The 57,671-nt window shown below is 63.9% G+C and carries 52 protein-coding genes and 1 riboswitch (2 of these 53 cut by a window edge); of the genes, 24 read left to right on the top strand and 28 right to left on the bottom strand.

Annotated elements, in window-relative coordinates; genetic code table 11:
• On the top strand, positions 1-892 hold the 3' portion of the coding sequence (locus AB0O58_RS14065; RefSeq protein ID WP_032408243.1) for a metallophosphoesterase. It extends 248 nt beyond the left edge of the window; 892 of the gene's 1,140 nt are visible here — the last part of the coding sequence; its start codon lies beyond the left edge, outside the window; its stop codon occupies positions 890-892.
• A 31-nt stretch (positions 893-923) separates the two neighbouring features.
• Here the strand turns inward: AB0O58_RS14065 and gcvP are convergent, their stop codons facing one another.
• The 12 genes from gcvP to idi all read right to left on the bottom strand — a co-directional run bounded on the left by gcvP (position 924) and on the right by idi (position 11,471).
• Positions 924-3,764: an aminomethyl-transferring glycine dehydrogenase gene (gcvP, locus tag AB0O58_RS14060; protein ID WP_032400830.1), complete on the bottom strand. Its 2,841-nt coding sequence runs from the start codon at positions 3,762-3,764 to the stop codon at positions 924-926.
• Between the two features lie 205 nt (positions 3,765-3,969).
• Positions 3,970-4,067: riboswitch (glycine riboswitch) on the bottom strand.
• A gap of 12 nt (positions 4,068-4,079) precedes the next feature.
• Positions 4,080-4,619, bottom strand: coding sequence for a MerR family transcriptional regulator (locus AB0O58_RS14055; protein ID WP_157226114.1), 540 nt, complete (start codon positions 4,617-4,619; stop codon positions 4,080-4,082).
• A 413-nt stretch (positions 4,620-5,032) separates the two neighbouring features.
• On the bottom strand, positions 5,033-5,506 hold the full coding sequence (locus tag AB0O58_RS14050) for a bifunctional nuclease family protein (RefSeq protein WP_027497166.1): 474 nt from the start codon (positions 5,504-5,506) through the stop codon (positions 5,033-5,035).
• Positions 5,507-5,603: 97 nt separating this feature from the next.
• On the bottom strand, positions 5,604-6,341 hold the full coding sequence (locus tag AB0O58_RS14045; protein ID WP_027497167.1) for a MerR family transcriptional regulator: 738 nt from the start codon (positions 6,339-6,341) through the stop codon (positions 5,604-5,606).
• The gene (gene garA / locus AB0O58_RS14040; RefSeq protein ID WP_027497168.1) at positions 6,338-6,835 is read right to left on the bottom strand and encodes a glycogen accumulation regulator GarA; all 498 of its coding nucleotides are present in this window, start codon (positions 6,833-6,835) and stop codon (positions 6,338-6,340) included. Before garA ends, AB0O58_RS14045 begins: the two co-directional genes overlap by 4 nt.
• Positions 6,836-7,064: 229 nt before the next feature.
• On the bottom strand, positions 7,065-7,469 hold the full coding sequence (gene gcvH / locus AB0O58_RS14035; RefSeq protein WP_027497169.1) for a glycine cleavage system protein GcvH: 405 nt from the start codon (positions 7,467-7,469) through the stop codon (positions 7,065-7,067).
• Between the two features lie 40 nt (positions 7,470-7,509).
• Complete coding sequence (locus AB0O58_RS14030; RefSeq protein ID WP_063216679.1) at positions 7,510-8,241, bottom strand: DUF881 domain-containing protein; 732 nt, start codon at positions 8,239-8,241, stop codon at positions 7,510-7,512.
• 3 nt (positions 8,242-8,244) lie between these two features.
• Positions 8,245-8,625, bottom strand: a complete 381-nt coding sequence (locus AB0O58_RS14025) for a small basic family protein (protein ID WP_027497171.1) — start codon at positions 8,623-8,625, stop codon at positions 8,245-8,247.
• Positions 8,626-8,681: 56 nt separating this feature from the next.
• Entirely contained in the window at positions 8,682-9,536 is an 855-nt protein-coding gene (locus tag AB0O58_RS14020) for a DUF881 domain-containing protein (protein ID WP_366238301.1), read from the bottom strand.
• A gap of 2 nt (positions 9,537-9,538) precedes the next feature.
• Positions 9,539-10,144 carry a CDP-alcohol phosphatidyltransferase family protein gene (locus AB0O58_RS14015; RefSeq protein WP_366238300.1) on the bottom strand — a complete coding sequence of 202 codons (606 nt, stop codon included), beginning with the start codon at positions 10,142-10,144 and terminating at the stop codon, positions 9,539-9,541.
• Positions 10,145-10,211: 67 nt separating this feature from the next.
• Positions 10,212-10,793 (bottom strand): CoA pyrophosphatase, encoded by a 582-nt coding sequence (locus tag AB0O58_RS14010; RefSeq protein WP_080730213.1) that lies wholly within the window; start codon positions 10,791-10,793, stop codon positions 10,212-10,214.
• 69 nt (positions 10,794-10,862) lie between these two features.
• Entirely contained in the window at positions 10,863-11,471 is a 609-nt protein-coding gene (gene idi, locus AB0O58_RS14005) for an isopentenyl-diphosphate Delta-isomerase (protein WP_366238299.1), read from the bottom strand.
• A 44-nt stretch (positions 11,472-11,515) separates the two neighbouring features.
• Between idi and AB0O58_RS14000 the strand changes: the two genes are divergently transcribed.
• The 3 genes from AB0O58_RS14000 to AB0O58_RS13990 all read left to right on the top strand — a co-directional run bounded on the left by AB0O58_RS14000 (position 11,516) and on the right by AB0O58_RS13990 (position 13,319).
• Positions 11,516-11,677 (top strand): hypothetical protein, encoded by a 162-nt coding sequence (locus tag AB0O58_RS14000; RefSeq protein ID WP_167328012.1) that lies wholly within the window; start codon positions 11,516-11,518, stop codon positions 11,675-11,677.
• 104 nt (positions 11,678-11,781) lie between these two features.
• Entirely contained in the window at positions 11,782-12,036 is a 255-nt protein-coding gene (locus AB0O58_RS13995) for a hypothetical protein (RefSeq protein WP_027497175.1), read from the top strand.
• Positions 12,033-13,319 (top strand): cupin domain-containing protein, encoded by a 1,287-nt coding sequence (locus tag AB0O58_RS13990; RefSeq protein WP_366238298.1) that lies wholly within the window; start codon positions 12,033-12,035, stop codon positions 13,317-13,319. Before AB0O58_RS13995 ends, AB0O58_RS13990 begins: the two co-directional genes overlap by 4 nt.
• Here AB0O58_RS13990 and AB0O58_RS13985 read toward each other — a convergent pair.
• The gene (locus AB0O58_RS13985) at positions 13,312-14,073 is read right to left on the bottom strand and encodes a glucose 1-dehydrogenase (protein WP_027497177.1); all 762 of its coding nucleotides are present in this window, start codon (positions 14,071-14,073) and stop codon (positions 13,312-13,314) included. The genes AB0O58_RS13990 and AB0O58_RS13985 overlap by 8 nt on opposite strands.
• Positions 14,074-14,107: 34 nt before the next feature.
• Positions 14,108-15,904 carry an acyl-CoA dehydrogenase gene (locus AB0O58_RS13980; RefSeq protein WP_032388358.1) on the bottom strand — a complete coding sequence of 599 codons (1,797 nt, stop codon included), beginning with the start codon at positions 15,902-15,904 and terminating at the stop codon, positions 14,108-14,110.
• Positions 15,905-16,236: 332 nt separating this feature from the next.
• On the opposite strand from AB0O58_RS13980, the gene car reads away from it, so the two are divergent.
• Together car and AB0O58_RS13970 are read left to right on the top strand one after the other, a co-directional pair.
• Positions 16,237-19,782: a carboxylic acid reductase gene (gene car, locus AB0O58_RS13975; RefSeq protein ID WP_366238297.1), complete on the top strand. Its 3,546-nt coding sequence runs from the start codon at positions 16,237-16,239 to the stop codon at positions 19,780-19,782.
• Between the two features lie 72 nt (positions 19,783-19,854).
• Positions 19,855-20,151, top strand: a complete 297-nt coding sequence (locus AB0O58_RS13970) for a DUF503 domain-containing protein (RefSeq protein ID WP_027497180.1) — start codon at positions 19,855-19,857, stop codon at positions 20,149-20,151.
• 41 nt (positions 20,152-20,192) lie between these two features.
• Here AB0O58_RS13970 and AB0O58_RS13965 read toward each other — a convergent pair whose 3' ends face one another.
• Positions 20,193-20,756 carry a dihydrofolate reductase family protein gene (locus AB0O58_RS13965; RefSeq protein WP_206497572.1) on the bottom strand — a complete coding sequence of 188 codons (564 nt, stop codon included), beginning with the start codon at positions 20,754-20,756 and terminating at the stop codon, positions 20,193-20,195.
• A 102-nt stretch (positions 20,757-20,858) separates the two neighbouring features.
• Here AB0O58_RS13965 and AB0O58_RS13960 point away from each other — a divergent pair, with 102 nt between their 5' ends.
• The 4 genes from AB0O58_RS13960 to AB0O58_RS13945 all read left to right on the top strand — a co-directional run bounded on the left by AB0O58_RS13960 (position 20,859) and on the right by AB0O58_RS13945 (position 22,453).
• Positions 20,859-21,161, top strand: coding sequence for a hypothetical protein (locus tag AB0O58_RS13960; protein ID WP_032370584.1), 303 nt, complete (start codon positions 20,859-20,861; stop codon positions 21,159-21,161).
• A gap of 48 nt (positions 21,162-21,209) precedes the next feature.
• Entirely contained in the window at positions 21,210-21,638 is a 429-nt protein-coding gene (locus AB0O58_RS13955) for a hypothetical protein (protein ID WP_366238296.1), read from the top strand.
• Positions 21,635-21,946: a transcriptional regulator gene (locus AB0O58_RS13950; RefSeq protein WP_366238295.1), complete on the top strand. Its 312-nt coding sequence runs from the start codon at positions 21,635-21,637 to the stop codon at positions 21,944-21,946. The genes AB0O58_RS13955 and AB0O58_RS13950 overlap by 4 nt, the downstream gene beginning before the upstream one ends.
• Before the next feature lie 87 nt (positions 21,947-22,033).
• Positions 22,034-22,453: a VOC family protein gene (locus tag AB0O58_RS13945; RefSeq protein WP_366238294.1), complete on the top strand. Its 420-nt coding sequence runs from the start codon at positions 22,034-22,036 to the stop codon at positions 22,451-22,453.
• A gap of 24 nt (positions 22,454-22,477) precedes the next feature.
• Here the strand turns inward: AB0O58_RS13945 and AB0O58_RS13940 are convergent, their stop codons facing one another.
• The 4 genes from AB0O58_RS13940 to AB0O58_RS13925 form a co-directional block, all read right to left on the bottom strand.
• Positions 22,478-23,749: an MFS transporter gene (locus AB0O58_RS13940; RefSeq protein WP_032400829.1), complete on the bottom strand. Its 1,272-nt coding sequence runs from the start codon at positions 23,747-23,749 to the stop codon at positions 22,478-22,480.
• Between the two features lie 13 nt (positions 23,750-23,762).
• Positions 23,763-24,395, bottom strand: coding sequence for a GyrI-like domain-containing protein (locus AB0O58_RS13935; RefSeq protein WP_032372383.1), 633 nt, complete (start codon positions 24,393-24,395; stop codon positions 23,763-23,765).
• A 107-nt stretch (positions 24,396-24,502) separates the two neighbouring features.
• A complete protein-coding gene (locus tag AB0O58_RS13930) occupies positions 24,503-26,047 on the bottom strand; it encodes an alanine/glycine:cation symporter family protein (protein WP_032372382.1) in 1,545 nt (514 codons plus the stop codon).
• Between the two features lie 87 nt (positions 26,048-26,134).
• Positions 26,135-27,352 carry an EAL domain-containing protein gene (locus AB0O58_RS13925; protein ID WP_366238293.1) on the bottom strand — a complete coding sequence of 406 codons (1,218 nt, stop codon included), beginning with the start codon at positions 27,350-27,352 and terminating at the stop codon, positions 26,135-26,137.
• Positions 27,353-27,521: 169 nt separating this feature from the next.
• Between AB0O58_RS13925 and AB0O58_RS13920 the strand changes: the two genes are divergently transcribed.
• From AB0O58_RS13920 to AB0O58_RS13905, 4 genes are all read left to right on the top strand, one after another.
• Positions 27,522-28,877, top strand: coding sequence for a serine/threonine-protein kinase (locus tag AB0O58_RS13920; RefSeq protein WP_366238292.1), 1,356 nt, complete (start codon positions 27,522-27,524; stop codon positions 28,875-28,877).
• A 31-nt stretch (positions 28,878-28,908) separates the two neighbouring features.
• A complete protein-coding gene (locus AB0O58_RS13915; RefSeq protein WP_366238291.1) occupies positions 28,909-30,252 on the top strand; it encodes an NAD(P)/FAD-dependent oxidoreductase in 1,344 nt (447 codons plus the stop codon).
• A gap of 157 nt (positions 30,253-30,409) precedes the next feature.
• Positions 30,410-32,473 (top strand): AMP-binding protein, encoded by a 2,064-nt coding sequence (locus AB0O58_RS13910; protein ID WP_032372379.1) that lies wholly within the window; start codon positions 30,410-30,412, stop codon positions 32,471-32,473.
• Positions 32,474-32,887: 414 nt separating this feature from the next.
• Complete coding sequence (locus AB0O58_RS13905) at positions 32,888-33,556, top strand: response regulator transcription factor (protein WP_032372748.1); 669 nt, start codon at positions 32,888-32,890, stop codon at positions 33,554-33,556.
• A gap of 7 nt (positions 33,557-33,563) precedes the next feature.
• Here the strand turns inward: AB0O58_RS13905 and AB0O58_RS13900 are convergent, their stop codons facing one another.
• The gene (locus AB0O58_RS13900) at positions 33,564-33,932 is read right to left on the bottom strand and encodes a response regulator (protein WP_230591966.1); all 369 of its coding nucleotides are present in this window, start codon (positions 33,930-33,932) and stop codon (positions 33,564-33,566) included.
• Between the two features lie 75 nt (positions 33,933-34,007).
• Between AB0O58_RS13900 and AB0O58_RS13895 the strand changes: the two genes are divergently transcribed.
• The 8 genes from AB0O58_RS13895 (at position 34,008) to AB0O58_RS13860 (ending at position 43,088) form a co-directional block, all read left to right on the top strand.
• Positions 34,008-35,828 (top strand): ATP-binding protein, encoded by a 1,821-nt coding sequence (locus AB0O58_RS13895; protein ID WP_037185805.1) that lies wholly within the window; start codon positions 34,008-34,010, stop codon positions 35,826-35,828.
• A gap of 117 nt (positions 35,829-35,945) precedes the next feature.
• Positions 35,946-36,767 (top strand): alpha/beta hydrolase, encoded by an 822-nt coding sequence (locus AB0O58_RS13890; protein WP_027497195.1) that lies wholly within the window; start codon positions 35,946-35,948, stop codon positions 36,765-36,767.
• Between the two features lie 40 nt (positions 36,768-36,807).
• On the top strand, positions 36,808-37,641 hold the full coding sequence (locus tag AB0O58_RS13885) for an NmrA family NAD(P)-binding protein (protein WP_283313026.1): 834 nt from the start codon (positions 36,808-36,810) through the stop codon (positions 37,639-37,641).
• Complete coding sequence (locus tag AB0O58_RS13880; protein WP_366238290.1) at positions 37,602-39,257, top strand: MFS transporter; 1,656 nt, start codon at positions 37,602-37,604, stop codon at positions 39,255-39,257. Before AB0O58_RS13885 ends, AB0O58_RS13880 begins: the two co-directional genes overlap by 40 nt.
• Entirely contained in the window at positions 39,254-39,637 is a 384-nt protein-coding gene (locus AB0O58_RS13875) for a VOC family protein (protein ID WP_366238289.1), read from the top strand. The genes AB0O58_RS13880 and AB0O58_RS13875 overlap by 4 nt, the downstream gene beginning before the upstream one ends.
• Before the next feature lie 47 nt (positions 39,638-39,684).
• Positions 39,685-40,503 (top strand): DNA-formamidopyrimidine glycosylase family protein, encoded by an 819-nt coding sequence (locus AB0O58_RS13870; RefSeq protein WP_366238288.1) that lies wholly within the window; start codon positions 39,685-39,687, stop codon positions 40,501-40,503.
• 153 nt (positions 40,504-40,656) lie between these two features.
• The gene (locus AB0O58_RS13865; protein WP_366238287.1) at positions 40,657-42,516 is read left to right on the top strand and encodes a DEAD/DEAH box helicase; all 1,860 of its coding nucleotides are present in this window, start codon (positions 40,657-40,659) and stop codon (positions 42,514-42,516) included.
• A 443-nt stretch (positions 42,517-42,959) separates the two neighbouring features.
• The gene (locus tag AB0O58_RS13860; protein WP_366238286.1) at positions 42,960-43,088 is read left to right on the top strand and encodes a hypothetical protein; all 129 of its coding nucleotides are present in this window, start codon (positions 42,960-42,962) and stop codon (positions 43,086-43,088) included.
• A gap of 16 nt (positions 43,089-43,104) precedes the next feature.
• On the opposite strand, the gene AB0O58_RS13855 is transcribed toward AB0O58_RS13860, so the two are convergent.
• Both AB0O58_RS13855 and AB0O58_RS13850 read right to left on the bottom strand, forming a co-directional pair.
• Positions 43,105-43,569: an SRPBCC family protein gene (locus tag AB0O58_RS13855; RefSeq protein ID WP_027497200.1), complete on the bottom strand. Its 465-nt coding sequence runs from the start codon at positions 43,567-43,569 to the stop codon at positions 43,105-43,107.
• A 929-nt stretch (positions 43,570-44,498) separates the two neighbouring features.
• The gene (locus tag AB0O58_RS13850; protein WP_032400711.1) at positions 44,499-46,487 is read right to left on the bottom strand and encodes a TerD family protein; all 1,989 of its coding nucleotides are present in this window, start codon (positions 46,485-46,487) and stop codon (positions 44,499-44,501) included.
• 366 nt (positions 46,488-46,853) lie between these two features.
• On the opposite strand from AB0O58_RS13850, the gene AB0O58_RS13845 reads away from it, so the two are divergent.
• Positions 46,854-47,633 (top strand): SMP-30/gluconolactonase/LRE family protein, encoded by a 780-nt coding sequence (locus AB0O58_RS13845; protein ID WP_366238285.1) that lies wholly within the window; start codon positions 46,854-46,856, stop codon positions 47,631-47,633.
• A gap of 813 nt (positions 47,634-48,446) precedes the next feature.
• Complete coding sequence (locus AB0O58_RS13840) at positions 48,447-49,214, top strand: potassium channel family protein (protein ID WP_052061580.1); 768 nt, start codon at positions 48,447-48,449, stop codon at positions 49,212-49,214.
• A 139-nt stretch (positions 49,215-49,353) separates the two neighbouring features.
• Here the strand turns inward: AB0O58_RS13840 and AB0O58_RS13835 are convergent, their stop codons facing one another.
• The 6 genes from AB0O58_RS13835 to benC form a co-directional block, all read right to left on the bottom strand.
• The gene (locus AB0O58_RS13835) at positions 49,354-49,776 is read right to left on the bottom strand and encodes a hypothetical protein (RefSeq protein ID WP_032400710.1); all 423 of its coding nucleotides are present in this window, start codon (positions 49,774-49,776) and stop codon (positions 49,354-49,356) included.
• Positions 49,777-50,503: 727 nt separating this feature from the next.
• The gene (locus tag AB0O58_RS13830; RefSeq protein WP_032400709.1) at positions 50,504-51,751 is read right to left on the bottom strand and encodes a benzoate/H(+) symporter BenE family transporter; all 1,248 of its coding nucleotides are present in this window, start codon (positions 51,749-51,751) and stop codon (positions 50,504-50,506) included.
• On the bottom strand, positions 51,748-53,112 hold the full coding sequence (locus AB0O58_RS13825; RefSeq protein WP_366238284.1) for an aromatic acid/H+ symport family MFS transporter: 1,365 nt from the start codon (positions 53,110-53,112) through the stop codon (positions 51,748-51,750). Before AB0O58_RS13825 ends, AB0O58_RS13830 begins: the two co-directional genes overlap by 4 nt.
• Positions 53,113-53,263: 151 nt before the next feature.
• Entirely contained in the window at positions 53,264-53,491 is a 228-nt protein-coding gene (locus tag AB0O58_RS13820; protein WP_366238283.1) for a helix-turn-helix transcriptional regulator, read from the bottom strand.
• A 57-nt stretch (positions 53,492-53,548) separates the two neighbouring features.
• Positions 53,549-55,966: a helix-turn-helix transcriptional regulator gene (locus AB0O58_RS13815; protein WP_366238282.1), complete on the bottom strand. Its 2,418-nt coding sequence runs from the start codon at positions 55,964-55,966 to the stop codon at positions 53,549-53,551.
• Between the two features lie 60 nt (positions 55,967-56,026).
• On the bottom strand, positions 56,027-57,671 hold the 3' portion of the coding sequence (gene benC / locus AB0O58_RS13810) for a benzoate 1,2-dioxygenase electron transfer component BenC (RefSeq protein ID WP_032400708.1). 1,091 nt of this gene lie beyond the right edge of the window; the window shows 1,645 of its 2,736 coding nt (coding positions 1,092-2,736); its start codon lies beyond the right edge, outside the window — the gene reads right to left on this strand; it ends in the stop codon at positions 56,027-56,029.

Here is a 57,671-nt window from a genome sequence, read left to right as displayed (position 1 = left end):
GGTCCTCGTTGCTCTGATCTGCGCCGTCGTGCGGGTGATGTTCGCACTGTCGCATCGTGATTCGACTGCTGCTCGGCTGCGCATATCGAGGGTCGGCTCCGTTGTCGTGGCTCTCGTCAGCGTCGTCGCAGTGGGGTACGGCCTCGTCGAAGCCGCCTCGCCTCGTGTCACACGCACCCAGGTTGCGCTCGACCGGTTGCCGGCCGAATTCGACGGTCTGCGAGTGGCATTGGTGTCCGATATCCATGCCGGGCCGTCTCGCGGTGCGGGCTTCGTGCGCACGGTCGTGGATTCGGTCAACGCGCAGCAGCCTGATGTCGTGCTGCTCGACGGCGATCTCATCGACGGGACAGTGGAGTTGGTCGGAGAAGACCTCGAGCCGCTGCGCGACCTCGAAGCCCCTCTCGGGGTCTTCGCTGTCAGCGGCAACCACGAGTTCTACGCGGGCGACGGCGGAGAGTGGCTCGACTTCTGGTCGACCCTCGACATCGACGTGTTGCGCAACGAGCGCACGACGATCACCCGTGATGGCGTTGCCATCGATATCGCCGGCATCAACGACGCCACTGCCCCGGAACCGTACGAACCGAATCTCGGCGCTGCGCTCGACGGCATCGACCCGGATCGCTTCGTGCTGTTGATGGCTCATCAGCCCAAGCAGGCTGTGGAGGCCTCCGAGCTGGGCGTGGACATGCAGGTGTCCGGACACACTCACGGCGGGCAGATCTGGCCGATCCGCTATCTGGTGCCGCTCCAGCAGCCCAGTGTCGAGGGGCTGGACACGATCGGTGACACCACGCTCTACACCACCCGCGGTGCAGGCGCGTGGGGTCCGCCGGTGCGCGTGGCAGCCCCGCCCGAGATCGCGATGCTCGAACTCACGCGGGGCTGACCATCTGCCCGTCCATCGGGCGAACAGCAGGTCAGGCGAACGCCTCGATCGGCGGGCAGGAACACACCAGGTTGCGGTCGCCGTGCGCGCCGTCGATCCGCCGGACCGCGGGCCACACCTTCGGTCGGTCGTAGCCTGCGGGGTACGCCGCGAGTTCCCGCGAGTACGGGTGGTTCCAGTCGGCGACGAGGCATTGCGCCGTGTGCGGAGCGCCGCGCAACGGGTTGTCCTCTACGGTCCACTCGCCGGAGCCGACGCGGTCGATTTCCCTGCGGATGGAGATCATCGCGTCGCAGAATGCGTCGATCTCCTCCAGATTCTCGCTCTCGGTCGGCTCGACCATCAGGGTCCCCGGCACCGGGAAGCTCATCGTCGGCGCGTGGAAGCCGTAGTCCGCCAGTCTCTTCGCCACGTCGTCGACGGTGACGCCGGTGTCCTTCGTCAGACCTCGCAGATCGAGGATGCACTCGTGCGCCACCATGCCGTTGTCGCCGGTGTAGAGCACGGGGAAGTACTCGTCGAGGCGGCGCGCGATGTAGTTGGCCGACGCGATGGCGGTCAAGGTCGCCCGGCGCAGCCCCTCCGCGCCCATCATCGCGATGTATGCCCACGTGATCGTCAGGATCGACGCGCTTCCGTACGGTGCGCCCGCAACGGTCGGACCGTCGCCCAGTTGCGGTGCCAGCGGGTGGCCGGGCAGGTACGGCTGCAGATGCGAACGGACGCCGATGGGTCCGACGCCGGGACCGCCACCGCCGTGCGGGATGCAGAAGGTCTTGTGCAGGTTCAGGTGACTGACGTCTCCGCCGAAACGACCCGGCCGAGCCAACCCGACCAGAGCGTTGAGGTTGGCACCGTCGACGTACACCTGTCCACCCGCGTCGTGCACCGCGGCGCAGATATCGGATATCTCGTGCTCGTACACACCGTGGGTGGAGGGGTAGGTGATCATGATGGCGGCGAGGGTGTCGGCGTGCTCGGCGATCTTGGCCCGCAGGTCGTCGACGTCGACGTCTCCGTTCGGTCGGCACGCAACCACGACGACGCGCATCCCGACCATCACCGCGGAGGCGGCGTTGGTGCCGTGTGCGCTCGACGGGATCAAGCAGACCGTGCGACCGGTGTCGCCGTTGGCCTGGTGGTATCGGCGGATCGCAAGTAGTCCCGCGTACTCGCCCTGGCTTCCTGCATTGGGCTGCAGGCTGACCGCGTCGTAGCCGGTGATGTCGACGAGCCATTGTTCGAGGTCGGCGATCACCCGGAGTAGTCCGGGGACGTCGGTCGACGGCGCGAACGGGTGTTGGCGCGCGAACTGAGGCCAGGTGATCGACTCCATTTCAGCGGTCGCGTTCAACTTCATCGTGCACGATCCCAGCGGGATCATGCTGCGGTCGAGGGCGATGTCCTTGTCCGACAGCGCGCGAAGGTAGCGCAGCATGGCTGTCTCGGTGCGGTAGCGCGTGAAGGCGGGATGCGTCAGGTACTCGGACGTGCGGGCACAATCGGCCGGGACGGACTCGGCTCCCGGGCCGGCGGGCTCGGCACCGAATGCAGCGAGCACATCGACGATGTGAGCCTCCGTGGTTGCCTCGTCACAGGCGATCGCGACGTGATCGTCGTCGACCGGTCGGAGGTTGATACCGCGTTGTTTGGCGGCATCGACGACGGTGTGGGCCGCGCCGGGGACCGCGGCGAGCACGGTATCGAAGAACTCGGCATGCACCACGTCGATGCCCGCAGCCTGCAACCCTGCTGCGACGGTTCGAGCACGGGTGTTGACGCGACGTGCGATCGCGCGCAGCCCATCCGCGCCGTGGTAGCTGGCGTACATCGCGGCCACGATGGCCAACAGCACCTGGGCGGTGCAGATGTTGGAGGTCGCCTTCTCACGGCGAATGTGCTGCTCGCGCGTCTGCAGGGCCAAGCGGTAGGCCCGATGTCCGTCTGCATCGACGGACACTCCCACCAACCGCCCTGGCAGCTGGCGCGAGTGACCGGAGCGCACTGCGAGATAACCGGCATGCGGACCGCCGTACCCCATCGGAACCCCGAAGCGCTGGGTGGTTCCGAAGCAGACGTCGGCACCGATTTCGCCGGGCGCGGTCACCAGGGTGGCGGCCAGCAGATCGACCCCGACTGCAACCAGCGCACCGCGCTCGTGTGCTGCCTCGATCGTGGCGGTGTGGTCCACCAGACGGCCTGATGCTCCCGGCAGCTGCGCCAGCACTCCGAAGAAGTCGCCTTCGGGCAGGCCGTCGGCGAGGTCGGCGTACACCAGCTCGATCCCGAGCGGTTCGGCGCGCGTAGCGAGCACGGCTTTGGTCTGCGGGAAAATATCCGAATCGACGACGAGGCGGGGTGACTTCGAGCCTCGGTTGGCGCGACGCATGAGCGTCATGGATTCGGCTGCGGCAGTGGACTCGTCGAGCATGGAGGCATTCGCGACATCCATACCGGTCAGGTCCGACACCATCGTCTGGAAATTGAGCAGTGCCTCGAGTCGGCCTTGACTGATCTCGGGCTGATAAGGGGTGTAGGCGGTGTACCAGGCCGGATTCTCCAGGATGCCGCGCGTGAGCACCGGAGGCGTCAGGGTGTCGTAGTAGCCCAGGCCGATCATCGAGGTGGCCACCGTGTTGCGGCCGGCGAGATCGGCCAGCGCGGCCAGCGCATCGTGCTCGCTCAGAGCAGGCGGCAATGTCGCCAGGCCATCGGGAACCCCGTCGACGACGGTATCGAGAATGGACTCGGGAACAGCCTTGCGGGCCAGCTCGTCGAGGCTGTCGACACCGATTGCGTCGAGAATGCGGGCCAGTTCGGTGGTGTCGGGGCCGATGTGTCTGTCGACGAAAGCCGATGCGGTCGAAGTCATTCGGTCGGTCACGGTCTACTCCCAGGGGTCCCAAGACAAGGCGTCGGACGGCCGGGGCATACGCGCCGACCGCTCCTCCCCCTCTGTCGTGTGCTCGCTGACGCGTGCGCCTGAGAGATTCGGTAGAACACGGCGCGCTGACGTGCGCGCACCGGCACCTTTCCCCTTGGGCGGGTGGGTGCTCCCACCACTTTCCAGAGTTGTCGAAGCCCACACGGTCCGTGTGCCTGAGAGATTGACGGGGAGGTATTGCTCCTTCGGCGTCCGAGACTGGATGCCTCGGAACTCTCCCGCGCAGGCGCGACGGTGAGAAGTCTAGCCGGTCTTACGACTCGCGCGATTCTTGCGGCGGGACGCCAGTTCGTCTTCGGGGCTCGGCTGGCTCTCTCCGCCGTCTGCTCGCTCGGCCGGGAAGTCGGCGATGGTGCCGGTGAGCTCGCGCATCGCGCCGTTGACGGCGATACCGAAGACGCCCTGCCCGCCCTGCAGCAGGTCGACTACTTCCTCGGCCGACGTGCACTCGTAGACGGTGGTGCCGTCGGAGAACAGGGTGATGTTGGCGAGGTCGCCCACGCCACGCTGGCGCAGGTGATCCACCGCGACGCGGATGTTCTGCAACGAGATTCCGGTGTCGAGTAGGCGCTTGACGATCTTGAGGACCAGCATGTCCTTGAACGAGTACAGCCGCTGGCTGCCCGAACCTGCTGCGCCTCGGATGGACGGTACGACCAGGCCCGTACGAGCCCAGTAGTCGAGTTGCCGATAGGTGATGCCGGCAATCTGGCACGCGCTGGGTACGCGGTATCCGACGAGTTCGTCGGGCACCGAATCGTCGGGGAACAGGCCGGGTTGAATGTCCTGCGACTGTGCGACAGGGCGATTCGACGCCTCGTCGGGGGTCTCGACCCGAGCATCGGCTGCGGACGCGTCCTCTGTCCGGCTTGCGGCGTCGGATTCTCGACTGCCGTGATGCTGCTGCGGCTGATCTCCCACTGACTGCTCCCTCTCGGATGTCTCACTGCGTTCGGATCCAGTCAGTACTGGGATCCGTCCGAAGCGCGCCTGAACGCCTCGGTGTACTCGCGTGAAGTCATACCGTGTACCAGGGCCAGACTACGCCTCGGCGGCAACCGAAGAGGCGTGAACTGCGTCGGTCCGGACTGCGCCGGCGATGAACTTCACTGGCACGAACGTTATGGGGGCGATCGACCAGATTCAACGCAACGCGCCGTAAACCTGAACCTAAAGTTGAGGTTGAGACTATTCCGTTACCCGTCGGTGGCCTTGAAGTCGTCCGGCGACACCGATTCGAGGAATTCCTTGAACTTCTCCACCTCGTCCTCCCGCTCGTCCGGCATCAGCAGGCCGGCCTCGGCGAGCACAGGCTCCTCCGCATAGATCGGGACTCCGGCACGGAGCGCGATGGCAACCGAATCCGACGGCCTCGCCGACACGCGGATGTCCTTGTCGAATACGAGATCGGCGTAGAAGGTGCCTTCCTGGAGGTCCACGATGCGCACCTCCTTGAGCTCGTGCCCCAACGCAGAGATCAGGTTCTTCACCAGATCGTGCGTCAGCGGCCGAGCCGGCTGCACACCTTGCTGCTCCAAAGCTATTGCGGCAGCTTCGGTTTGGCCGATCCAAATCGGGAGGTACCTATCTCCGTCGGATTCACGCAGCAGCAACACGGGCTGGTTCTGCGGCTGTTCGACACGAATACCGACCACACGCATTTCACTCATCGTGTCCACCTCACACCTCGAGAAATCTTCGCTGGTCGTCGCTGGTCCAGCTCACCAGAACCGAGTCTATTGGAATCCGAACCGGCGCGAGCGAACCTCACCGGTCGAGCGCACCACGCACCGCTGCTTTGACCAGACACGTATGCAAGGTCAACGACAGAGCTGCCAATTCCCGGATCATCTCTTCGGCACGATCACGTGCACCGGCATCGCGCCCCTTGGCGACCGGCCCGGCGATCTGAGCGACGAGACCCGCTTCGCGGTCCGCCGCGAGCTTGAACGCACGGAGGTGACGAACCTCGAGCCCGAACTGCAACATCGCGTGCGCGGTACGAGCGAGCGTGACGGCACCGTCGTCGTAGAACCCGGCCTGCCCGGGAGTGATCAGACCGCTGCGCAGCAACTCGGTCAGGAAGGCGTCGTCGATGCCGGCCTGAGCCAGTAGATCTGCCTTGCTGATGCGGACCTCGCGATCGGGCAGGAACTCCTCCGGCGAGACTTCACCGGCCGCGATCGTCAACGACCGTGGGCGCTTGACCGAGGCGTCTGCTCTCTCGACGGTTGCAACGCCGTGGTCGATCGCTTCGAGTTGTTCCTTGATCACCTTCAGCGGCAGGTACTGATCACGCTGAGCGGTGAGCACGAACCGCAGCCGTTCGCAGTCCGCGATCGAGAAACGCCGATAGCCCGACGGAGTGCGCTCCGGAGAGATCAGACCCTCGGCTTCGAGGAATCTGATCTTCGAGATAGTCACGTCGGGAAAGTCGGGCCGGAGTCGATCGAGGACGGAGCCAATCGACATCCCCCCGCTGGACTGCTGCCCGACGGCGGTCACTGGCTTCCTGCACCCGCAGACGACTCGCCGACTGCAGATCCATTGCCGCCACGCGGCCCGGTGAGGAAGACCAGACGGAACTTGCCGATCTGCACCTCGTCACCGTTGGCGAGCACGGCGGAGTCGACCGGCTCACGGTTGACGTAGGTGCCGTTGAGGCTGCCCACGTCGACGACCTGGAAGTCGTCCTCGTCCTGGCGGAACTCTGCATGTCGACGGCTCACGGTGACGTCGTCGAGGAAGATGTCGCTGTCGGGGTGACGACCGGCCGACGTGGTCGGCTGGTCGAGCAGGAATCGGGATCCGGCGTTGGGACCACGCTTGACGACGAGCAGGGCAGCTCCGACAGGCAAGCCCTCGACACCCGATACCGGAGCTTCGGTGCTCTGGGCGGTAGCGGAGTTGTCCAGCTCCTGGAGGAAATCGGCGCGGAAGACCGAGGTGGTCTCGGCCGGCGACTCCCCGTAGTTGCTGTCGTTGTCGTTCTGGCTCACCGTTACTCCTTCTCAGTCCGTTGACCCGGGCAACGATCACCTCGGGTAACGCAGTACATGGTCTTCACTTCTGGTTCTGCTGGCGTTCGGTGGTGCGTTTCGGTTCCTCGGTGCGTGGCGGACCACTCACCATGCGCGACCTTCGCCCCGACAGGCTGTTCGCTCGGTGTCGACCGTACCCTGCGCGCCGAGGACCTGTGGTCGGTTGGCCGGTGTGTACGGCCCTTCGTCACTCAGCTGTGATGAGAGCATATCCGGCGGCATCGAGCATCGGTGCCAGCGCCGCGTCCAATGCCTCCGAGGATGCGACCTCGAGCTCGATCAGCCACCCGCCGGTGTACGGTCCGGAGTTCACCTTCTCGGGTTCGGAATCCAGATCTTCGTTCACGGCAACGACTTTGGCCGTGAGAGGACTGAACACGTCGGACACGCTCTTGGTCGATTCCACTTCACCGAGAGACTCGCCCGCGGTGACGCTGTCACCGATCGCCGGAAGCTGAACGAACACGACGTCGCCCAACTGAGTCTGGGCGTAGTCGGTGATACCGATTCGAACCGTCGCAGGCCCCGTCCGCTGCACCCACTCGTGCTCGGGGGTGTAAAGCAGATCAGCTGGTGTGTCGATGTCGCTCAACGCGGCATTCCCTTCCATCGTGCCCGGGGCGAGCGGGCGATCAGTTTCCGGGCTGAGCGTATTGACGTGGGCGCGGATCCCGCAAGGCGGAGACCGTGACCTGGTCCGATCGCTCGACTCGCGAGCTCGCCCCGTTGCGGGCGACCGTGTCGATCACCCCTCCCGGAATGTTCAGTGCAGCTTCCAGAGTCGCCGGATCTCCGATGGCAGTGAAGGTGTAGGGAGCGCGTAGTTCTCGGCCGTCCACCACGACTCGGCCGGCCGGTCCGGCCATCCACGAATCCACACCGATGCGGACGGCGACCCCACCACCGTTGATCTGCAACGCCTCGGCACCGGCGGCCCGCAGCTCCTGCAACGCGTCGAGCAGAACCTCTGCTCCGACGCCGGCGTCGGTGTCGTCGATCGTCAACGTGACGCCGGGTCCTCGGGCCGCCACGGTGCCGATCTGAATGGACAACGCGGACAATCTTTCCTGGGCTTCCGCCACCGCGGCGTCCGACCCGGAACCGGACTGCCGGAGGGTGGCGAGCGTGCCTTGAAGCGCGCTGATCTCGTCGCGGATCGACGCCTCGCGTCGCGTCAGGGAGTCCAACACCACCAAAAGGTCCTCGGGCCGCGAGTTCTCCAGATTGCCCGACGTGCTCGTTTCCCGCACCTGTGTCGCGATTCCGATTCCGAGGGCACACATCAACACGAGAGCGAGAATGCCGAACCACGTGCGCTGTCCACGTCGGGTGCGCCGACCGTGCCGTCCGGGGCCTGCGTTCATCGGTCAGGCACCGAAAAGCCGTCGGCGCAACGCAGCGGCGTTGCCGAAGATACGTATTCCGAGCACGACGACGATGGCGGTGGACAGTTGCGTTCCGACTCCGAGCTGATCGCCGAGCCACACGATGAGCGCCGCGACGAGGACGTTGAAGACGAAGGACACGACGAACACCTTGGCGTCGAAAATGCCGTCGAGAAAGGCGCGCACGCCGCCGAACACTGCATCGATAGCGGCCACGACGGCGATCGGCAGGTATGGGGCGACGACTGCTGGAACTCGAGGCCCGGCGACGAGACCGATCACGACTCCGACGACGAGCGCGACCAATGCTGCGAGCGCGAATCCGGCGCGGCCGGTGGCGGCGGGCTCGGTGCCGCCGGGCACCTCGGGACCGGGGCTGCCGGAGTCGGATGCCTCGACGTCCGGGACGTCACTCGCCGTCATCGTGGGGCCACCTCCTTCGCCTCGAACGACTCCCTGGCGACGGCCGGCCCGAACTCGAGATCGGTGGCAGGCCGTACCGAGAAACCGACACCGTAGAGCTGAGCGACCGTGCTCATGCGCAGGTATGCATCGCTGACGGCGAACTGCACCTGAATGCGCTGCGGTGGACCGATCGCATCGATGTCGTAGGGCGAGGTGATCGGGCGATTGTCGAGCAGCATCGCGCCGCCTGCCTGTCTGATCGTCACGTTCGGCCCGACTCGATTGCCGTCGACGGATACCGCTTCGGCGCCGCTGGCCCACAAAGAGTTGACGACGGCAGCGATGTCGCGGTCGAGAACGGTTGCGCCGGACCCGGTACGGACCGATCTGTCGGATGCACCGCCTGCGGCAGGTTCTGTCACGACGACCGACAAGCCGGGACCGGTCACCGAGTCGATACCGGCAGCCGACTCGACCGCATCGAGACGGTCCAGAAGCTCGCTCCCGGCAGCATCGGACTGGAGCGCGCGATCACGCTCGGTCGATACTTGCGCTGCGAGTTCATCCCTCGTGACGTCCAGTTCGGCCTCACGCTCCTGGGCAGCACGCACTGCAGCAGAGGCGTCGGCGCTGGCCCGGTCGATATCCGCCGCATCCGAGGCCAGCTGTGACATCGCGACCCCGAAGACCACTCCGACAGCGACGGCACCGGTGATCAGCCAGAGGACAGGCGGCACCCTCGGGTTACGCACGTGGTGCGCCGACCGTTCGACGGCGGCGGCTGCGTAACCCGGATCGAGGTGATCCGTCAACAGCGATGTGAGCAGTGACGGAGTCGGGTTCCTCTTCGGTCGTGCTGGTGGCTGCACCGTCACCTGCCCGGTGCGGAGGTGGGCGCGATCGCTCGCGCGACGGCCACTGCCTTGCCGAGGTACAACGCACCGGTCCACGTGTACAGCACCGTCCCCCAGATCAGGAGCGCGTAACCGAGGGGCCCAGCGGCGTGGGCCACGGAACCGGTGCCCACGGAGACCAACAGCACCGGCAGCGCGATCATGACCACGAACGTGGCTGCCTTCCCGAGATAGATCACGTCCGGAGGCGGGAGGGAGCGACGTCGGTAGACGAACATGGTCAGGCCGAGAACCGCGTCTCGCCCGATCAGGATGGCAGCGACCCACCACGGGATGATGCCGCGCACCACGAATCCGACCAGCGTGCTGACGACGTACAGGCGATCGACGAGCGGGTCGAGAATCGCCCCCAGCCGCGACGACTGCCCGAGCAAACGCGCGAGTTTTCCGTCGAGCCAGTCGGTGCCGCCGCTGACGAGCAGAATGACCAGCGCCCAGCCGTCTGCCTGGGGGCCGAGAAGAAGAAACAAGAACAGCGGAACGCCGGCGAGTCGCACGGCACTGAGCAGGTTGGGAACAGTTGCGATCCGATCCGTTACCTCGAGTTCGCTCTTGTCCGTCACCGCTCACCTCCTGTCGCCTCTGGCGTCGTGGCAGCCGGCGCGAGCGCACCGACGGTTCGAGGCCACGTTAGCGCCACGCGAACACCGGCTGCTCGAAGTCCGCGACCCGGGTGTGTCGACCGCGAAGGACCACTTCACGAAACTGGTGCACGATCGCACCCGTGGGAGCATGGATGGCACCGGTTCGGAACGGCCACCGAATCACGGGTCGGGGCGACTCGGGGATCGTGACGAATTCCGCATCGACATCGAGTTCGGCCTCGGTCACCTCGAACACTTCGGCCACCTCGTCGGCACTGGGCTGCAGCGACGACGAGTACTCACCCACCCACACCACGAACGGTGTGATGACGTATCCCGAACGGGTGACGTAATCGTCGAGGCGCCCGAGTACCTCCCCGGGGTCGGTGCGAATGCCCAACTCTTCCTGGAGTTCACGCAGGCAGGCCTGTGCCGGGGTTTCGCCCGGATCGACTCCGCCACCAGGTAGCGCGTACTGACCCGGGTGAGCGCGCAATCGGCTCGGCCGTCTGGTCAACAGCAGGCGACGGTCTCCGCGCTCCCCGCCGACCGCCAGAGCAACAGCTGCGTGGCGCAGACCGTCGGCATCGGCTGTCCGAAACTCGAAGTGGCCGAGTGCGCGCTCCATCGAGTCGCGGCCGAGGCAGTCGCTCGACTCGTCGCTACGCGCCATGAGTACCCACCGATTCGATTGCCGTCACGCGGGATCCGCGAGACGCGCGGCCGGAGGAAGGAGCTCGTCGGCGGACGCGGGCCAGGCCAGTGCATGCTCGGCCAACCCGGCCAACTGCTCCACTTGTGTTCGACACCAAGGCGATACATCGATTCGGTTCGCGAGCACGTCGGCCGAGAATTCGGCCCAGGACACCCATCGCGTTTCGTCGACCTCGTCAGGATCCGGGTCGAGTGTCGCGTCGTCGCCGACCGTCACTCGGTAGACGGGGCAGATCTCGTTCTCGACTATCCCGTTGTCCATCACAGCGCGGTACCGAAAATGCGGCAGCACCAGTTCCGCGGACCGGGCCTGCAGACCCAGCTCTTCGCCGATGCGCCGGAGCACTGCCGACTCCAGGTCCTCGCCGGGTGCAGGATGTCCACAACAACTGTTCGTCAACACGCCGGGCCACGTCGTCTTGCTCGACGCCCGTCGCGTGAGCAACACGGCACCGTCCTCACGCACCACGTAGCTGGAGAACGCCAGGTGCAGCGGGGTCTGTTCGGTGTGCACCGTGGTCTTGTCCTGGGTGCCGACGGCGCGGCCTTCGTCGTCGAGCAGCACCACGTGCTGCGCAGGGGATCGATCCATCGTTCCATGCTCCCACGGACGGACGGCCGGTCTAGTGTCGAACCATGGGACAGGACGACAAGGACAAGACAGACGGCGGCACCTCGACCGAACACGACACGGCGGACTCCCCCAAGGGCGGCCGACCCGGACCGGTGGACGGCGGAGGCGGCGGTGGGATGGCGACACGAGAGAACGCCCCGGAGATCGCCGACGATCAGGAGTGATATTTCCCGGTGCCGTCGCTGTTTGAATCACAGAGATTGCGTCAATACCCCCGATGTTCTCGCGCTGCGCGAGAGCACGAACCTCCATCAACGGAAGGACCTCGATGAGCATCAACGACGACGACATCACCACCTCAGGCGGATCTGCAGGCGAAGGACCCGCCGACGGCGGATCCAATCCTGGCGGACACGACGGCGGAGCAGACGGCCCGGCCGGAGCAGGCGAAGGACCCGCTGACGGCGGATCGAATCCTGACGGACACGACGGCGGAGCCGACGGCCCAGCGGGTGGAGAAGGCCCGGCCGACGGCGGATCCAACCCCGGCGGACACGACGGCGGTGCGGACGGTTCCGCTTGATCATCGAGTCGAACGACGAGCGCGGACCGGGCAACCGGTCCGCGCTTCGTCGTCTCACCGGAATCGACGCCGCCACTTTCGCGGAGCGTCACTGGGGCACAGCACCCAAGTTCACCCGATCTGCCGAACTGTCCGGATCGTTCGAGGATCTGATGACGGTCGACGCGGTCGACGAGTTGATCGCCGAGCGCGGCGTACGCACCCCGTTCGTGCGGATGGCCAAGGACGGCCGCCTGCTGGAGAAGAACAAGTTCACGGGGTCCGGAGGGTTCGGCGCCGAGATCACCGACCAGGTCGATTCCGCGGCGGTTCTGTCGGCCTTCGCGGCCGGCAACACTCTGGTGCTGCAGGGCCTGCATCGCCTGTGGCCGCCCTTGATTGCTTTCACCGGCGAGCTCGTTCGCGAACTCGGCCACCCGGTACAGGTCAATTCCTACGTCACTCCGGCTGCGTCCCAGGGCTTTTCGCCGCATTACGATGTTCACGACGTGTTCGTCGTGCAGATCGCCGGTAGTAAGCGGTGGACGATTCACTCGCCGGTGCATCGCCATCCACTGAACAATCAGCCGTGGTCGGATCGACGAGCAGCAGTGGAAACTCACGCCGACGACTCCCCGGAGTTGGACATCGTGCTCGATCCCGGTGACGTTCTGTATCTCCCGCGCGGCTGGATCCATTCGGCGCAGGCCCTGGGCGAGACGACGGTGCATCTGACGATAGGCGTCGCGTCGTTCAACGATTACGACATCGCCCATCACACCCTCGGTGCTCTTCAGGACGTCGAGGGACTGCGCGCACCGTTGCCGGCCGGATGGGACCCGACCGACTCCGAGTCCGTTCTCCCCCACGTACGCCGCGTGCTCGGCGACATGCGCCGAGCTCTCGACAAGTTGGATCGAGATCCCGAGGCGCTGCATCGGATCACCGAGCGTGTTGCGAGTCGGTACGACGAGCTGGTTCGACCCGAACCGGTGCGCCCCGTTCGCAGTGTTGCCCAGATGGGCGCGCTGCGAGGTCAGGACTCGATTCGGCTCAGGGCCGGGGTGATCGCGCGAGTGGTGCGAACCCCCCGAGTCCGCGGCTGTCGTGCTGCGCGACAAAACCGTGTCGATGCCGCCTCAGTGCGCCGATGCCCTCGAATTGTTGCTCGAAGGATCGCCGTGCCGGTTGGATTCTCTGCCCGGCCTCGACACCGACGATGCTGTCGTGGTCGGTCGCAGGCTCGTGCGCGAAGGCATCGCAGTCACCGCCATCGAGTGATGGCGAGCCCGACCATCAGGTGATGGTCACGCCGCCGTCCACTGCGATGGTCTGGCCCGTCACGTATCCGCCCGCGTCGGAGGCGAGCCAGACCGCGGTGGCGGCCAATTCTTCGGGGTCACCCTTGCGTCCGAGGATCATTCGGGGAGCCAATGCCTCGAGGTATCCCGGCTGGTAGGAATCGGTCATCTCGCTCTCGAAGAAACCAGGCGCAATAGCGTTGACGCGGATGCCTTTTCGAGCGCCCCACTGTTGCGCGAGGTCACGAGTGAGACCGACGATGGCCGCCTTGCTGGCACTGTAGGCAGCCTGAGGCAGACCGGCGGTGGTGAGCCCCAGAATGCTGGATATGTTCACGATCGAGCTTCCGGGCTGCATCACCCGTCCACACGCCTGAGCGGCCCAGTAGGAGCCGTTCAGGTTGATGTCGATGACAGAGCGGAACTGCTCGGGAGTCTCACGGGTGGCGGGGTACGCCGTGCCGACGCCGGCGTTGTTGATCAGCACGTCCACCTTGCCGAACTCGGCGACGGCGGCCTCGACCATGGCCGTGCACTGGTCGGGATCGACCACATCGGTTGCCACGCTCAGCGAACGCCCACCGACGCTGTCGATCAGTGCGGCAGTCTGTGCCAACTTGTCGACGCGACGGGCGGCCAGCACCACGTCGGCTCCGGCCTCGGCCGCCGCTTTCGCGAAAGACACTCCCAAACCGGACGATGCGCCCGTGACGATGACGACGCGGCCGTCGAGGCGGAATTTGTCCAAGATCGACATGTTCTGAAATCTCCTTGTATCGGGTGTCTCGTGCTCAGAACCAGGCGGGTGACATATCGAGGGTCGTTCGATCGAGAAGCGCCAGCAGATCGAGCTGTGCATCGACCTTCGGTAGCTCGTAGACGAAGAAGTACCGTGCAGCAGAGCGCTTTCCGTCGTAGAAGTCTCCGATTCGGTCTCCCACGGCAAGCAGCTGCTCGAGCCACATCCACGCGATGACCGTGTGGCCCATTGCCTCGAGGTAGGCCGTGGAATTCGCCAACGCCACGGCGGCGTCACCGGTACCCCAGACTGCGGCGGTGACCTCGACGATCCTCGAGAACCTGTTGTTCAGCTCGGTGCCGTACTGCTCGGCCGCTCCCCCGTGAGTCGATGCTCGCGTCACGGTCTCGGCGATTCGCTCGGCGAGCAGCGCCAACCCGGCACCGTTCTGCATGACGACCTTGCGGCCGAGTAGGTCCAAGCCCTGAATGCCGTGTGTACCTTCGTGAATGGGGTTGAGCCGGTTGTCGCGGTAGTGCTGTTCCACGTCGTAGTCGCGGGTGTAGCCGTAACCCCCGTGCACCTGAATGGCAAGACTGTTGGCCTCGAGACACCACTGCGAGGGCCAACTCTTGGCGATCGGTGTCAGTACGTCGAGCAACAGTGTCGATCGAGCTGCGTCGGCGGCGTCCGATGCCGAATCCTGGTGGTCCACCAAACGCGAGCAGTAGAGCCCGAGGGCCAATGCCCCCTCGACATACGACTTCTGCGCCAACAACATTCGGCGCACGTCGGCGTGCTCGATCAAAGCGACCGGAGGCGCGGCAGGATCCTTGGCTCCCAGTGGCCGTCCCTGGGTGCGCGTCTTCGCGTACTCGACGGACTTCAGGTAGCCGACGTAGCCGAGTGCGATCGCCAGGAATCCGACGCCGATCCGGGCCTCGTTCATCATGTGGAACATGTACGACAGACCACGGTTCTCCTCGGCGACGAGATAGCCGACTGCCCCGGCTTTCCCACCGGGAGAATGGGTTCCGTCGCCGAACGCGAGCAGAGTGTTGGTGGTACCGCGGTTGCCCATCTTGTGATTGAGCCCGGTCAGCACGATGTCGTTACGTTCGGCGATGCCGCCCTCACCGTTCGGCAGGAACTTGGGAACGATGAACAGCGAGATCCCTTTGACGCCGGGAGGTCCACCCGGCGTCTTCGCCAGAACCAGGTGCACGATGTTCTCGGTCAGTTCGTGATCTCCACCGGAGATCCACATCTTGGTACCGGTGAGCCGGTAGCTGCCGTCGTCCTGCGGCACAGCCTTCGTGGTGATGTCCGCCAGCGACGACCCGGCCTGCGGTTCGGACAAGCACATGGTGCCGAACCAACGCCCGTCGATCATGGGCCGCACGTAGTCGCGCACCTGCTCCGGGCTGCCGTAGGTGGCGATCAGATTGGCGTTGGCCATCGTCAGGAACGGATAAGACGACGTTCCAGCATTTGCAGCCTGGAAGAACGCCATGGCAGCACGAGAGACGGTGGCGGGCAACTGCATACCGCCGATCGATTCGTCGAACTGCCCGGCCATCAACCCCGCGTCGCGGTACACGTCGAGAGCGGCCTTCACCTCGGGGATCAGCTCCACCGCACCATCCCTGTTCATGGTGGGCTCGTGTGCATCGGCCTTCTTGTTGTGCGGGGCGAAATGCTTGTGGGCGATGTCTGCGCTCAGGTCCAGTACCGCATCGAACGTTTCGCGCGAGTGTTCCGCAAAACGTGGCCGCTCCGTCAACGCAACCACATCGAGCCATTCGTACAACAGAAAATCCAGGTCGCGGCGTGAGAGAACGTCCGACATTTCGCTGCTCCGATCGAGAGGGGTGACGCGTGAGCCGACGGCGTGAGCTCTACGAGGGAGCGGCAACCGCGTCGCACGTGACGTGCAACTCACCATACAAGTCGAGTTCGGTCGTCCACATCGAGTACCTACGCCGCCCGGATACACGACGGTTGCCCGGCATAGCAGTACGCGAGAAAGGTTGAAACACAGACATTTCCGGCCAATTGGACTATGAGCAGCGTCACGATTACCTACTCGGCCACGGGCATATACTTACCTTTGATAACGATATTCGACGTACGAGCACGATGATCCGGCGTCGTCCGGTGCATCGTGGAGGGGAGCGAAGCATGACCCGAACAATTGCCATGAAAAGCACAGTGGCCGTCGACAGCGAACACGATCGAGACATCCGCCAACGAGACCGTTTCCAGCATCTTCACGACAGCGATCCGGAGTTCCGGGCTGCCGAGCCGGATCGGTCGGTTGCCGACGCGGCTCGTGAACTGGCACCCAACCTCGCTCGCGTGGTTGCCGAGATCATGACCAGGTACGCCGACCGCCCCGCCCTGGGACGCCGCGCGCGCACGATCGAGGACACCGACGGCAGCACTACCGCTCGCTTGCTCCCCCGATTCGACACGGTGACCTACGGGCAGGCCTGGGCCGACGCGGGAGCCTTGGCGTCCGCCCTCGGTCACGACGACGGCGGCATCGCTGCGGGCGACTTCGTGGCCACGCTCGGTTTCGCCGGCATCGACTACGTGATCACCGAACTGGCCACAATCCGTGTTGGCGCAGTCGCAGTTCCACTTCAGGCCGGAGCCACCGCGGGTCAACTGAGGGCCATCGTCGACGAGGTCGAGCCGGTGGTCCTGGCCTCCGACGTGGACAACCTCGCCGTCGCGATGGAGGTCGCCGGTCACTGCCGGTCGATCCGCACAGTGGTCGTACTCGACTACGACGACCGAATCGATGCCGACACCCGCGCGCTGACGTCCGCGCGCGAGGGTGTCCACGGGTCCGGCATTGCTGTTCGACCGCTCACCGAACTGGTGGACGAGGGTTCCCGACTCCCCCAGGTGCCGTTGTTCGACGTCGAGGATCCCGAGCGCCTCGCCGCACTGATCTACACCTCCGGCAGCACCGGTACTCCGAAAGGGGCGATGCATACCGAGCAGATCGTGTCCGGTGCGTGGACCGGGGCCTGGCATCGGACGGGTGCCTCGTCCGAGGGTGTCGACGAGCCGGCTTTTCCCGTCATCACTCTCGACTACCTACCGATGAGCCACCTTGCGGGCCGCGGGCTCGTTTTCTCGACTCTGGCGGCGGGCGGCACGGTTCATTTCGCCGGCTCCAGCGACCTGTCCACGTTGTTCGAGGACTTCGCTCTGGCGCGCCCCACGCTGGCGTTGTTGATTCCGCGGGTGTGCGAGATGATTCGCCACACCGTGCTCGCCGAAATCGATCGTGCGGTCGACGGTACCGATGCGGGCGAACACGAGCAGATTTCGCGAGGCGTGCTCGAGCGCGTGCGGTCCGAGCAGTTCGGTGGACGAATCCTGGCTGCAATGGTGGGCACCGCACCCATCGCCGCCGAGGTCAAGGATTTCGTGACCGACTTGCTCGACGTTCGGGTTCGCGACAATTACGGCTCGACCGAAGCCGGAATGGTACTTCTCGACGGGATTGTCGCGCGGCCACCGGTTCTCGAATACAAGTTGGACGACGTGCCCGAACTCGGCTATTTCTCCACCGACACTCCCCATCCACGTGGTGAGCTCCTACTCAAGACGACGTCGATCATCCCCGGCTACTACAAGCGGCCCGATGTGACCGCAGACGTCTTCGATTCGGACGGGTTCTACCGCACCGGCGATGTCGTGGCCGAGCTGGAACCGGACCGGCTCGCATACGTGGATCGTCGCAAGAACGTGCTGAAGTTGGCCCAGGGCGAATTCGTCGCGTTGGCGCGCCTGGAAGCGGTGTTCGGTACGAGCGAGCTGGTGGACCAGATCTTCCTGTACGGCAACAGCCAGCGGTCGTATCTGTTGGCGATCGTCGTTCCTGCCCACGCGAACTCGACTGCGGGCGCGATCATGGAGTCGCTACAGCGGATCGCTCGCACGGAGTCGCTGAATTCGTACGAGATACCTCGCGAGGTCGTGCTCGAACGCGAGCCCTTCACTCAGGACAACGGTTTGCTGTCGGGTGCCGGAAAGCAATTGCGTCCCAAACTCGTCGAGCGGTACGGCGACGAACTCGAGCGTCGCTACGCAGAACTCGAATCGGGGCAGACCGATCGACTGCGTGAGCTCCGGCGTTCCGGTGCCCAGGCACCCGTGCTCGTCACGGTCGGGGACGCCGCCCAGGCTCTACTCGGCTGTTCGGGCGCAGACATCCGGCCCGATGCCCACTTCACCGATCTCGGTGGTGACTCGTTGTCGGCGTTGACGTTTTCCACATTGCTGCGCGACATCTACGACGTCGACGTCCCGGTCGGGGTGATCACCGGACCCGCCATGGACTTGGCGGCTCTTGCCGACTACATCACGTCCGCGATCGACAACGATTCCGACACAGCGACATTCGCGTCGGTTCACGGACGCGACGCTTCCGTCGCGCACGCATCGGATCTGCCACTGTCGGCATTTCTGGACGCCTCACTGCTCGATGCCGCTCATCGAATTCCAGGCCCTCGGCCGGTAACGAACACCGTGCTGCTGACGGGAGCGAACGGCTACCTGGGCAGGTTTCTGTGCCTCGAATGGCTCGAGAAGATGGCAGCCGCCGGCGGAAGAGTCATCTGCCTGGTGCGCGGACGCTCCGATGCCGATGCCCGCGCTCGGCTCGACGCCGCCTTCGACAGCGGGGACGCGACGTTGTCCGATCGATACCGCGCGTTGGCCGACGCCTCACTCGACGTGATTGCAGGCGATCTGGGCACTCCCCGGTTCGGGTTGACCGACGTTGTCTGGGAAGAACTTTCCCGCCGCGTGGACCGCGTCGTGCACCCGGCAGCACTGGTCAATCACGCGCTGCCGTACGAGCACCTCTTCGGACCGAACGTCGTCGGAACGGCCGAGGTGATCCGGTTGGCCTTGACCGACCACATCAAGCCGGTGACCTACCTGTCGACGGTCGCGGTTGCCGTCGGTGTCGACGACTTCCACGAGAACGGTGACATTCGGGTGGACAGTCCGCAACGAGCAGTCGACGAGTCGTACGCCAACGGTTACGGAAACTCCAAGTGGGCGGGCGAAGTGTTGTTGCGCAACGCTTTCGACGAGTACTCGCTGCCCGTTTCGGTCTTCCGGTCCGACATGATCCTCGCCCACAGCAGATGGTCCGGTCAGCTGAACGTGCCCGACGTATTCACGCGCCTGATCCTGTCGGTGGTCGCAACCGGGCTGGCACCGAGAAGCTTCTATGCCACCGACACCGGAGCGCCCACCGACGAGCAGGGCAGGCCACTGGCTCACTACGACGGATTGCCTGCGGACTTCAGTGCAGCGGCCATCACCTCGATCGCGGGCGACGACGTGGCAGGCTACCGAACCTTCGACATCTTGAACCCCCACGACGACGACATATCGTTGGATACGTTCGTCGATTGGTTACGTGACGCGGGCTGCACCATCGAGATCGTCGACGATTACGACGACTGGTTCGAAAGGTTCAGCGCGGCAGTTCAGGAACTACCGGAGAAACAACGGTCACACTCGTTGTTGCCGCTGATCCACTCCTACGCGCATCCCCAGCACCCGTCGTCGGGAGCAATCCTGCCGGCAGACGAATTCGCGTCGGCTGTCGGCGATATCCCACACCTGGGGCGAGAACTGATCGAGAAGTATCTGGCCGATCTGGTAGCACTCGGCCTGGTGGCCAAGAGCTGACCGCTACCTGGTGCGGGCCCTTCGGCTCGCACCGGGTAGCCCCGCCCACTACCGCGGTACAGTCGTAAGCCTATGTGGATCGGATGGATAGAACTGGATTTTTTGTTGGGCGACGTGCACTCCCTGAAGGAGAAGCGCTCGGTGATTCGGCCCGTGATCTCGGAGCTGCATCGAAAATTCGCGGTGTCGGTCGCCGAAACCGACCATCGCGACCTGCACAGACGGGCCGAAATCGGAGCGTCGGTGGTAGCCGGCGACCTCGACCACGTGACCGACATCCTCGACCGGGTCGAGCGGATGGCGGCGTCCCGACCGGAGCTTCACCTCGTAGCCGTTCGGCGGCGCACCCTGAAGAGCGACGACATCTGAATCGCGCGCTGTCGACGAATCCGGGTCATCGACGGTTACGGTCATCGACGGACGTCGAACACCTGCTTCTGGATGCCGTTGCCGTACACCTCGTGCTCCACCAGATCCAGGTGAATCGTGGCCTTGTCGCTGGAGCTGAACAGCCGCTTGCCCGCGCCGAGCAGCATCGGGAAGACCAACAGGTGGTAGCGGTCGACGAGACCGGCATCGGCGAGGCTACGACCCAGCGTCGCGCTACCGTGCACCGAGATCGGCCCGCCTTCGGTCTCCCGGAGTTCGGCGACGTCGTCGATGCTGCGCAGAATGGTTGCCGGCCAACGGTCGTCGCTGCGCTCCAATGTCGTCGACACCACGTATCTGGGCATCGAGTTGTATCCGGCGAAATCGTCCATCGTGGGCCACACGGGAGCGAACGCCTCGTAGGAGGTACGCCCCAGCAGCATGGCCGTGGCCTCGTCCTGCTCGCGGCCCTTGATCTCGTACGCCGCTGGATCGAACTCGATGTCCTTGAACGTCCACCCCGCGTTGCGGTAGCCGACTTCCCCACCCGGCCCCTCCATGACGCCGTCGAGCGAAACGAACGCGGTCACGATCACGGTGCGCATGGCAATCCTCGGTTCGGTGTGAGGCAGAAGCGGAACAGGTGCCGGAATCGTAAACCACGCGTCGAACCGACGACAGGCAGTGTCGGGTGGCAAGGTGGTCTCATGGCCGAGCAAGTGGAACGCACCGAAGACGGTCACTATGTCGTCATCAAAGGTCGACGGTGGCGCGCGACCGATCCCGACATTCCCGAGGATCGCAACGCCGAATTGCGCTCGATCCTCATGGCGTGGCGCAGAGACGTCAAACGCACCTCCGGTGCCACAGAGTCTCGCGCGGGCGTTCAGGCCGCCAAAGTCGCCCTGGGAGAACGAGGTACGCCGTGGTGGGAACAATCCCCGGACGAGCGACGGGCCCGCTGGGAGGCCGAGGTGCCGCGGCCGACCGATACCGATCTCGAGAACTGATCACACAATTCGTTGCCATATCGGAAACTATCCAATATGGTTTCCGATATGGAAAGCATCGATAAGCCCACCTCGTCCGAAGCTCGAACGACTCTCGACGACATCGACCGCGTGCAACGCGCCGTGCGCGACACTCCGTGGCCGGCCTGGTTGTACGCCGTCAACGCAGTGCTCATCGGGGCGTTGACACTCACGCCACTGCTCACCGACTCCCACCGCACTGTCGCCCTGCTGATTCTGGCCGCGGCCATTGTGGCAACGAACGTGATCACCGGGTACCGAATGGGCACACCGTGGGCGCTGCCTACCAGCCGTGGATTTTTGGCGTCGGTCGCACTGTCCGTTGCTTTCGTGGTGGTAGCACTCGCATTCGCACAGCCATCCCTGCCGAGCTGGGCGTTGGTGCTCCTCGCTGCAGCAGCGACGGCGACCTACTCGTTCGGTTCGATCGCTCACTACCGGAGCACACACCGATGACGGACGATCTGGATCCGATCATTCATCCGGCGAACCGGCTGCGGATCTGCGCGCTGCTGGCGGCCGGTACGACGCTCGAGCTCGCCGTCGTGAAGGAACACAGTGGATTGAGCGCATCCGCGCTGAGCAAGCAGGTGGCGGCCCTGGTCGACGCCGGCTACGTGGATCAGCAGAGATCACGCACCGACTCGCGGCGGATGTGGCTGTCGCTGACTAGGGAGGGAAAAAACGCCTACCGCCGCCATGTGGCTGCCCTCCGCGCCATTCTCGCCGAGGCCGAGGCGAGCCCATCCGAGCCTGGGCGGTGAGTTCTCCCCCAGCTTCGTGTCTACTTTTTCGACGGATGAAGCCGATGCAGCCCGCACCGGTCGTTCGATTCGAGAAGGAGTCCCGCCATGCCCACACTCAGTCCGTACCTGTCGTTCCGTGACAATGCGCGCACCGCTATGGAGTTCTACAGGACGGTCTTCGGTGGAGAGCTCACGCTGACCACGTTCGGCGAGGGCCAGGCCACCGACGATCCATCCGAGAAGAACCTGATCATGCACGGCCAGTTGACAACTCCCAGCGGATTCACACTGATGGGGGCCGACACCCCGCCGTCGATGGAACACACACCCGGAAACACGATGAGCGTCTCGCTCTTCGGTACCGAGCACGAGGAATTGACGGGCTACTGGAACGCGCTGGCCGTCGACGCACAATTCACTATGGGTCTCGACGCAGCACCGTGGGGTGACACATTCGGCATGCTCACCGACAAGTTCGGTGTGCAGTGGATGGTGAACATCTCCGGCTCGGTCGCCGAAAGCTGAGCGACGGAGGAGCAGTGGGCGCCTTCAGTGGCTGCGAGATTCGACTGAGATGACCTCGTGCAGCCCGACGGGCCCCCAGCCCCTGTCGAGCGCCACGATCAGCACCGCGCAACCGACCGCGGACAGCACCAGTGCGGAACCGAACAACGCGGTGTAACCGAACACGTCGCCGATCACGCCCGCCGTAAGTCCGGACGCACCCTGCGCAAAGACGATTGCGCAGGCCATCAGTGTGTAATCGCTTCCTGCATAACGTTTTTCCGATGCGTCCATCATCAGTGCGAAAACGGCAACGGTTGCAGCGCCGCCCAGCACGTGTTCGGTGACGTTGGCCGCGACCAGGAGCGGAAACCCGCCGATGCCGAACGATGCCACTACATACAACGCAAGACTGAGAGTTTGGGCGATTCCGCCGACCAGCAGAGCCTGACGACGTCCGAAGCGAAAGGACAACCACGCGCCGAGCGCAGCACCTCCGAGTGCTGCCACCGACGACAGGCCGCCCTCGACCAGGGCGATCTGAGTCAAGGTCAGTCCGTTGTCCGAAAGGAACGGGCCGACCAGCGCCGAGCCCATCGAGTTTCCGAATTTGAAGCCGACGATGAGAAGGATGAACGCGACCATGCCAGGCCTGCGCAATCGGGACCACCAGGCCACAGAGAGTCGCGCCGGGCCCTCGGACTCGGGCTGCCGGTCGGTGTCCACGTCTGCCGCGGCCAGTTGCCTGTTCATGAACCAGACCGGGGCCGTCGCCAACAGGATCAGCAATGCCATCGCAACGAAGAGCACCTGCCATCCCGCAAAGGTGAACAGCCACAACAGCACTCCCCCGCCGCACACCATACCTACCCGGTACGCGCCCACTTGCAGACCGTTACCCAGGCCGCGTTGCGCCACCGTCAACGTGCGAACCGCTATCCCATCCGTTGCGATGTCCTGGGTGGCCGACAGCGCGTTGATGACAAAGATTCCGACGAACAGCCAGCGCAACGTCGACGACAAATCGAGAAAAGACAGTGCGAGCGCCACCAGCGCGGCGGACACCTGTAAGGACAGAAGCCACCGCCGCCTCGACCCGTAACGATCGACGTACGGTGCCCACAGAAATTTCAGCGCCCACGGCAGAAACAACACCCCGGTTGCACTGATTTTCACCAACGAGAAGCCCGACTCTCGAAGGACGACGGGCAGGGCCTGCGTGAAGAAGCCGAACGGCAGCCCCTGAGCGAAGTACAGGGCCCCGAGCAACGTGAGGGTGCCGACGGTGAACGACGCCGGACGCACCGCATTGGTCATGCCGGTCATCGTGTCAGAGCGAGGCCTCGTCCGCCGAGTACCGCACCGGTTGCCGAAGAATGGTGCGCAGCTTCGCCGGTTCGACCCGTCGTGGGTCACTGAGGTAGATCTCGTGATGACGGCCGGTCATCGTCAGCCCGGCCTGCGGGATGTAGCGGTGGTGCATCTCGTCGAGCACGGCGGCCTCGTCGTCGTAGGAACCGGTGTGCAGAGTTTGCACGCACAGGCCCTCGTCGAGGGTGTCGAGGCGCATTCCGTCACGTCGGTCCGAACGGTTCTCGGATGCGTCGACCCGTACGGCGTGCTCGAACATCGTGTGGTCGATCCAGTCAGGCACCATGATCATCACAGTCCAGAGCCAGTTCGACTTGTCCCGGCGCGTGGTGAAGGCCGCCATGTCCGGCGCCCACCACAAGGCTTCGAGCGGTGGGACGACGTAGTCGCGCTCCAGGTCGTTCTTACTGGTGAATTTCAGCCGATACGCAACGGGGAACAGGGTGGATACAGCATCGGCATATTCCGGTGCGGTGTTCGGATCCCCGTGGCCGTCGATCATCAAGTATTTCGTCGGTGGCACGGTCAGAACTCGAAACACGTTGCGCCGTGCCGAATACGAGTCGAGGGTCTTCTTGAAATCCGTCTTCATGCCCTCACCTCCTGCCGACTGCGCGTCAGTGTACCGACCACTCCGGGCTGGGGTGCCGTGGTGAACGCTCTCCTGTTCGGAAGCAGTTGGTCGGTCGACCGACACTGTCACAGCTCGGCGTCGACTGCCTTCGATTCGCCCCGACGCACTGCCATGTAGTCGGACAGTTCCCGTTTGACGACCGGCAGCAGCAAGTAGAGGCCCGAGATGTTGACCAACGCCAGAAGGAACAGCGTGGCGTCGGCGAAGTCGAGCACCGAGCCGAGCGACAGGACGGTGCCGATGACGGTGAAGGTGCAGAACATGAGGTTGAAGAAATTGCGCGACAACCGGCTGCGACCGAACAACGATGTCCAGGCCTGTAGTCCGTAGTACGCCCAGGTGATCGCCGTGGACAACGCGAACAGTGCCACAGCGAGAGTGAGTACGTACGGGAACCACGGCAGGACGGTCTCGAAGGCGTCGGAGGTGAGCGTGACGCCGCCCGCCGGCAACTCACCGGTTTCGGCAACTATGGCGCGCTGGTCCTGCCAGGACACAGTATTGGCGATCACGATGGTCAGGGCCGTTGCCGTGCAGATGACCACAGTGTCGATGAAGGGCTCGAGCATTGCCACGAATCCTTCGGTGACCGGATGTCTGGTCTTGACGGCCGAGTGAGCAATGGAAGCCGATCCCAACCCGGCCTCGTTGGAGAAGGCCGCGCGCTGGAACCCGATGATCATCACTCCGAGTACTCCGCCTGCCACGCCCTCGGGTGAGAACGCGCCGTCGAAGATGGCACCGAACGCCGTCGGAACGGACCGGAAGTTCACGGCGATGACGACGCCGCACGCGACGACATAGACCAACGCCATGGAAGGAACGAGTTTTGCGGTGACGGCCGAAATGGACTTCATGCCGCCGATGATGACCAGGCCGATGATGAGTGCGATCACGAGTCCGAACACTGCCTTCGCACCGTCCGAACCGAGGAAGCCTTCGTCGCCACCGGTAACCGAGCGGACCTGCGCGTACGTCTGATTGGCCTGAAACATGTTGCCGCCACTGATGGCGAAGAACGTGATGATGACGGCGTAGAAGGCAGCCATCACCTTCCCGACCTTTGCAAGACCTCGCTCGGCGAGTCCCTTGGTGAGGTACTTCATCGGCCCGCCCGAGACGGTGCCGTCCTCGTTGATATCCCGATATTTCACGCCTAAGGTGCACTCGACGAACTTCGAGGCCATTCCCAGCAGTCCGGCGAGGATCATCCACAAGGTCGCCCCTGGTCCACCCAGCGTGACTGCGACCGCCACACCTGCAATGTTCCCCAGTCCCACGGTTCCGGACACTGCGGCCGTGAGAGCCCGGAAGTGGCTGACTTCTCCTGGTGCATCGGCTTCGTCTTCTTTGCCGCTCACCAGGATCAAAGATCGCTTGATACCGCGGAACTGAATGAACTTGAACGTGACGGTGAAGACGACGGCACCCAGAATCAGCCACAGAACGATCAGTGGAACTGCGGCACCACCGATGTTCACGGTGAAGAACACGAAGCTGGAGACAGCGGCGGAGATCGGATCGAAAGCATTGTTGATCGCTGTCTCGATAGAACTGATCGTGCCTCCGTCCGCGGCCGAATAGTCGATGGCGAGACGGTGAAAACTCATGACGTCGAGTCAACATCATCCCGGGCACACGTCACGGTCTTTATCGAAAAACGGGCAAATATTTACATATTCTTGACTTGTAGTGGCTCATACACGGGTCCGAGCGGGCAATCGGCGGAGCAGAAGCGTCGCCGCATCGAGGACCATGTGTCGGTCGTAGGTCAGGCAGTAGTCGTACAACACGCTTCCGTCGTGGGCAGTTCCGCTCTCCACCGCGATGAGAGCAACGCTAGACATCGGTGCCACGATGACAATCGAGCGCTCCGACGCCAGTGGTTCGTCCTCGCCGACCGCAACGGTCCGAAACCGATGTTCACCCGGCATCGGCCGCGAGTCGAAGACGGCCACGAGAGACGTGCGCACAGCGAGGTCGTCGAACAACGCGACACGCTCGGCGGTCGTCCCGGCCGACGCGTTCGTCGTCGCCAATACGACGGTCGACGCACCGGTGCCGTAGACACTGCGAAGCAGACCGTTCTCGATGTCGTCGAGAAGCCGTGCGTCAGCGCGCCGACGGGTTCCGAATCGATGGACCAGACCGTACGGCGTCACGGCAACAGGGGCCCGGACGGTTATTGCCGGCTCCAACTCGAGTGTGTTGGCCGTACCGCCGGTGGCTCCGAAGGTGGGTAGACGAGTCGGGGCGCCGTACAGGTAGCCCTGGCCGAGAACCGCACCCATGTCGTGCGCGGTCGCTTCGTGCCGCTCCGTTTCGATTCCCTCGGCGAGCACCAGCGCACCGCTGCGTTCGGCCTCTGCGGCGACCGCGGACACCACGGACGCCGTGGCATAGCTCGAACGGCCCTGCACGAGAGACATATCCAGCTTGATCACGTCGGGCCGGAGCAGCGGAATCAGTGCCAGACTCGACGAGTCTGCACCCACATCGTCGAGCGCGGCCCGCCATCCCAGGTCGCGGGCATGCTCTACCGCACGCAGCAGCCCGGAGGGGTCACCCATCAGATCTCGCTCGGTGATCTCGACGATGATCGACAACCGAGATGCCTCGGCCACCAATGGCAGGCACTCTCTCGGAGGTGGCGCGTCCAGGGCTGTGGGTTCCGCGTTGACGAACAACGCGAGTCCTTCGGGGAAACCGGCTTCGACGGCCCCGCTCAGGGCGCTGAGTCTGCACCGCCAGTCGAACTCGGCCGACTCGCCTCGATCGGCCGCCTCGCGCAGCAGCTGCGGCGGCGAGATCGCTTGCGCGTCGCCGCAGGTCCGCACCAGGGCTTCGTAACCCACGACAGCTCGGCCGTCCAACGCGACGATCGGCTGGTAGGTCGACGTGATATCGATCGTCATCGGCGAAAATTGCGCGTGCGAGGCGTCACGATGCACAGGCGGACCTCCCTCGGTACATCTCGACGGTCCCCACCCGGGGAACCATCATGCCCGATGGTCGCCGGCCGCGCCTTCTTCCCTCGCCGACGGGCTATAGGGTTCTCGGAAGACTTCGAATCGGCGGTGAACAATGGTGGGTGCGAACTCCGACGATCACCTGTTCGCGGGCAGATATCGTCTGGGCAACGTCGTGGGGCGCGGCGGAATGGCAGATGTCGTTCGAGCCGACGACGACGTCCTCGGTAGGCCCGTTGCCGTGAAGATATTCCGTCAGGGTGAACCCGCACATACCGATGCACGGATCGATGCCGAGATCAGGACGCTCGCGTCGCTGTCGCATCCTGGCCTGGTGACGTTGTACGACGCGGGTACCGCCCCCGACACCGGCGGCATCCGAGTGCCTTTTCTCGTGATGGAGTTCGTCGACGGCCCCACTCTGAACGGCTACCGCGCAGGCCGCGCACTACCGGGCGATGTCGTCGCCCGGATGGGACACGAGATTGCTCGAGCCCTTGCCTACATCCACCACCGCGGCGTGATCCACCGCGACATCAAACCGGCCAACATCCTGGTCGCCCGAGAGCCGGCGTCGAGCACGGGACACTGCGTGAAGCTCACCGATTTCGGTATCGCTCGCATCGTCGACGCCGACCGCCTCACCGAGCACGGCACCACCGTCGGCACCGCTCACTATCTCAGCCCGGAACAGGCGACGGGCACCTCTGCGGGGCCTGCAACCGATATCTACAGCCTCGGATTGGTTCTCATCGAATGTCTTACCGGCGCAATGGTGTTCGACGGCAGCGCGGTAGCCGCAGCCGTGGCGCGCTTGCACCGCGATCCCGAGGTACCCGAGCAACTCGGGCCCCAGTGGCATTCACTGCTGACGACGATGACGGCCAGACATCCCGAAAACAGGCCGACGGCGGACACCGTGGCCGACGCCTTACACAGTCTTTCCAGCGAACCGCCACCACCGCCGGCCACTGCGGTCCTGCCCGCCGCGAATGCGACAACGTTTGTCGCCGAACAGGATTCGGCCCCTCGGCAAACGGAGGGTTCACGGCGTCGCGGTCTTGTCTTTCTGGCTGCGGCCGCACTGTTCGTCGCCGTCGCGTCGGCAATTGCCTGGATGGCAACCGGAACAGGCGACGAGCCGATCGAGACATCGCCGTCCACATCGGTCACCGCTCCGACCAGTCCTGCACCCGTGACGACGGCATCCGAGTCCTCGATGCCGGTTGTCTCGAACCTCCCCCAGGACGTGCCCGCCCCCGCCGTCGATCAGGTGCCCGCCGAGCCGCCACAACCTGTGGCTCCACCGCGAAACGGGAACAACGGCAACGGTAATGCGGGCAACGGTAATGCGGGCAACGGTAATGCGGGCAACGGCAACTCCGGCAACGGGAGTCCAGGCAACAGCAACGGCAACGGCAATTCAGGCAACGGGAACTCCGGCAACGGCAACCCCGGCCGTGGGAACTGAGCATGTCGGCAACCAAGGGAACGGACAGAGCATGACGCACGTCGACACCGTGGTGGTGGGAGCCGGCATTTCCGGCCTCACCGCAGCACGCATTCTGCACCGTGCGGGTCACCGTGTGGTCGTTCTCGAAGCCCGCGACCGCATCGGCGGACGAGTGGACACCCTGCGGACGGACGGACAGATTCTCGATGTCGGTGCGTCCTGGGTTCATGGAATCGACAACAATCCGCTGGCCGACGCAGTACAGGCTTTCGGCATTCTGACCAGTGAGTTCACGGTGGGGAGTTTTCAGCCGGACGGACGACCCATCGCGTACTACTCACCGAACGGACGGCGTCTGAGCGAGGACGAGGTTGCGAGCTTCGCGTCGGACGTACACGTCGTCGACGAGCTGTTGGCGGCGACCGTAGCGACATCGACCCTGGGCACGTCGTACGGGGATGCCGTGAACAGCACCGTGAAACGGCTCGCATGGGATCCTGATCGAATCGAACGGGTCCGGGAGTTCCTGGGTCACCGGGCCGAGGAACAGCTGGGTGTCGACCAGGGGATGCTCGATGCGCACGGGTTGGACGACGACGCGATCGAGGGTGACGAGGTCGTCTTCCCCGAGGGGTACGACCGGCTCGCGGTCTGTCTGGCCGACGGGCTGGATGTACGACTCGGCCATGAAGTGACACGCATCGCGTGGGGATCGAACAGCTCCTCCGTCGAGACTCTCACCGAGACGTTCTCGGCCGACCACATCGTGGTGACGGTTCCGATCGGCGTCCTGAAGTCACCGACCTTGCTTATCGAACCGCCTCTTCCCCATCCGGTGTCGACTGCGTTGGACGGACTCGAGATGAACGCGTTCGAGAAGGTGTTCCTACAGTTCCCGCATGCATTCTGGGACGAGGACGTCTACGCGATTCGGCAGCAGGGGGAGGCCGGGCGTTGGTGGCACTCGTGGTACGACGTGACCGTGCCGCAGGGGTTGCCCACGCTGCTCACGTTTGCGGCGGGGCCGTGTGCGCAGACGATCCGGCAGTGGTCCGACGCACGCATTGCCGAATCGGTGCTCGACGCGCTTCGTGGCCTCTACGGCGAACGCGTGATCTCCCCGCAGCGGGTGCATGTCACGCGATGGCAGGACGACCCGTTCTCCCGCGGTGCTTACTCTTACCCGGCGGTCGGCTCGCGACCGAGCGACCACGACGATCTGTCGACCCCGGTCGGCGGAGTTCTACACCTGGCCGGCGAGGCAACGTGGACGGACGATCCGTCGACGGTGACCGCGGCATTCCTGTCGGGACACCGAGCGGCGGAGCGAATCCTGGCCCGCACGGTTCCGTTCGACGAGATCTGGGGCGGCGGCGAACTTCGTCCCAATTAGACGGAGATTCGCGTTTCCTTCCCGAAACCGCGCACCGGGATTACTATGACGACTTCATCCAGGCGGATGACCCGTTACCGATGTGCGCTGCCATTCTTCTGGTCGGTGCCGATGTGGCAGCGGCGCTGTTCGACACGGCAAGGCACAGGGGTGGACCATGGTTTCCGACGTCATCGATTGCAGCACGGTCTTCGCACACGACGTCGAGCAAGTGTGCGGGGTGCTCAGTGCGGTCGAACTGTACCCGCGATATTTCCCCGGACTCGGGTACTGCCTTCTCAGCGAGTCGGCGAACCGCTACACGTGCGACGTCGGTGGGGTCGAGCACGCACTCGAAGTCGTGGTGAACAGACGTAACCGGCCGATCATCACCGTCGAGCACGTCGAATCCGGCGGTTTCATCAGATTCACCCTCAGCGCGCGTTCACCGAGCGAGACCAAAATCGATGTGACGATCTTCCGAGCCGGCCTGGCCGGAACCTACTCGCCGCAACCCGAACACAATCGGGCAGTGGTCGACTGGGTCATGGGTGGCCTGAACAGGTTGGCCGAGTCCCTCTCCGGCGCAACGACATCGATCGTGTCCAACGCCGGCGATTCCCGGTCGCTACAGCTTGCGGTCCTCAAAACGATGATCGGTACCGGCGTCGTTCGTGCCGCGCGTCCTGATCGCGCATACCGGCAGCTGAACTCGCTGGCGAAATGGGGCTTCACCCTCGGCGGTGGCTTCGCGGCCGCCGCCGCCAAGTCACCGGACGAAATTGCCGTGATCGACGATCGCGGTACTCGCACGTTCGCAGAGATCCACCTGCGATCGCATCGGATAGCAGCAGGGTTCGCCGCATCCGGAATTCGCCCGGGAAGCACGGTAGGAGTTCTGGCCCGCAATCACACTGCCATGATCGAATGCGTCGTCGCCTGCGGCATGCTCGGTGTCGAGGTCGTACTTCTCAACACCGGCCTCGCGGCCCGCCAGATCGAGACCATCTCGAGTCGTCACCAGTTGCAAGCGCTGTTCGTCGACGACGAATTCGACAAGATGGTTCGCTACCTCCCCAGCGACGTCCTCCGCGTCAGCTTGTCGGCTCATACCGTCGTCGCGGGCCGTCGCACTCTGGAGCATTTCGTCGCGGCTCCGTCCGCCACGTTCGACAGACCGCAACGGCCCGGATCCGTTGTCGTGCTGACCTCGGGCACCAGCGGGTCTCCCAAAGGTGCACTTCGCCCGACCCCACGCGGCTTCGGGACCGTCGCGGCCATGTTGTCCCGCATGCCACTTCGTATGAACGAGCGCATGCTGATCGCTGCGCCGATGTTCCACAGTTGGGGGCTGGCGGCGTTGCAGATCAGTACACCGCTGCGGGCAACAGTGGTTCTGCAGGATCGATTCGATCCGGAAGAGTGCTTGCGGGCAATCCAGACTCATCGGTGCACGTCGCTGATCGCCGTCCCGATCATGTTGCAGCGCATACTCGATCTACCCGAGTCCGTGCGATCACGCTACGACACGTCCAGCTTGAAAGTCGTCGCGTGCAGCGGTTCGGCGTTGACGGGGTCGACCGTCTCGCGGTTCATGGATGCCTTCGGAGATGTTCTGTACAACTTCTACGGTTCCACCGAGGTCTCGTGGGCGACCATCGCCACACCGCAGGATCTACGTGCAGCTCCCACTACCGCGGGTCGGCCGCCGCTCGGCACGACGATCGCCGTACTCGACGCCGACGGCGCAGTGGTTCCGACCGGCACTCTGGGCCGGATATTCGTAGGTAACGACATGCTCTTCGACGGCTACACGAACGCCGAGCCTCCGTCGACTGCTTCGGCTCGCGGTGCAGCACTCATGGATACCGGCGACCTCGGGTACATCGATTGCAACGGGCGGCTCTTCGTGTGCGGGCGGGACGACGAGATGATCATCTCCGGCGGCGAGAACGTGTTTCCCGGGCCGGTGGAGGACGCCATCGCCAACCTTCCTCAGGTCGGCGAGGTAGCGGTGGTCGGTGTACCGGACAACGAGTACGGTCAGCGCCTCGCGGCGTTCGTCGTCGGTCGGGGTGCTGCAGGCCTGGACGCAGATATGGTGCGGGCCTACATCCGAAATCGACTGAGCCGGTTCTCGGTGCCGCGAGACATCACGTTCCTCGAAGAACTCCCCCGAACCGCGACCGGCAAAGTGATCAAGAGGATGCTGATCGAACCTCCCACGGCCGCCGGTATGTAAGCCGGCACGTCGACTTCCTCACCACCCCGGCTTCCGACTCCACCCAGAGAACTCTCAGTTGTTTGACTGTTCAGAATCTGAGACTATTTGGGAGGAAGCGATACCCGTTCTGCGGGTGAGGGACGGAAGGGACGGAATGGCGATGTCGAGGTCATCGGATGAACCCCGTCAGGCTCGCGCCGCCCAGCCCGGGGATGCGTCGTCGTCCTTCCTGCAGTTGTTTTTCGAGGCAACCCGTGAGAACGACCTCTCCCCCGGGCCGAGTCCGAACCGTGGAATCCACGACGACCGATCGAGCGACTGAAAAATCCAGCAACCGAGTCGACAATCGAAGCGCGCAATAGAGTCGAATGACTGATGACAGCTCACGACGCCGCAGCCGATACTTCGAACCCGACGGGTTCGAGGAGCGTGATGTCCCAGATACGAGTAGTCATCGCCGATGACGACGTGTTGCTGCGAGAAGGCCTGGCCAGTCTGCTCACCCAGGCGGGCCTCGATGTCGTGGGCCGGGCCGGTGACGCCGAGGAGGTACTGGCGTTGCTCGAGAAAGATCCACCGGACCTGGCGATCATCGACATCAGGATGCCGCCGACCTACACCGCCGAGGGGCTCGACGCGGCCGTGAAGATCCGCGACCGTTTCCCCGACGTCTCGCTGCTGCTCCTGTCTGCTCACGTCGAGGTCGATCACGCACTCGAATTGCTCGACAGCGCGAACAACACCGCCAAGGGTATGGGTTACCTGCTCAAGAGCCGCGTGACCGACATCGCCGACTTCGTCTCGACGATAGATCGGATCGCGGCAGGATCGTCGGTCATCGATCCTGCTCTTGTCTACGAACTGGTTGCGGCCAAGCGCCGAGGTGATCCCCTCGGCGCGTTGAGTTCTCGCGAACGGGACGTCTTGACCTTGATGGCCGAAGGGCTCTCCAACGCGGGCATAGGCAGACGCTTGTGGATCACCGAAGGAACCGTCGAGAAGCACGTCCGAAGCATCCTGACCAAGTTGGACCTGTCGGAGACGGCCGACGATCACCGTCGCGTGCGAGCGGTGATCCTGTATCTGGACACCGTCGGGTGACCCGCCGTCAGGTGCCCAGCAGGGCTTCGATCGCGCTCGCCGACAGCTCGAATTTCGACAGGAAACCCAGGGCAGAACTGTTGTTCACCAGATCTGCGAAGTCCTCCTCGTCGTGTGTCGACACGAGAATGACGGCAGGCGGAGGCGTCAGATCCTGGGCGTCGATCGCTTCGACCACGTCGAATCCACTGTCGGCACCCAAGTCGATATCGACCAGCACGAGATCGGGGTGGGTGGACAGCACTGCATCGATCGCCGAGGTGAGTGAGGTCGCGGTGCCGACCACCGACATCCCTGCCGATTCCAACAGTCGGCGTGCAGCGACACAGAAAGCGTCGCTGTCGTCGACGATCAGGCACTGCAGGCGGGAGGGCATCACTCTGTCGAGAGTGTCAGAGACGGCTCGGGTCGGCATTACCGCTAGCGGTAATTCGAGCAGTCGGATGTGCCGATGACGTCGGACACCGCCCTCCGCGACCGGCTCGTCACTGTGATACTCCGGCCGAGTGCGCCGCCGGTCGCCTGCGGAATCGCAGCGGCCGCAGCCGCCATCGCCGTCGAGATACTCGTTGTGCTGACGCTCAAACGGGTGTCACCCGAGAATGCTTTCGGTGCGATATTCCTGTTCGGAGTGCTGATCGTGTCTGCGGGGTGGGGCTTTCGTCTGTCGATCGCGACATCGGTGGCCAGTGCCGGCGCGTACGCCTACATCCATGTACTCGAAAGCAGTGAGAGCCTCGTCCCTGCACTGATCGTGTTTCTGGCACTGGCGCTTCTGACCAACGTGCTGGTTGGCCAATCACGTTTGCGCGCAACCGAATCCGATCAACGTCGACGAGAAGCAGATATGTTGGCGGCGTTCGCCAAGACCATCTTGCGCTCGGACCACACCCCGACGATGCTCGACGTTGCCAGCACCCGCCTGGCTGCGGTCCTCGACCTACCCTTCGCGGTGTTGAAGCAAGGGAATGCCGACGCGTCCGTGGGGCAGGAGAAAATCCTGCTTCGGGACGGGGACGTCGTCACCGCGTCGTTGCTGGTTCCCGCCGATCTCGATAGCGTCGATGCCCGCCGTATCCGCCGTGTCGTGCCTTCGTTGGAGGCTCTTCTTGCCGCCGCCCGCGACCGTCAGGACATGCACCTCCGCACCGTCGCGCTGGCACGCCAGCAAGCGTCACTTCGGAAGGTCGCAACATTGGTGGCGCTGCGGGCCGATCCGGATGACGTGTACCTCGCAGTCGCACACGAACTCACCGTCGGGTTGGACAACGAACATGTTTCGGTGATCCGCTACGGCGACGGGTATTACACGATTCTGGCGATCCGCGACGACTCCGCCGGTGAGCGCGTGCAAGCCGGTGATCAACTGCCGATCGGTGGGCAGAACGTGGCCACGATCGTCGCCGACACCGGCCGCGCCGCTGCCGTCGACTTCACCGAAGCGACCGGCGGTATCGCTGAGCGACTGGAGGGCAGGGGTATTCGCTGGGTCGAAGGTGTACCGATCACTGTCGACGGCAATACCTGGGGTGCCGTCATCATCGGCACGACAGCTACGCAGTATGCGGCCGGCGGTGAGACCCGAGATCGACTGGCCGACTTCGCCGACCTCGTTGCCACTGCGGTCTACAACCACGACACACGAGTTCAGCTGACGCGGTCCCGGTCCCGCGTGGTCGCCGCCGCCGACCAAGCCCGCCGAGGTATCGAGCGTGACCTGCACGACGGTGCCCAACAGCGAATCGTCTCTCTCGGAATGGAATTGCGCGGCGCCCAAGCCGCTGCCCCGGAGAATCTGACCGAGCTCCGCGCGATGTTGGACCGCAGCGTCGAGACGCTGTCGCAGGTGCACACCGACCTCCGCGAACTCAGTCGCGGCATCCATCCCGCAATCCTCTCGCGCGGAGGACTCGCACCGGCCCTCAAGACGTTGGCCAGACGCAGTCCGATTCCCGTTGCCCTCACCGCCGACATTTCCTCCCGGATGGACGAATCGGTGGAAGTGGCGGCGTACTACGTGGTCGCCGAGGCGCTGACGAACACAGCCAAATATGCCGAGGCCACCGAAGTCGACATCACCGCGCACCTGACGGAGGACAGCTTGGAACTGACCGTGACCGACAACGGCCGCGGAGGTGCCGATCCGAGCACAGGGTCGGGTTTGATCGGACTACAGGATCGGGTGGCCGCAGTCGGCGGCGAACTGACCATCGTCAGTCCACCCGGGGGTGGCACGACACTGTCGGTCCACATCGGTCTGTCTACCGGCTAGCAGGTAGCGGCGCCACCGGAATCTCCTCCCCCGCGTTGGATGGCAGCGGCGACGCTTTCGACCCGGGAACGGACGAATGTTGTCGGTACCCAATCGAACCGAACCAGGGAGCAGGCCATGCCGTACATCACCACCACCGACGGAACCGAGATCTACTACACCGAGCAGGGCACCGGAAAGCCAGTTCTGCTCAGTCACGGCTGGCCACTGTCCTCGGATGCCTGGCAGCTCGAACTGAAGCTTCTCGCAGACGCCGGCTACCGCGCCATCGCACACGATCGCCGCGGCCACGGCCGGTCCTCGCAGACTGCCGTCGGCCACGACATGGACACCTACGCCAAGGATCTGGCCGAACTGGTCGAGGCCCTCGACTTGCAGGAACTCACCCTCATCGGACACTCGACCGGTGGCGGCGAGGTCGTGCGGTACGCCGCGCAGCACGGTGGCAGCCGCGTCACTCGGGTGATCACTGCCGGTGCCGTTCCCCCGGTCATGCTGAAGTCCGAGGCCAACCCCGAGGGCACGCCGATCGAAGCACTCGACGACATCCGCAACGGCGTTCTCTACGATCGATCGCAGTTCTACAAGGACTTGTCCGAGCCGTTCTTCGGTGCCAACCGTGAGGGCTCCGCCATCTCCCAGGGCGCCAAGGACGACTTCTGGCGACAGGGGATGCTGGTCAATCTGACTGCTGCATACGACTGCGTGAAGGCGTTCTCCGAGACCGACTTCACCGAGGATCTCAAAGCGCTGACCGTCCCGATCTTCATCGCCCACGGTGACGACGACCAGATCGTGCCGATCGCCGCGGCGGCACTGAAAACCGCAGAACTCGTCCAGCACGGCACCCTCAAGGTCTACCCCGGTGCACCGCACGGAATCTACGGCGATTACCAGAAGGCCTTGGACGCAGACATTCTCGCCTTCATCGCCCAGTAGCAGCCCCGCTCTCGCCCTCCGGAACAAAGGTGACAACACGATGATCAGACCGTACGCAGTCGTCGGAGCAACCGGAGGGCAGGGCGGCGCGGTAGTGGATGCCCTGCTGGCGCAGGGGCAACCGGTGCGCGCAGTGGTGCGGCGTCATTCGGCCCGCGCGGATCGGCTACGTGAGCGAGGTGCCGAGATCGTCGTCGCGGACATCACCGATCGGGAATCGTCCGCGGCTGCATTGAGAGACAGTGCCGGTGCGTTCGTGATGACGACGCCGTTCGAGGACGGTCCCGCGGCCGAATTGGCTCAGGGCGCAGCCCTCGTCGATGCGGCGATCGCCGCGGAGGTTCCGCACGTGGTGTTCTCGTCGGTTGCCTCCGCTGACCGCCGCACCGGCATACCGCATTTCGAGACGAAGGCCGAAACCGAGGCACTGCTGCGTCGCGCTGGGCTGTCGTACACGATCGTCGGCCCCACCTACTTCTACGACAACCTTCTCGGCGGACTCGACGACGTCAGGGCCGGCCGCCTCGATCTGCCCTTGCCGCTCCACACGCCTCTACAGCAGCTGTCGCGGCGGGATCTGGGGCGGTTCGTCACCCTCGTGTTGACCGAACCCGCGCACTTTCGCGAGATGCGAATCGATCTCGCGTCGGACGATCCGAGCTTGGAGGCCATGGCGAACACTCTCGGCGACGTTCTCGGAACCTCGGTGCAGCCGTATTCGAGCCGGGCACGCGACATTGGTTCCGAGGACATGAGAGCGATGTTCCAATTCTTGACCGACGTCGGATACGACGCGGACATCGACGGCCTGCGCACCCGATATCCCGAGGTCGAATGGCAGACATTCGCGCAATGGTCGGCGGGACTGGAGTGAGCACCACCGACACCACGCCGGCAGCACTATCCGCGTGGTCGCCGCTCCGGAATACCGTCTACCGCAGCCTCTTCATCGCCCAGCTGGTCTCGAACATCGGCGGCTGGATGCAGACCGTCGGAGCACAGTGGTTCCTCGTCGAACGTGAGGCGTCGACCACCATCATCGCCGCCGTGCAGACAGCAAGTCTGTTACCCACCCTGTTGCTGGCCCTGCTGGCAGGCGCGCTCGCCGACGCGCTCGATCGCCGCGTTCTGCTCATCGTGGTCGGTGCCGGTTCGATGCTGACCGGAATTGTGTTGACCGCACTGGCATGGACCGACACCTTGTCTCCGTGGGGATTGCTCGCCTTCACATTCGTATTGGGTTGCTGGACATCACTGTCCGCTCCCGCCTGGCAGGCGATTCAGCCCGAGCTGGTGAGCCGTGAAGAAATCCCGGCCGCCTCGGCGCTGGGCAGCGTGACCGTCAACGGGGCGCGGGCCGTCGGACCGGCGCTTGCCGGTGTACTGGTGGCATTGGCCGGGCCGACCTTCGTGTTCGCCATCAACGCCGCCTCCTTTCTCGCAACGTTGAGCGTGCTGATTGCATGGAAGCGCCCGAAATATCCACAAACGGATCGAGAAGGCCTTGCCGAGTCGATCCTGTCCGGGGTCCGCTACATCCGATCCGGCCCGGTCGTTCGACGAATCATCCTGCGCTCGGCGCTGTTCGCCTTCCCCGCCTCTGCACTGTGGGCGCTACTGCCATCGGCTTCGTCGTCGGTACTGAAACTGGGCTCGGTGGGATACGGAGTGTTGTTGGGCGTACTCGGGGTCGGAGCCGTGATCGGCGTTGCCGCGACGCCGATGCTCCGAAAGCGTTGCAGCGCAAATACCTTGCTCGTCGGTTCTGCTGTCGGGTACGGCGTGGGAATGGCTGCGCTCGCGTGGCTTCCGCTGTGGGCGGTTGTCCCGGCGCTGCTGTTGTCCGGCATTGCCTGGATCACGACGTTGACCGCACTGAACGCGTCTATCCAGCTCGCGCTCGCCACCTGGGTTCGAGCCCGCGGGATGTCGGTCTACCTTCTGGTCTTCATGGGTTCTCAGGCAATCGGCTCACTCGTGTGGGGATGGTTGGCGTCGAAGATCGGCATCGTCGACGCACTCGCGGTCGCGGTCGCGGCGTTGGCACTCGTCGCTGCGAGTGTGGCAGTCCTCCCCTTACGATCCGAGACCGGCGTGCTCAACCGTGCGGTGTCCATGGCGTGGCCGACCCCGAACGTAGTGTTCGAGCCCGATCCGGACGACGGGCCTGTCCGGATCACCGTGACGTACCGAGTGGTCGACGACGCTCTGGAGCAGTTCCTGACGGCGATGGCTCCGGTCGGGATCGCGCGGAAGCGAACGGGGGCGTACGCCTGGAACCTGTACCGAAGTCTGGACGTCGAGGACACCGTGGTCGAGCAGTTCACTGTGCCGTCGTGGAGCCAGTACCGACGTCAGCGAGAAGAACGGTGGACCGGCTCCGACCACGACGTGGTGCAGAAAGCGCTGGCCCACACCGTCGACGGTGCTACGCACACCGAAACCCATGACATCGCACTGTCGGTGCGAACGAACCCGAACGGACAATGATGGACAACACACTCTCGGGCGTGGGGAACGTCTTCTACTTCGCAGACGACCTCGCCGCCGCCGTCGACTGGTACCGAACGCTCCTGGGCACCGAGCCCATCGACGTACACGAGCAACTCGTCGCGTTCGACGTCTCCGGAACGCGACTCACCGTCCACGTCACCGATTCGTACAACCGCCCCGCGGGGACCGCAGGGTCGGTCTCGTACTGGAACGTCGACGACGTGGACGCAGTGGTCGCCGGCTGCGTCGATCGCGGAGGCGTCGTGCATCGAGGGCCGAAATCGGTGTTCACCGGTGAACGTCTGTGCCAGGTTCTCGATCCGTTCGGCAACCTCATCGGGTTCAGACAGTTCGACGCCGGCCGTAAGCGCGTCTGACGACACAGGCTCGCGCATAGAGCCGGCGAATTGGGTACACCCACTCCATGCCAGAACTACCCGAAGTCGAAAACGCTCGACAGGTCGTCGAGAAAGCCCTCGGACGCGTCATCGTCGATATCGACGACACCGACTCGTTCGAGTGCCGCCCACACATGCCGGGCGATATCGCTCACGCCCTGAAGGGCGGCAAGCTCACCGAGGCATGTCGACGTGGCAAGGCGATGTGGTGCGAAACCGTCACCGCCGACGGGTCCAGTGGTCCGACTCTGGGAATCCATCTCGGAATGGGCGGCCGCGTCATCGTCACCGCTCCCGACGGCGATCGCACGTCGCAGTACGGAGGCGGCGATCCGCACGTGGGCGAGCGCGACACCGACAAGCCCGAGTGGACACGCTTTGCGATGACGTTCGAAGACGGGGGTCAGCTCCGGCTCTTCGACAAGCGCCGACTCGGCCGAGTGCGGCTCGAACCCGATATCGATGCGTTGGGGCCCGATGCTGCGGAGATCACGCGCGACGACTTCCGGCACCGAATCGGTTCCAGCGGAGCACCTCTGAAGGCACGTTTGCTGGACCAAGCAGCAATCGCAGGCGTCGGCAATCTGTTGGCCGACGAGGTGCTGTGGCAGAGCGAGCAATCTCCGTCCAGACGGGCAAAGACTCTCACCACCGAGGAACTGGACGAGCTCCGCGTTGTTCTGCGCCGCGCCATCAGGTCGGCGCTCAAGAAGGGTGGCGTGCACACCGGTGAGATCATTCCTTTCCGTAAAGCCGATGCGGCGTGCCCACGATGCGGTGCTCCGATGACTCGCGGAACGGTGGGCGGCCGCACCACGTGGTGGTGTTCGCGCGAGCAATCCTGACTGGTTCCACGTCGCTGAGTGCTGCTCGATAGCGCTGTAGGACAGCATTTTTCGGACCTGTCAAACGCGATCGAATGCGGCGCAATTCCGTTCGGGCACGTACCGTGTGGGCAGCTTCGGGTCGACCGAAGCGCTCACTCGGCTGGAGGTTGCATGTTCTCGACGACCGACACGGGTCTCGCTCCGCAGGTCACCTACCTGCCCCGTCGACACTGTTTCGCTGTCTGGCAACCTGATTCCACAAGGACGGCCACCACAGCGACGACGCCGATCGAACTGGCACTTCCCAATACGGGTGGCTCCGTGGCAGTACGGACCGTCGAAGCACAGCTCGTCGATCCGCGTCGCGTCGAACTCGAAGCGGCACTGGCACAGTCGGCAGGCCTCCCGGAAAGCGCGTCAGCCCGGGGGTGGCTGGCGGTTCTGGACCACCTGGAACACCGGCCCCACTACGCCGAGATTCCTGCATCGCTGCTGGAGTCATTCCCCCCGGCCGCGTATGCGGTGCCCAACACGGGCGGGTCCAGCGTGTCGACCGCGCACGGTGCCGTCGATGCCCTACGCACCAGCCTGCTCATGCAGGACAGTCTCGGCAACAGTGCGTCCACCTTCACCCCGAGGCCGTATCAGGTGCACGGTGCATCCTGGATTCCGACCGTCGGAGAAGCCGGGGGTGGAGGAATTCTGGCCGACGAGATGGGATTGGGCAAGACTCTGCAAGCCATCTCGCACATGATTGTGGGAGCCTCGCGCGGTGAAGGCAATTTTCTGGTGGTGTGCCCGACCTCCCTGATCAGCAATTGGCGACGCGAGATCGAGAAGTTTTCCGCCGGCGACCTGACGGTCAATGTCTACCGGGGACCGAACCGCTCGCTCGGTGGATGTGGCGAGGTCGGCTGCGTGACCGTGACCGGATATCCGACATTGCGCTCCGACACCGAACGTCTGGCCGAGATCAGTTGGAACACAGTCTTCTTCGACGAAGCGCACGTCATGAAGAACTCGCGCACCCAGGTTTCCCGTGCCGCGCGACGACTGAGCTCGACAACTCGCATCGCACTGACCGGCACACCGGTCGAGAACCGCATGGACGAACTCTGGGCCCTGATCGACCTGACCAACCCGGGTCTGCTCGGGACCAAAGCACGCTTCACTCGGCGATTTTCCGCACCCATCGAGAACGCGGGTTCGGCGGCTGCGCTTGCGCACTTGTCCCATGCCATAGCTCCGGTCCTCCTCCGACGGACCAAAGACGAAGTGGCGACCGACCTTCCACCCAAACAGCAGATAGACGTTCTATGCCCGATCACGAACGAGCAAACGGTGCTGTACAACTCGACGCTCAAGGCTGCATTCGACACCGGCTTCGGTTCGACACAACGCCGAGGGACCGCAGTGTTGGCGTTGCTGACCTCTCTCAAACTGATTTGTAACCACCCGGGTCTCGTGAACGGCAACATGTCTTCGTCGCCCGACCGTTCCGGGAAACTCGACAGGCTCACCGACATCGTCGAGGAACTCGCCGAGTCGTCGCAGACCGCATTGGTTTTCACCCAGTACCGAAAGACCGGCGAGTTTCTCTCCGACCATCTCGCGCGTGTCACAGGGGCCGCCATACCGTTCTTCCACGGCGGGCTCGACGTCGATCAGCGCGAGAAGATGGTGGACGAGTTTCAGAGCAGTGACAGCTGTCCGGTGATGGTGCTGAGTCTCAAAGCGGCTGGCTACGGGTTGAACCTCACCCGGGCCAGCACCGTCATCCATTACGACCGGTGGTGGAATCCGGCGGTGGAATCGCAGGCGACCGACCGGGTACATCGAATCGGACAGACCTCGCCGGTGACCGTCATGGCGCTCACCACCGAAGGAACACTGGAGGAGTACATCGCGTCGCTGCACGCCCGGAAGAGAGCAATTGCAGGGCTGGCCGAGGGAAACAACGAGACAGCGCTTGCTGCACTGGATGATTCGACACTCAGACAGACGTTGTCGCTCCGATCGGTGGCACGGTGATGGCGTCCACTCCCCAGCCCCCGCCGTTCGGTGCGACTCCATGGGGCAAGGAATGGCTTCGTCGAGTCGAGCCGATCACCGCTATCCGACCCAATCCCGTGCTTCCTCGTGCGCGGAGCCTGGCTCGTAGCGAGTCGGTCATCGTAGATATCAACACGATCGGTTCTATTCGCTGCGTGGTCTCAGCAGGAAAGAAGATGGAGACCGCGACATTTAAGGTGCCGCGCTATTCGGCAGCTCACAAAAGGGCGGCTCTGCGCATCGTCACCAGTCATCCGACTCATGGCAGAGGGAGCGGAGATCTGCCTGACGCGCTTCACGCGGAGCTGGTATCGGGGGGTCTGGCACCGGTTCCCACGGACGTCGACATGGCATGCACCTGTTCCAGCAGAACTGATCCTTGCGTTCACGTCACCGCAGCAACGTACGCGATCAGTCTGATCGTGGACCAGTCACCCACGACGGCGTTGGCTATACGTGGCCTGGACCTCGCCGAAGCCGCTGCGTCGACGGACTTTCCAGCTCGATGGATGCCCATCGCGAGCGTCGACGCAGCGGCGTTCTACGGCTGAACGTATGCCCGAAAGATCAGGACGTTGCCTCGACAGCGAGGCGTGCAAGTGTGTCGTTCAGCTGATCCTCGGTGACCAGGGGAAACCCGATCTGCTGCAGAAGCTTCTTGTCCGTGACCTTCGACCAGTCGTAGGTGTGCCGCACCAATGTCTCGTTGGGTCCCTGAGACTCCAGTTCCCACAACCATTCCCATCCGGGAGGCTCGTTGCCGGCCGGCGCGGTCTTCCATGCCAGTAGCTTGTCCTTGGCGTACCCGGTGACGACATTGTCGGTCTGGTATTCCCCACCCATGTGATCGCCCTGCATGTTCATCGTGAACTTCTCGCCGACCTTCTGAATTCGGTCTGCGTGGTCCACGCCGCGTACGAATCCCGAGCCGTCGAGTGCCTGATGCCGCTCGGGGTTGGACAGGACGTCGAAAATTGCGTCCACGGGCGCTTCGATGGTGCGTTCCACTGTCAGCTTTGCGTTCTCTGTCATACCTGCACGATGCCCAATACGCCGGATCCTCAATCATGGATACAGCCGAAAACAGGTGGACCGCAAAGGCCGCCTGGTGAGATGCTCGGCCGGTACCAGGACAGCGGCATCCAGCGCAGCGGAGATGGAGGCATGACCGTTATGTCCACCGATCTTGCTCATTCCACTGCCACCTGGGTTCTCGAACACCTCGAACCCGGCGAACGTGTGACGGCCGTGCACTCAATGACCGGAGGCATCATCAATACACCGAGGCCGGAGGTGTGGTCGCCGCCAAATGGTCCGACCGTCGATATTGGCGAGTGCGAGGTGCACTCACGTGCTTCGAAGAGCTGCATCAGTGGGCAGCGCCGTGGCGCGCTGCAGGCTTGACAGACCTCACTGGACCAGTCATCGAGGACCGCGTGAACACTTGCGACGCCCTTCGGACACTCTCACCGAATTCTTGGAGACAGCACAACACATTCGAGAACGAATCCGCGATAGTTCTTTACGTGCGAACACTCTTCATGACATCGGTAGTCACTTCGATGTGCGCGATTCTCATCTGGGTCTACGTTGCGCCGCAAATGGTGACAACGGGAGTCGTAGAGACCGGACAACTTTTCGAGATCATGGTTCTTCTGCCGACACTCGTCGGTTTACCGACGTCATCGATCGGCATGGTGACCGGACTGTCGACCCTGTGTCGGGGATCGAGATCAGCCGCATTCGTGTTGATGACAAGCGGACAGGTCCTCACAATTGCGATCGCTGTCGCTATTGTCGTGTGGGCAGTCGGTTTCGGTTCCACCGGTTGGGAGCTCATCGCGCTTCCCATGTCGTTGGCGTGCGGGCAAATCCTGGTGTTTGCAGGAATAGTCGCCGCTGGCGTTCAACGCCGTCGCCCCACCAGTGCATAGCGTCTCGGGTCCGGTCGAGCAGCGTCGTCATTCATCAGATGTGTGAGTGGTCGCTTCCGGTGCAGAAGGCGTCCACGGCTTCAGCGGCTGCACGACATCCCGGTAGAACGCGTCGAGACCGTCGGTCACGCTACCGATGAAGCTGGCCGCCGACCCTGAGCGCTTGCTGCCCATCTTCGTCGGCGACGTCAGCGTGAAGTACTGCAGCTCGCTGGTTCGGCCTGCTGTGAGCGATTTCGTGTCCGCTCGTACAGTTGCCAAGTTCTCGCACGATACTTCGCTCGCGTCTGCGAACACAGCCTCGACCAGGATGTCTGCGGGAGCGTTCTTCAGTTGTCTGAGTAGCCATGATGCTCGCCTGAGCGCGGTCCCGTCGGTCGGCGCGTCGATAGCGGTGCTGCACTGAATCTTGTTGGTACGCATATCGGCTTCGACGGTGACGTCTCCGGCAGCGTCGGGGATGCGCAGAGTGGCCGAGAGGCATCCGGAGGCCACGAGCTGGTCGACGATGTACTCGTTGCGTGCCTGAGGATCTCCGTTGAACTTCCTCGGAAGGTGATGCTTGACGGTGACGCCGAGATCGGCCGTCATCCGCAACGCCAGATGCCTCGACAGCGACGCCCACGTGTTTGCTACCGACAGAGCTTTGACATCACTGGAGCGAAGGGTCCCCGCGGTGACGGAATCCCGGACCGCTACCCAGTGGCGGCCCATGTCGACGAACTCTGTCGCACCGGATTTCGGGTGCGTCAGGTAGCGCACGAGCTCACTGAGGATCCACACCTGCAGTGAGTCGGTGAGGTCCCCGTGCGACAGCAACATTCGGGCCTCGTGAATTACCTCGGACCACGAGATGTGTCGCAGTGAAACCTTGTTGAGTTTGGTCTTGTTGACCTGCACCGGAAGCTCGCCTGCAGAGGCCGGGATGTCGTTGGACAGGCTCAGAACCGTTTCGTATCTGTGCCGTTTGGCAACATCGAGGTAGTTCTCGAGCTGCTCCTTCTGCAGCTTGCCTGTGCCTGTCTTCACTTCGAGCAGTGCCGTCCATACCTGCCCCGCTCGCGACACCCGGAAAACCCCGTCTGGAATGACCTTGCCTTCGCCTTTGACGAATTGCACCTCGAGGTAGCCCTCGAACGGACCTGACGGTGCGCCCGCGTGCGCGCAGATCGCTCGGGCGAAGGGACGAACCGCCTGCATCGTTGCGATCAGCGCCGACGTGGCTCTCTTCTCTTGCTCTTCACCAGATCCGACGCCGGAAATCGAGAAGAGCCGAGCCGTCTGCCAGCCCTCTCCCCCAGCAAGAGTGAATTGCGGCGGACTGGCCTTCTTCACGGACGGCTTCTTCGTTCGCACGCCGCGCTTGGTGGGTTCGACGTCGACAAGCGACAGATCGACGAGCTCACCGTTCTGGTCCGTAGCCTGCACGTGCGAATCCGCGACCTCGACGACGACCACATCGTCGGCGCCGCCTTCCGGTTCGCCGTCGTCGACGTCCACGCCGAAATCCGTTGCGAGCCCTGCGAGCCCTGATTCCCAACCCTGCCCGACCGCGCGCAGTTTCCAGACACCGGCTCTTCGATACACCTCCCCGAACACCAGCGCACGTTCGGCGGTGGCGTCGGCGGTGAGGAACTCCCCCAGCACCGATCCGGTTTGATCCCGTACCTGGAGCGACAACTTTCCGAAGTCGCCCAACGAAGCACCGTCGGAGCTACCCGCTATGACTACTTTCTCGATATCGGCTGGGAGAGAATCGAGATGGATCGATAGACGTTCCTGTTTGCCTTCGTCGGTGCTACTGCTGCCGAGATATCGCACTGATGCGTCGGCGGACTCCGGTTGGTTGTAGAACACGAAGTCCGAGTCCGACCGAACGTGTCCGGTCGATGTCACCAACAGTGCGGATGCATCGAGGTCGCGCTCCGGGTCGACCCACGACACGATGACATCCAGCTGTGTCGCGTCGTCCGGTAAAGAAATATTCTGGCCCTTGACGAGAATGGGTGAACTCACGCTGACACGCTCCTGTCGGCAAACGGACTTGCGTTGCTCACCCTATTCACAACGCACCGGTGTCAGTCGCCCTCGCTCGACATTCATTCGTTCGACCTACGGCTGGGCCGATTCGGTCCGAGAGATCAGCGATCCATGCACCTCGCTTGTGGTCTGACTGCCGGTCCCGCGAATGGACTCAGCTTTTCCGACCGCACGGTCTCCATTATCGTTCGCACCATGTCTCTGGCCTCGAATAGACTTCGTCCACGTCTACTCGTCGGTGCAGTGGTTACGCTTGCCGCTCTCACGTCTGCACCTGCTCACGCCGGAACACCTGAGCCGGGCCCGCCGCCCATGACCTGTGCGGGCTGGTCGGTCGATACCGTGACGAGCGGACTCGACGAACCGGAGAATCTCGAACACGACGGAGCCGGCGGGTTCTACATATCCGGAGCAGCCAGCATCGTGCACGTGGATGCAGGCGGCCACGTCGATCCAGTACTCGACAACCTCGCGGCTCCGCGAGGGATGCAGTTGCACGACGGCATGCTCTACTTTGTTGCCGGTCCAGGGCTTTCGCAATTCGACACCCGTACCGGCAAGGTCAGCGCGGTGACCGACATGGCGGCTCACGGACTTCTCCGGCTGCCGAACGGAGACTTCCTCACCACCGACGTGGGCACGGACATCGGCTCGCCTTCCCGAGGTCTGACCCGGTACGACCCGACCGCCGACGACGTCGAACAGAACTGGTCGCCCGTTCCTCGATCAGAAGGGTTGGCGCTCAGCCCGGACCACAGCCGGGTGTACACCGACGATCTGTTCACGGGCCAGGTCATCGAAGTTCCCCTCGAGGCCCCGGACGACTGGTCGGTGGTGGCCACTGTGCCGGGGTTCTTTCCCGGTCTCGACGACCTGACCATGTCCGACGCCGGCACGCTGTATGCCGCCGCGCACGTAGAAGGTTCCGTGCACAGCATTGATCCCAGAACAGGGACAACATGCGTTATCGCAGCAGGCATTTCGCCAGGATGGACGGGACCGAGTTCGGTCCGCATCGGACCGTCAGCCAACGGATGGGCACTATATGCAACCGTGTTCGACGGCACACTTCGACGCCTCACTCCCCCGCCCGGCGTGGATCTGGCACCGGTGAGATCCTGACCCGGTAATCCTGCACAACCTAGATACCAATGCAATTCGGGTTATAGGCTCGGCCTGGGCAACGCCTCAGCCGCCGGACACCACACGCGCTGCAAAACTGCTGCCCACACTTCTCGCCGCGTAAGCCACGTGTCCGTCTCGCTTATCCGTCGTTGCCGAAGAACCACCAGGTGAGGACAATCGCTATCACCGCTGCAATGGCAAACATGAAGGCGTTGAGCCAATGCGGGTTGCCAGTGGTTATTTCTGCCAGAGCCGTGAATGTTCGTCCATCCATACGTCCGTCCTGTTGGACAAAACCGAATTCGACAGTTGAGCCTATACACAATGCAGCGAGATTTGTCCTCCTCGCTCGATCTCTATCCGTTCGGTCCACTGCTAGCCATAGTCCTCACTGGAATCGAGTGGCCTTCGCTAGTCCGCTTTCTGCGCAGGAGCCTCCGCACCCGAACGAAGACCACTACTCGGTGAAGTCACAGCTCTTTCCTCGAGAAGTGTTGTACGAGAGCTTTTTTCGTGTTGACGAAGAACTCAGCGGAAGGCGCGAGCAGGTGTGGAACGATGACCACCGAGGCACTGCACATGACTACCGACTACATCCGCACGAAAGGCCCCCGACTTCGAGGACACCTATCACCGTGTGCGTGCTCGGCAACGTGTCGCCAAGGACGACGAACTCGTCGCCGCGTGGCCGCCATCTCGAAGCCCCACCCGTCGACTTCACCGGGCAGTTCAGTATGTGACGGCTGACCACAACGGACCTCGACTCTCGTCCACCAGATATCTGATCGACACGCAGTACAGTCCCGGCTCATGAACTATCGGCAGTGGGAGCGAGCAAGCGAATGGCCGCTTGCCGGATCGGCTCTGACTTTCCTCGCGATCTACAGCTGGACCGTATTGAGTCAGCCAACCGGCACGGTGGCACAGGTCGCCGAGTACGCGATCATCGCTATCTGGGCACTGTTCGGGATCGACTACATCGTGCGACTGACCCTTGCGGAGCATCGCACACGCTGGTTTGTGCGGCATCTGCACGAACTCGCTATCGTCGCGTTGCCGGTGCTGCGGCCCCTACGACTGCTCCGTCTTCTTACCTTGGTCAGCCTGCTGCAACGCTCGATCGGCGGCGCGCTGCGGGGGCGGGTAGTCACGTATGCCGTCGCCGGAACTCTGCTGTTGGTTTTCGTCGCGTCACTCGCGATGCTCGACGCCGAACGCGCCGAACCAGCCGCGACTATCAAGACGTTTCCCGATGCCCTGTGGTGGGCAATCGCAACTGTCACGACAGTCGGCTACGGCGACTTCTCGCCATCCACAGCGACAGGCCGTTTCATCGCCGTCGGGCTCATGGTTGCAGGCATTGCATTGCTCGGAGTCGTCACAGCCACCCTGGCGTCATGGCTCGTCCAAAAAGTCGCCGAGCAGGACGAAGCGAACCAGGCCGCGACGCAACAGCAGGTGGCCGAGTTGACCTCGCAAATCGCTGCGTTGCGAGTCGAACTCGCGTCGCGATCCGAGGGGCTCGGCACGGCCGCGTCCACGACACCCAACAGTGCAGGGCAAATCGACACGCACTGATCGAAGCTGATCTACCTTCGGTGCCCCAACTGAATTGGACGACAAATATTCATACGGCGTTGAACGGCAGTGCTCGCGTTCTGAGCGTCAGCACTCACCGCCGGTGAGTTCGGCCGACTCGCCGAACAATTGCGTGGGTCTACTTTTCGGCCAGACCTGTTGCCGTCGCCAAGTATTCGCGTGAGTCCCGAAACGTCTGCGCTACACCGCGTCCAGCGATCGCGTGGTACCTACTGATTTGGTCGTCATCGAGAGCATCGAGAACAGTGGTGGAATCTGCATGCATCCAACCACCGTCTTGGACCAGTTCGTGGGCGCGTTTGCCATGCAGGGCAGAGATTCCCTCGACTCTGATCCCCTTTGGATCGGTCGACGCCGCCAGGTAATAGGCCTTCTTGCCGGGGTAGCCGGCTTTGACCTTCTCGCGCAACCGGAAGACGGCGTCGGCTGCATCGTCGATAGCCGACAACTGTTCGTCGGACCCGGATTCGGCTGCCGATATTCGGGCGATCTCCGCATCCAGCGCAGCAAGCAGAGTGGCGAGGTACTCGAGATCGGTCATAGGCCCATGATGCCCTAGTGCAGCGTGCTCTCGAACCAGCACCTGACGGGAAGGAAATCGACGATCGTTCCGCATCCGAGTCGGCGACGCGACGTACTGACACGCCGACCGTTTACAACTCCGTGATCGCGTCGAGGTTCGGCCCTGGGGTTCGGGGGTCTACAAGGCCATGTCGAAAAGTCGCTTACCCGACGATACGGTCATGAGCCGTCGACGACGCGGATCTGTCCGAACGGTTCGTTGCACCACCTGCAGCTCGCATCGACATATTCGTGGCCGTCTTCACGTTCGCACTCATCCACCGCGCATCCGCTGCCGCATGACAGCATCTGTCCACATCTGCACCGCTCACCATCGCACCCCGGGTGGTGAAGCGTTCGCGGCGGGGCACCGCAGTCGTGACATTTGCTCCTGCCGTTCGGTATTCGACTGGGCCGCCACGTGCAACCCACTGAATCGAGCATTTCCAGATCGCACGCCATACAGATCGCCATGCCGTGCAGAGTCGCACAGGGCACCGACAACAAAGGATTCTCGCGCTCGAAATCCTCGTAGCCTCGGCAAGCCTTCACCCATCGAGGTCCAGGGGGCAATTCGCGGCACGCTCGACTACGAAAAACACCGCAATGAACCACCGGCAACAACCAAACACCGTCCACCGCCCCATACGGTCTGTCGTGCTGTCGAGTCCAGAGCGATCCAACGACGACGAACGCAGCACCCTCCCCTACTGTCGGCGATCGAGCAGATAAGTAACGGCAACTCCTGCGACCAGTCCCCAGAACGGCGCGCCGAGTCCTCCCACGTCGGTACCGGAGATGGTGACCAGCAAGGTGATCAGGGGCGCGAGCATCGGCCGACCGGTCGAGTCGGAGAATGCGGCAGTGAACGCACCGCGCAGAGCCTCGAGCATGGCCAATCCTGCGAGAGCGGCGATGAATGTGGCGGGTACCACGGCAAGACCGCGCACCAACAGCGGCGCGAGTACACCCACCACTATGGCCAATGCGCCGCACGTCATTGCGGCGGTGTACTGCCGCGACCGTTCACCCACAGCAACGAGTAGGGCATTGGCCGGGCCGGCAAGACATGTCGACACAGCACCGAGCGGCGCGAGCAGGAGTGACCAGACGCCACAGGCGACGGTGACGACGGTCATCGGCGGCCGGTGACCCGCAGCGTTCAGTACTGCAGCACCCTGGCCGTTCTGTACCGCGACCACGGTGATGGCGAGCGGTATCACCAACTGGGCCATAGCCGCCCCGCTGAACGACGGCGCAACGAGTTCGGGTAAGCCGATCAGGGGTAGCTCGGCAGCAGGCCCGCTAGATCGGGTGAATCCGCCGGTTACCGTGAGAGCAGCGAGACCGGCAACCAAAGCTGCGAGGACCGAGGGCACCCGTTTCGACCACGTATCGGAACGGGTCAGAGCCAACCACGCCACAACCATGGCACCGGCGACGAGTACGTCCGCCGAAACAGACTGCACCAGTCCGGTTCCGAACGACAGGAACGCGCCGGCGACCATCGCCATCACGACGCTGTGCGGCAGGAATGCCATCAGTTTCGTGACCACCCCGGTGGCTCCGAGAACGATGACGAGGACTCCGGTGGCGAGGTAGGCCCCCACGACTTCCGGCCAGGTCAGCGACGCCAACGATTGACCGACCAGAACAGTGCCCGGAATGGTCCAGAAAAAGCTCAGCGGCATCCGGTAAGCCCAGCTTGCCACCACGGTGAGGATGCCGTTGAGCACGAACACCCCGAACACCCACGACGCAGTCTGCGTGGCCGTGAGTGAACCGGCTGCTGCGGCACCCATGATGACCGCAACGGGGCCGGTCGCGCTGAACAGCACACCGGTTGCCCCCGCGCCGACGTACTGCCCGCCGAAGTCCGCGCGCAGGGCACGCAGACTCGGCGGGCGACGTTCCGGCAGCTCGCTGGAGGTGAGACGCTCGAAAGTATTGGTCATTCAACCACTTTCACCGGCTCGCTGGGTACTGGATCGGATCGGCGGAGGGCTCGCACGGCGGGAACAGCGGTGGTGACGAGAGCGCCGAGCAGCGCCACGACTGCAAAGATATAGAACGCGGTGGACGACGCAATGCCGGCTCCGAGCAGAATTCCGCCGAGCAACGGCCCGAGGATGCCGCCGAGCCGGCCGAATCCGGCGCACCACGCAACACCTGCTGCACGGGCGGTGGTGGGGTAATAGTTCGAGACGAATCCGTAGATCAACACCTGAGTACCGATGGCACCGATGCCGGCACCGGCCACGGCGACGAGCAGGACGCCGAGGGGGAAGTTCAGGGTCAGCAGAACCAACGACAGTGCAGCAAGGCAGAAGGTGACCGCGATGACGCGTTGGGGTCCCGTGCGGTCGGCGACACGGGATGCGATCAGCCCGCCGATGATGGCACCGCCGTTGAGTACCAACAAGAACGACAGTGATCCCTTGGCGTTGTAACCCGCCTCGGACATGATCTGTGGCAGCCAGGTATTGAGGCCGTAGGTCAGCAGTAGGCCGGAGAAGCTCATCAGTCCGAGGAGGGCTGTCGGGCGCAGCAGTGGCTTGCGTGCCAGTGCAGCGAACCCGACGCGATCCCCAGCGACTGTCGGCTCGGCCTCGGGCATCGGAATGCCGGTTCGAGAACAGATCTCCTGTGCATCGACGATGCGTCCGTGGGCCACCAACCACCGCGGCGACTCCGGCATCCGAAGCAGGGCCAGCGGTAGCAGTACGAACAGTGGGAGTGCGCCGATCCAGAACAGTCCGCGCCAGCCGATCGAATCCTGGAGGGCGATCGCGGCCAACGACGCGAGCACGCCACCGGCCGGAATGCCGCTGTAAACGAAGGCGTTGAACAGGTTTCGACGTCCCGGAGGTGCGAACTCGGCAATCATGGCGCCGACAGTGGCGACGAGTCCGCCGACACCGATGCCGGTCAGGAACCGAAGTATGCCGAACATGGTGATGTTCTGTGCGAGTGCGGTCGCCCCCATCCCGAGTGAGAACCAGACGATGCACGTCAACATCGTTATGCGACGGCCGATCCGATCTCCGAAGGCTCCGGCTGTCAACGCGCCGACCATGACTCCGATCAGAGCGTAGGAACCAAGCGCGCCCGCAGTCGCTGGATCCAGCGTGCCCAGCTGGGCAGAATCGGCAAGCAGCGTGGGTAGGACGGTGCCGTAGACGACGAGGTCGTAGCCATCGAAAACGATTGCTGCCGTGGACAGTGCCACGATCCACAACACGCTGTGGCGGTGCCGGTCGCTGGCCCAGGTGGTGCTGGATGGTGTGCCGGTTTTCATGGAGTCCGGTGCATTCATCGGGTGTCCTTTTCGTCAGGGAGTACCGCTTCGAGGCTCAATCGGCGCTGATGGCCGAACAGATTGGATCAGTGTCGCAAGCTGTGCGTTGGGTCACACCAGGGCTTTGCCTAGCGCTAACCTCGGCATGATGGAAGCTGTTGTCTTCCAGTCACGTTGCCGAGGTCTCGTCGGTCGACCGGGTGGCAGCCAGTTCGGCTCTCGAACGGATGCCCATCTTGGCGTACACCCTGGTCAGGTGAAACTGAACTGTCTTGACCGACAAGAACAATTCGGCCGCGACCTCGCGATTTGTCAATCCTGTGGCGACCAGGCTCGACACGGCGTCCTCCTGCGGGGTCAGTGCATCGTGAGCCCTGTCCTTCAGAACGGCGTGCACGCCACCGGCTTTGAGTTCACGGTCGCACCGTCGAACATATGTCGTGGCCCCCAGTGCCTAATAGCCCTCACGCGCCGCACTGACGACGGCATCGGCCTCGCGTCGCTTCCCGGCTCTGCGAAGGGTCTGTCCATAGGCGTAGTTGACTCGGGCTCGGTCGTACATCAGTGGCAATGGTGTCAACGAAGCGAGTGCGTCCTCGAATGATGCTCGGGCAGAATCGAGATCGCCCATCGCGCCGTGCAGCCGACCGCGAGCGCAGGCAAGGCGTGCATGTGCGGAGCGATGCCCACGATCGCGCACTCTGGCCTCGTGCGGACTGAGAAACTTGTCGGCTTCGTCGAGTCGGCCCTCGACTATCAGCGCATTGGCGTACACATCGGGCCAGGCCCAGAATCCGGGTTCGGATACGTCTGCTTGGGCCCACTGCTCGGTCAACGGGGCAAGGGCGCGGAGGACACCGGCGTAGTCAGCTCGAGCCTCCGCGATGGCCGCACGACCGAGAGCCGTTGGCACGCGCATGATCTCGTAGTCGCGTGCGCCGGACTCGCCGCGGTGCGCGCTGGCCGCCGCGGCCCCCCAGTCTCCGCGGAGCGCGTGGATCTGCGTCGCGGTCCATTGGAGCAGAGGAACGATCAATGCGGCACCGGAACTTTCGGCCAGGTCGGAACCAGCTCCGACCAACCGCAGCGCCGCATCCCACTCACCGGTGACGAAATAGGTGCGCGCCAGCCAACCGTGAGCCCACAGCGAGATTCGCGTCGAACCGCCGAGAAAGTCGGTCGGTGCTGCGGCTTCGAGTTCCGAGCGTGCGAGATCGATGTGGTCCGTTGCGAAGTGGAGCCAACCGGCGCCCATCTGCACACGTTGTCCGACGGCTCCGGTACTGGCGTGGCCCCACAGGTCGCGGTAGCTGCTCAGTGCTTCTGCGACGCGGCCCGTCCCGGCCAGGCCGAGGCCCCGAATGGACTGCGCTTCCACTGCGGTTGCATGGTCGGCTCCGACGAGTTCGACTGCGCGATCGGCCCATAGCACGAGGTTGGCACCGTCGCAGCGCGCCAGATTGTGCAGTACCAGCCGATGGCAGATCACGGCAGCGACCTCGGGGTCGTGCCGCGTCCGTACCAGCTGCCACGCCCGAGTCAGTCGGGCTTCGGCCTCGTTGGGCCGGCCACGCAAGATGGCCAGATAACCGAGCACGGCATTGCGAGTCGGGGTCTCACGAAAACTCTCGATCTCGGCGATGTAGTCCGACGCCGTGCGCATGTCCCCAGCGCCGATAAGAGCGTCGACGGCGCGAACGAGCCGGTCTTCGCGCGCATGCGGTTCCTTGGTCGATCGACTCGACAGAAGGTACAGCCTTGCCGCCGTGGCCCATTCGCCGATTCCTGCACGTGACGCAGCGAGTGCGTCCAAGCGGTCCGAGACCAGAGGATCGGGCAGTGGCGACGCATGAACCAGGTGTGCCAGCTGGTCGGCCGGGTCGGCCTCCGCTGCGGCAGCTGCTCGATGCACCTGCGCGCGCTCCACTCTGCTCATCGTCACGAGCACCGCGGCGCGGACTGTTGGATCGGGAACCTCGAGGATGGTCCCCGCGGAGCTACGTCGGACGGTCACCAAAGCGAATTGTTCTGCAAGATCGACGGCAGGCCAGGGGTCGTCGATGCCGGCAACCTCGCACACCGTGGTCAACGGTCTGCTGTCTTCGAGAACGGTGACGGCCGAGACCAGGCGACGAGCCTCCTCCGTGCAAAGAGCGAGAGTGGTCCGAACATCCGCCTCGACGAAGGCGGGCGCAGGCAGGTCGGGGCGAACACCCTTCCAAGTCTCGCGCGGCACCTCGTCCAGCATCGCCAAGGCATATCGAGGTCGTCCACCGGTGTGACGCGTGAGGTGAGCAGCCGAGGACGGTGACAGGATGATCCCCTGCAGAGCGGCGAGCTCGGCAACGGCAGACACCGTCAGCGCCGACATCGCCAGCGACAGGTCGGCAACACGGTCGAGAACCCGGTGGGCCTCGATAATGCCGTTGGGCAGGGTTTTTCGAGCACATACGACCGCGAGTTTCGCGGATCGATGGTGCCGAACGGCGGAGGCGAATGCACGGAGCGAATCCACGTCACAGTCGTGCGCGTCGTCGATCAACAGGATCGTCGTGATGTCCGTCGACAACGCTTCGGCGATGCGGTGTCCCCACTCGACCGGATTCGCCCCATCGGTTCGGACTCCCGGGAAGAGTTGCGTGACGAGTCCGTACGGCACGTGCGTTTCCCACGGCACCGCACCTGCGCGGCGCACCACCGTGCACTGCCCGTCGCTACCGACCGTCCGTTCGGCTTCACGCAGAATCGACGATGCGCCGATGCCTGCCGGGCCGGTCAGCACCACGAAAGCCGACGTCGTCGCCGAGGCTTCAACCGCCCGAACAAGGACGTCCAGCAGTTCACCACGGCCGATCAACGGTGAAGGAGACATGACCTCACCGTATCCGCGGCGCATGAGTGCGTACGGCGATCCCACCGACACGGTCATGGGTCAGCCCAGGTCGCCGCCGGCCACCGGGAGCACGGTGCCGGTGATGTACGACGCCTCGTCGGAGGCGAGGAAGCAGATCGCTGCAGCTTGCTCGTCGAGTGTTCCGTAGCGTTTGAGCAACGAGGAGTCCACGGTCTGGTCGACGATGGCCTGGTACCAGTCCTTTTCCTGCCCCGTCGAGGGTGCGGGCCCACGAGCAACGCGTCGCGGCGGGGCGTCGGTACCACCGGGTGCCGTGGCAACCACTCGAACTCCGTGGGGTGCTGCCTCGAGGGCCAGAGTCGTGGTGATGGCATTGACGCCGCCCTTCGCGGCTGCATAGGGGACCCGGTGGATGCCGCGGGTGGCGACCGAGGAGACGTTGACGATGGTGCCGCCGCCGCGTTCGATCATGTGCGGGATCACGGCGCGGCAGGACCACAGCGTCGGGAACAGCGACCGGGAAATTTCCTTCTCGATCTGTTCGGGCGGGTACTCGGCGAACGGTTTGGCCCAGATGGTGCCGCCGACGACGTGAATGGACACGTCGACGCGGCCGTGCGCGGTGAGTGCGGCGTCCACCACCGACGAAGCGCCTTCCCAGGTTTCGAGGTCGGCCATCACTGGAGTGGCCTCGACACCGTCTCGTCGAAATTCCTCGGCGAGAGACTCGACCAACTCGGACCGGTCGGCCAGTATCAGTGATCCGCCTTCCGCACCGATCCGTCGGGCCACGCATTCACCGATGCCCTGGGCCGCGCCGGTGACCAGCACTATCTTGCCTGCGAACCGACCCGGGCTGACGAACTTGGGTCTCTTGTTCGTTCGGGATTCGTGCATGGCGCGTTTCATCGTCGCCTTCGACCGGTCGGCGTGATCGGCGATCAGTGTGCGTGCGCGCTCACGGTCCCCGGCTTCGAAGGCGTCCACTATGTCGAGGTGATCCTGGGCGCAGAGCGGATCGCACCACGTCGCGTTGCGCAACACGTCCTCCATCGCGGCCTTGACGCCGAGAGCCCGATAGGCCTGCAGCAGATGCTCGTTGCCTGTTTGGCTGAAGAGGTAGTCGTGAAATGCGGCGTTGGTCTCGGTGTACGCGGCCGCATCGACGAACCGATCGCCGTCGACATAGCGAGTCGTGGTCTCGGCCAAGAGCCGGTACCCGGAGATCTTCTGCGAGGACAGTCGGCCGATCACGAGTTCGAGGGCACCGAGTTCGAGGGCGCGCCTGGCCTCGAACACTGCGTCCGACTCGTGTACCGATGGATGCTCCTCGCCGATTTCGTACCCCGAACTCGAAGCCGGAGCAGGTTCGGGACTGCGTGCGACGAGGGGCGGGATATCTCGCGAAGTCCAGATGCGTTGCGCTGCAACAGAGTGTGCGTCCGGTGCAAGGACCAGATCGGAGCTCTCGTCCAACCCGACTTGACTGGCCGTCGACCCGGCCACGGCGACTCGCTGACCCGCGATCGCGCGCAGGGTCTCCGCTTCCTCGGTTGCCGAAATGCCGCCGCCGTGCGAGCGCAGAGGCTCGGCTACGCGACCTCCGAACACAGCTCGACCGAAGATGCTCCTACCGTCCGGGCCGAACTCGACGTCCCGTTCGATGTCACGCTCTGCCGTCTGGTTCGTGGATGCGATGTCAGCTTCGATCGTCGTCTCGGCC

The organism is Rhodococcus sp. NPDC080181 (assembly GCF_040702225.1).
Classification (GTDB): domain Bacteria; phylum Actinomycetota; class Actinomycetes; order Mycobacteriales; family Mycobacteriaceae; genus Rhodococcoides; species Rhodococcoides fascians.
This window is presented reverse-complemented; position numbering and strand designations above follow the sequence as displayed.

Coding starts and splice junctions, on each gene's coding strand:
- AB0O58_RS13970 (WP_027497180.1), top strand. CDS start 19,855: ATGTGGATCGGATGGATAGAACTGGATTTTTTGTTGGGCGACGTGCAC.
- AB0O58_RS13995 (WP_027497175.1), top strand. CDS start 11,782: ATGAGCATCAACGACGACGACATCACCACCTCAGGCGGATCTGCAGGC.
- AB0O58_RS13855 (WP_027497200.1), bottom strand. CDS start 43,569: ATGACAGAGAACGCAAAGCTGACAGTGGAACGCACCATCGAAGCGCCC.
- AB0O58_RS13875 (WP_366238289.1), top strand. CDS start 39,254: ATGATGGACAACACACTCTCGGGCGTGGGGAACGTCTTCTACTTCGCA.
- gcvP (WP_032400830.1), bottom strand. CDS start 3,764: ATGACTTCGACCGCATCGGCTTTCGTCGACAGACACATCGGCCCCGAC.
- AB0O58_RS13880 (WP_366238290.1), top strand. CDS start 37,602: ATGGCAGACATTCGCGCAATGGTCGGCGGGACTGGAGTGAGCACCACC.
- AB0O58_RS13910 (WP_032372379.1), top strand. CDS start 30,410: ATGGTTTCCGACGTCATCGATTGCAGCACGGTCTTCGCACACGACGTC.
- AB0O58_RS13920 (WP_366238292.1), top strand. CDS start 27,522: ATGGTGGGTGCGAACTCCGACGATCACCTGTTCGCGGGCAGATATCGT.
- AB0O58_RS13915 (WP_366238291.1), top strand. CDS start 28,909: ATGACGCACGTCGACACCGTGGTGGTGGGAGCCGGCATTTCCGGCCTC.
- AB0O58_RS14000 (WP_167328012.1), top strand. CDS start 11,516: ATGGGACAGGACGACAAGGACAAGACAGACGGCGGCACCTCGACCGAA.
- AB0O58_RS14030 (WP_063216679.1), bottom strand. CDS start 8,241: ATGAACGCAGGCCCCGGACGGCACGGTCGGCGCACCCGACGTGGACAG.
- AB0O58_RS13985 (WP_027497177.1), bottom strand. CDS start 14,073: ATGTCGATCTTGGACAAATTCCGCCTCGACGGCCGCGTCGTCATCGTC.
- AB0O58_RS13980 (WP_032388358.1), bottom strand. CDS start 15,904: ATGTCGGACGTTCTCTCACGCCGCGACCTGGATTTTCTGTTGTACGAA.
- AB0O58_RS13895 (WP_037185805.1), top strand. CDS start 34,008: ATGACGTCGGACACCGCCCTCCGCGACCGGCTCGTCACTGTGATACTC.
- idi (WP_366238299.1), bottom strand. CDS start 11,471: ATGGATCGATCCCCTGCGCAGCACGTGGTGCTGCTCGACGACGAAGGC.
- AB0O58_RS13960 (WP_032370584.1), top strand. CDS start 20,859: ATGGCCGAGCAAGTGGAACGCACCGAAGACGGTCACTATGTCGTCATC.
- AB0O58_RS13870 (WP_366238288.1), top strand. CDS start 39,685: ATGCCAGAACTACCCGAAGTCGAAAACGCTCGACAGGTCGTCGAGAAA.
- AB0O58_RS13900 (WP_230591966.1), bottom strand. CDS start 33,932: ATGCCCTCCCGCCTGCAGTGCCTGATCGTCGACGACAGCGACGCTTTC.
- AB0O58_RS13935 (WP_032372383.1), bottom strand. CDS start 24,395: ATGAAGACGGATTTCAAGAAGACCCTCGACTCGTATTCGGCACGGCGC.
- AB0O58_RS13865 (WP_366238287.1), top strand. CDS start 40,657: ATGTTCTCGACGACCGACACGGGTCTCGCTCCGCAGGTCACCTACCTG.
- AB0O58_RS13835 (WP_032400710.1), bottom strand. CDS start 49,776: ATGACCGATCTCGAGTACCTCGCCACTCTGCTTGCTGCGCTGGATGCG.
- AB0O58_RS13930 (WP_032372382.1), bottom strand. CDS start 26,047: ATGAGTTTTCACCGTCTCGCCATCGACTATTCGGCCGCGGACGGAGGC.
- AB0O58_RS13830 (WP_032400709.1), bottom strand. CDS start 51,751: ATGACCAATACTTTCGAGCGTCTCACCTCCAGCGAGCTGCCGGAACGT.
- car (WP_366238297.1), top strand. CDS start 16,237: ATGACCCGAACAATTGCCATGAAAAGCACAGTGGCCGTCGACAGCGAA.
- AB0O58_RS14010 (WP_080730213.1), bottom strand. CDS start 10,793: ATGGAGCGCGCACTCGGCCACTTCGAGTTTCGGACAGCCGATGCCGAC.
- AB0O58_RS13815 (WP_366238282.1), bottom strand. CDS start 55,966: ATGTCTCCTTCACCGTTGATCGGCCGTGGTGAACTGCTGGACGTCCTT.
- AB0O58_RS13955 (WP_366238296.1), top strand. CDS start 21,210: ATGGAAAGCATCGATAAGCCCACCTCGTCCGAAGCTCGAACGACTCTC.
- AB0O58_RS13905 (WP_032372748.1), top strand. CDS start 32,888: ATGTCCCAGATACGAGTAGTCATCGCCGATGACGACGTGTTGCTGCGA.
- AB0O58_RS14050 (WP_027497166.1), bottom strand. CDS start 5,506: ATGAGTGAAATGCGTGTGGTCGGTATTCGTGTCGAACAGCCGCAGAAC.
- AB0O58_RS13825 (WP_366238284.1), bottom strand. CDS start 53,112: ATGAATGCACCGGACTCCATGAAAACCGGCACACCATCCAGCACCACC.
- AB0O58_RS13885 (WP_283313026.1), top strand. CDS start 36,808: ATGATCAGACCGTACGCAGTCGTCGGAGCAACCGGAGGGCAGGGCGGC.
- AB0O58_RS13840 (WP_052061580.1), top strand. CDS start 48,447: ATGAACTATCGGCAGTGGGAGCGAGCAAGCGAATGGCCGCTTGCCGGA.
- AB0O58_RS13925 (WP_366238293.1), bottom strand. CDS start 27,352: ATGACGATCGATATCACGTCGACCTACCAGCCGATCGTCGCGTTGGAC.
- AB0O58_RS13890 (WP_027497195.1), top strand. CDS start 35,946: ATGCCGTACATCACCACCACCGACGGAACCGAGATCTACTACACCGAG.
- AB0O58_RS13945 (WP_366238294.1), top strand. CDS start 22,034: ATGCCCACACTCAGTCCGTACCTGTCGTTCCGTGACAATGCGCGCACC.
- AB0O58_RS13965 (WP_206497572.1), bottom strand. CDS start 20,756: ATGCGCACCGTGATCGTGACCGCGTTCGTTTCGCTCGACGGCGTCATG.
- AB0O58_RS13940 (WP_032400829.1), bottom strand. CDS start 23,749: ATGACCAATGCGGTGCGTCCGGCGTCGTTCACCGTCGGCACCCTCACG.
- AB0O58_RS13950 (WP_366238295.1), top strand. CDS start 21,635: ATGACGGACGATCTGGATCCGATCATTCATCCGGCGAACCGGCTGCGG.